At 49.8% G+C, this 48,006-nt stretch carries 43 protein-coding genes and 2 tRNA genes; 30 read left to right on the plus strand and 15 right to left on the minus strand.

Going from position 1 to position 48,006, the window contains the following annotated elements; genetic code table 11:
* Window positions 1-446 precede the first annotated feature (446 nt).
* Entirely contained in the window at window positions 447-1,403 is a 957-nt protein-coding gene (locus HMPREF1640_RS07745; protein WP_036893714.1) for an NAD-dependent epimerase/dehydratase family protein, read from the minus strand.
* A 194-nt stretch (window positions 1,404-1,597) separates the two neighbouring features.
* On the opposite strand from HMPREF1640_RS07745, the gene kbl reads away from it, so the two are divergent.
* Window positions 1,598-2,785: a glycine C-acetyltransferase gene (gene kbl, locus HMPREF1640_RS07750; RefSeq protein ID WP_036893759.1), complete on the plus strand. Its 1,188-nt coding sequence runs from the start codon at window positions 1,598-1,600 to the stop codon at window positions 2,783-2,785.
* Between the two features lie 74 nt (window positions 2,786-2,859).
* Here the strand turns inward: kbl and rpmH are convergent, their stop codons facing one another.
* Window positions 2,860-3,015: a 50S ribosomal protein L34 gene (gene rpmH, locus HMPREF1640_RS12825; RefSeq protein WP_081935315.1), complete on the minus strand. Its 156-nt coding sequence runs from the start codon at window positions 3,013-3,015 to the stop codon at window positions 2,860-2,862.
* Between the two features lie 441 nt (window positions 3,016-3,456).
* On the opposite strand from rpmH, the gene efp reads away from it, so the two are divergent.
* From efp to murF, 12 genes are all read left to right on the plus strand, one after another.
* Window positions 3,457-4,026: an elongation factor P gene (efp, locus tag HMPREF1640_RS07765; protein ID WP_036893719.1), complete on the plus strand. Its 570-nt coding sequence runs from the start codon at window positions 3,457-3,459 to the stop codon at window positions 4,024-4,026.
* 154 nt (window positions 4,027-4,180) lie between these two features.
* The gene (locus tag HMPREF1640_RS07770; protein WP_081935316.1) at window positions 4,181-5,287 is read left to right on the plus strand and encodes a glycosyltransferase family 2 protein; all 1,107 of its coding nucleotides are present in this window, start codon (window positions 4,181-4,183) and stop codon (window positions 5,285-5,287) included.
* A gap of 55 nt (window positions 5,288-5,342) precedes the next feature.
* Window positions 5,343-6,029: a DNA repair protein RadC gene (radC, locus tag HMPREF1640_RS07775; protein ID WP_036893720.1), complete on the plus strand. Its 687-nt coding sequence runs from the start codon at window positions 5,343-5,345 to the stop codon at window positions 6,027-6,029.
* A 142-nt stretch (window positions 6,030-6,171) separates the two neighbouring features.
* Entirely contained in the window at window positions 6,172-6,492 is a 321-nt protein-coding gene (locus tag HMPREF1640_RS07780) for a metal-sulfur cluster assembly factor (RefSeq protein WP_036893721.1), read from the plus strand.
* 16 nt (window positions 6,493-6,508) lie between these two features.
* The gene (locus HMPREF1640_RS07785) at window positions 6,509-7,276 is read left to right on the plus strand and encodes a UDP-2,3-diacylglucosamine diphosphatase (RefSeq protein WP_036893722.1); all 768 of its coding nucleotides are present in this window, start codon (window positions 6,509-6,511) and stop codon (window positions 7,274-7,276) included.
* Between the two features lie 135 nt (window positions 7,277-7,411).
* Complete coding sequence (locus tag HMPREF1640_RS07790; protein ID WP_036893723.1) at window positions 7,412-7,657, plus strand: helix-turn-helix domain-containing protein; 246 nt, start codon at window positions 7,412-7,414, stop codon at window positions 7,655-7,657.
* A 390-nt stretch (window positions 7,658-8,047) separates the two neighbouring features.
* Window positions 8,048-8,866, plus strand: coding sequence for a dihydropteroate synthase (gene folP / locus HMPREF1640_RS07795; RefSeq protein WP_036893724.1), 819 nt, complete (start codon window positions 8,048-8,050; stop codon window positions 8,864-8,866).
* A gap of 84 nt (window positions 8,867-8,950) precedes the next feature.
* The gene (gene cdaA, locus HMPREF1640_RS07800; RefSeq protein ID WP_036893726.1) at window positions 8,951-9,727 is read left to right on the plus strand and encodes a diadenylate cyclase CdaA; all 777 of its coding nucleotides are present in this window, start codon (window positions 8,951-8,953) and stop codon (window positions 9,725-9,727) included.
* A gap of 120 nt (window positions 9,728-9,847) precedes the next feature.
* On the plus strand, window positions 9,848-10,882 hold the full coding sequence (gene pta / locus HMPREF1640_RS07805) for a phosphate acetyltransferase (protein WP_036893762.1): 1,035 nt from the start codon (window positions 9,848-9,850) through the stop codon (window positions 10,880-10,882).
* Between the two features lie 195 nt (window positions 10,883-11,077).
* Window positions 11,078-12,280, plus strand: a complete 1,203-nt coding sequence (locus HMPREF1640_RS07810; RefSeq protein ID WP_036893728.1) for an acetate/propionate family kinase — start codon at window positions 11,078-11,080, stop codon at window positions 12,278-12,280.
* A 143-nt stretch (window positions 12,281-12,423) separates the two neighbouring features.
* Window positions 12,424-13,467: a sugar kinase gene (locus HMPREF1640_RS07815; protein WP_197051499.1), complete on the plus strand. Its 1,044-nt coding sequence runs from the start codon at window positions 12,424-12,426 to the stop codon at window positions 13,465-13,467.
* A gap of 120 nt (window positions 13,468-13,587) precedes the next feature.
* Window positions 13,588-14,910: a UDP-N-acetylmuramoyl-tripeptide--D-alanyl-D-alanine ligase gene (gene murF, locus HMPREF1640_RS07820; protein WP_036893730.1), complete on the plus strand. Its 1,323-nt coding sequence runs from the start codon at window positions 13,588-13,590 to the stop codon at window positions 14,908-14,910.
* 57 nt (window positions 14,911-14,967) lie between these two features.
* Here murF and HMPREF1640_RS07825 read toward each other — a convergent pair.
* Window positions 14,968-15,040 (minus strand) — tRNA-Phe (locus HMPREF1640_RS07825).
* 148 nt (window positions 15,041-15,188) lie between these two features.
* Here HMPREF1640_RS07825 and HMPREF1640_RS07830 point away from each other — a divergent pair.
* Window positions 15,189-15,264, plus strand: a tRNA-Pro gene (locus HMPREF1640_RS07830).
* Window positions 15,265-15,375: 111 nt separating this feature from the next.
* Here HMPREF1640_RS07830 and HMPREF1640_RS07835 read toward each other — a convergent pair.
* Complete coding sequence (locus HMPREF1640_RS07835; protein WP_197051500.1) at window positions 15,376-15,852, minus strand: DUF4252 domain-containing protein; 477 nt, start codon at window positions 15,850-15,852, stop codon at window positions 15,376-15,378.
* Window positions 15,853-15,865: 13 nt separating this feature from the next.
* Window positions 15,866-16,759 (minus strand): helix-hairpin-helix domain-containing protein, encoded by an 894-nt coding sequence (locus tag HMPREF1640_RS07840; RefSeq protein WP_036893732.1) that lies wholly within the window; start codon window positions 16,757-16,759, stop codon window positions 15,866-15,868.
* A gap of 273 nt (window positions 16,760-17,032) precedes the next feature.
* Between HMPREF1640_RS07840 and HMPREF1640_RS07845 the strand changes: the two genes are divergently transcribed.
* Entirely contained in the window at window positions 17,033-17,431 is a 399-nt protein-coding gene (locus tag HMPREF1640_RS07845) for a VanZ family protein (RefSeq protein WP_036893733.1), read from the plus strand.
* Here the strand turns inward: HMPREF1640_RS07845 and HMPREF1640_RS07850 are convergent.
* From HMPREF1640_RS07850 to dut, 8 genes are all read right to left on the minus strand, one after another.
* Window positions 17,382-17,882, minus strand: coding sequence for a CYTH domain-containing protein (locus tag HMPREF1640_RS07850; RefSeq protein WP_036893734.1), 501 nt, complete (start codon window positions 17,880-17,882; stop codon window positions 17,382-17,384). The genes HMPREF1640_RS07845 and HMPREF1640_RS07850 overlap by 50 nt on opposite strands.
* Window positions 17,879-18,067 (minus strand): hypothetical protein, encoded by a 189-nt coding sequence (locus HMPREF1640_RS13525; RefSeq protein WP_052051765.1) that lies wholly within the window; start codon window positions 18,065-18,067, stop codon window positions 17,879-17,881. The genes HMPREF1640_RS07850 and HMPREF1640_RS13525 overlap by 4 nt, the downstream gene beginning before the upstream one ends.
* A gap of 38 nt (window positions 18,068-18,105) precedes the next feature.
* A complete protein-coding gene (gene prfB / locus HMPREF1640_RS07860) occupies window positions 18,106-19,239 on the minus strand; it encodes a peptide chain release factor 2 (RefSeq protein ID WP_036893736.1) in 1,134 nt (377 codons plus the stop codon).
* A gap of 83 nt (window positions 19,240-19,322) precedes the next feature.
* Window positions 19,323-21,131, minus strand: coding sequence for a long-chain fatty acid--CoA ligase (locus HMPREF1640_RS07865; protein WP_036893738.1), 1,809 nt, complete (start codon window positions 21,129-21,131; stop codon window positions 19,323-19,325).
* An 861-nt stretch (window positions 21,132-21,992) separates the two neighbouring features.
* Window positions 21,993-23,729 (minus strand): murein hydrolase activator EnvC, encoded by a 1,737-nt coding sequence (locus HMPREF1640_RS07875; RefSeq protein WP_036893741.1) that lies wholly within the window; start codon window positions 23,727-23,729, stop codon window positions 21,993-21,995.
* Window positions 23,726-24,616, minus strand: coding sequence for a DUF4292 domain-containing protein (locus tag HMPREF1640_RS07880; protein WP_036893742.1), 891 nt, complete (start codon window positions 24,614-24,616; stop codon window positions 23,726-23,728). Before HMPREF1640_RS07880 ends, HMPREF1640_RS07875 begins: the two co-directional genes overlap by 4 nt.
* The gene (locus HMPREF1640_RS07885) at window positions 24,613-26,385 is read right to left on the minus strand and encodes a tetratricopeptide repeat protein (RefSeq protein WP_156098757.1); all 1,773 of its coding nucleotides are present in this window, start codon (window positions 26,383-26,385) and stop codon (window positions 24,613-24,615) included. The genes HMPREF1640_RS07880 and HMPREF1640_RS07885 overlap by 4 nt, the downstream gene beginning before the upstream one ends.
* A gap of 18 nt (window positions 26,386-26,403) precedes the next feature.
* Entirely contained in the window at window positions 26,404-26,841 is a 438-nt protein-coding gene (dut, locus tag HMPREF1640_RS07890) for a dUTP diphosphatase (protein ID WP_036893764.1), read from the minus strand.
* 110 nt (window positions 26,842-26,951) lie between these two features.
* On the opposite strand from dut, the gene dgt reads away from it, so the two are divergent.
* A complete protein-coding gene (dgt, locus tag HMPREF1640_RS07895; RefSeq protein ID WP_036893766.1) occupies window positions 26,952-28,289 on the plus strand; it encodes a dGTP triphosphohydrolase in 1,338 nt (445 codons plus the stop codon).
* A gap of 133 nt (window positions 28,290-28,422) precedes the next feature.
* Here dgt and HMPREF1640_RS07900 read toward each other — a convergent pair whose 3' ends face one another.
* Window positions 28,423-29,403 (minus strand): GNAT family N-acetyltransferase, encoded by a 981-nt coding sequence (locus HMPREF1640_RS07900; RefSeq protein WP_036893743.1) that lies wholly within the window; start codon window positions 29,401-29,403, stop codon window positions 28,423-28,425.
* Window positions 29,404-29,420: 17 nt separating this feature from the next.
* Window positions 29,421-30,275, minus strand: coding sequence for a glycerol acyltransferase (locus HMPREF1640_RS07905; protein ID WP_036893767.1), 855 nt, complete (start codon window positions 30,273-30,275; stop codon window positions 29,421-29,423).
* Between the two features lie 770 nt (window positions 30,276-31,045).
* Here HMPREF1640_RS07905 and HMPREF1640_RS07915 point away from each other — a divergent pair.
* From HMPREF1640_RS07915 to HMPREF1640_RS07980, 14 genes are all read left to right on the plus strand, one after another.
* Window positions 31,046-31,510, plus strand: coding sequence for a division/cell wall cluster transcriptional repressor MraZ (locus tag HMPREF1640_RS07915; RefSeq protein ID WP_036893746.1), 465 nt, complete (start codon window positions 31,046-31,048; stop codon window positions 31,508-31,510).
* Between the two features lie 34 nt (window positions 31,511-31,544).
* The gene (gene rsmH / locus HMPREF1640_RS07920) at window positions 31,545-32,465 is read left to right on the plus strand and encodes a 16S rRNA (cytosine(1402)-N(4))-methyltransferase RsmH (RefSeq protein WP_036893747.1); all 921 of its coding nucleotides are present in this window, start codon (window positions 31,545-31,547) and stop codon (window positions 32,463-32,465) included.
* Entirely contained in the window at window positions 32,462-32,998 is a 537-nt protein-coding gene (locus HMPREF1640_RS07925) for an FtsL-like putative cell division protein (RefSeq protein ID WP_231565867.1), read from the plus strand. Before rsmH ends, HMPREF1640_RS07925 begins: the two co-directional genes overlap by 4 nt.
* A gap of 7 nt (window positions 32,999-33,005) precedes the next feature.
* Window positions 33,006-35,174: a penicillin-binding protein gene (locus HMPREF1640_RS07930; protein ID WP_036893749.1), complete on the plus strand. Its 2,169-nt coding sequence runs from the start codon at window positions 33,006-33,008 to the stop codon at window positions 35,172-35,174.
* Between the two features lie 45 nt (window positions 35,175-35,219).
* On the plus strand, window positions 35,220-36,674 hold the full coding sequence (locus HMPREF1640_RS07935) for a UDP-N-acetylmuramoyl-L-alanyl-D-glutamate--2,6-diaminopimelate ligase (RefSeq protein ID WP_036893750.1): 1,455 nt from the start codon (window positions 35,220-35,222) through the stop codon (window positions 36,672-36,674).
* A 44-nt stretch (window positions 36,675-36,718) separates the two neighbouring features.
* Entirely contained in the window at window positions 36,719-37,987 is a 1,269-nt protein-coding gene (mraY, locus tag HMPREF1640_RS07940) for a phospho-N-acetylmuramoyl-pentapeptide-transferase (RefSeq protein ID WP_036893751.1), read from the plus strand.
* 88 nt (window positions 37,988-38,075) lie between these two features.
* A complete protein-coding gene (murD, locus tag HMPREF1640_RS07945; RefSeq protein ID WP_036893769.1) occupies window positions 38,076-39,407 on the plus strand; it encodes a UDP-N-acetylmuramoyl-L-alanine--D-glutamate ligase in 1,332 nt (443 codons plus the stop codon).
* A gap of 70 nt (window positions 39,408-39,477) precedes the next feature.
* Window positions 39,478-40,749 carry an FtsW/RodA/SpoVE family cell cycle protein gene (locus tag HMPREF1640_RS07950; RefSeq protein WP_036893752.1) on the plus strand — a complete coding sequence of 424 codons (1,272 nt, stop codon included), beginning with the start codon at window positions 39,478-39,480 and terminating at the stop codon, window positions 40,747-40,749.
* Between the two features lie 182 nt (window positions 40,750-40,931).
* The gene (gene murG, locus HMPREF1640_RS07955) at window positions 40,932-42,047 is read left to right on the plus strand and encodes an undecaprenyldiphospho-muramoylpentapeptide beta-N-acetylglucosaminyltransferase (RefSeq protein WP_036893753.1); all 1,116 of its coding nucleotides are present in this window, start codon (window positions 40,932-40,934) and stop codon (window positions 42,045-42,047) included.
* A gap of 13 nt (window positions 42,048-42,060) precedes the next feature.
* Window positions 42,061-43,458 carry a UDP-N-acetylmuramate--L-alanine ligase gene (murC, locus tag HMPREF1640_RS07960; protein WP_036893754.1) on the plus strand — a complete coding sequence of 466 codons (1,398 nt, stop codon included), beginning with the start codon at window positions 42,061-42,063 and terminating at the stop codon, window positions 43,456-43,458.
* A gap of 13 nt (window positions 43,459-43,471) precedes the next feature.
* Window positions 43,472-44,266, plus strand: coding sequence for a hypothetical protein (locus HMPREF1640_RS07965; protein WP_036893755.1), 795 nt, complete (start codon window positions 43,472-43,474; stop codon window positions 44,264-44,266).
* A gap of 16 nt (window positions 44,267-44,282) precedes the next feature.
* On the plus strand, window positions 44,283-45,725 hold the full coding sequence (ftsA, locus tag HMPREF1640_RS07970) for a cell division protein FtsA (RefSeq protein ID WP_036893756.1): 1,443 nt from the start codon (window positions 44,283-44,285) through the stop codon (window positions 45,723-45,725).
* Window positions 45,726-45,750: 25 nt separating this feature from the next.
* On the plus strand, window positions 45,751-47,094 hold the full coding sequence (gene ftsZ, locus HMPREF1640_RS07975) for a cell division protein FtsZ (RefSeq protein ID WP_036893757.1): 1,344 nt from the start codon (window positions 45,751-45,753) through the stop codon (window positions 47,092-47,094).
* 88 nt (window positions 47,095-47,182) lie between these two features.
* Window positions 47,183-47,635, plus strand: a complete 453-nt coding sequence (locus tag HMPREF1640_RS07980; RefSeq protein WP_036893758.1) for a GatB/YqeY domain-containing protein — start codon at window positions 47,183-47,185, stop codon at window positions 47,633-47,635.
* The last annotated feature ends 371 nt before the right edge of the window (window positions 47,636-48,006 follow it).

Here is a 48,006-nt window from a genome sequence, read left to right on the forward strand (position 1 = left end):
CTATTTTTTCAAAAAATGCGCTCGGGATAAGCAGGTTTTTAAAGAAAAAAAACCGAAAATGCGTAAACATTCTGTCGCCATATAGAAGCGTACACACGCCCCATTCGCCCCCCACCTATGTTGTACATGGTGAGCGTCTCTTCAAAAAACATACGGCTATTTATTGTACCAAGGGGTTAATCTCAATAGCGAAATGAAACGCCATACTTTTCCCATTGAGCCCAAAAAAGGTTTGCCATGTATATACCCTCTTGTTTTACAGACACCTATTAATATATATCAAAATTGGCATATTTGCGAACAATGGGCATGTCATTCGCCAATACGCCAATTCCAATAGCTGCTTTGCATGTTTGTTTCAACAGTTTTTGGCTCATGCCCATACTTCGTGTTGACAACAAACAGGTTGTCGACCAAGGGGCTATCGCCCCTTAGCCACGTGCCATTTATTTAGCCAATTTCACTGTCAGTTTCTCAAGCATGTCTTTTGTCATGCTGTCAAGGTCATAAGATGGTTTCCACTGCCACTCCTCGCGAGCGCACGTGTCATCAAGCATGTTAGGCCAACTGTCAGCGATGCCTTGTTTCAATGGGTCCACGTCATATTCCATCTCAAAGTCAGGCTTGTACTTTTTGATAGCGGCAAAAAAGTCTTCGGGCGCCAAGCTCATCGAGGCTATGTTAAAAGCGTTGCGATGCACCAATTTGTCGGGGTTTGCTTCCATGAGCTGGATAGCAGCTTTCAGGGCGTCAGGCATGTATATCATGTCCATCTTCGTTCCCTCCTTGATGGGACAAACAAACTTCTCGCCACGCACAGCGTAGTAGTATATGTCCACGCCATAGTCTGTCGTTCCGCCCCCCGGAGGTGTGACGTATGAGATAACACCCGGAAATCTCACCGCGCGCGTGTCCACACCGTACTTAAAGTAGTAATAGTCGCTCAGCAGCTCGGTCGTCACCTTGGAAACGCCATATATGGTACGCGGACGCTGTACGGTGTCTTGCGGTGTCATGTCCCTTGGCGTGGTGGGACCAAAAGATCCAATGGAGCTGGGCGTAAACACGGCACAATGATTCTCGCGAGCCACCTCGAGTATGTTCCAAAGGCCGCCAATGCCTATCTTCCATGCCAACTGAGGTTTTTTCTCGGCTACCACCGAAAGCAACGCCGCAAGGTTATAGATCGCGTCTATGTCATATTTTTTCACCACGTCAGCGATGAGCTGAGCGTCGGTTACGTCGGCAATGGCCGACGGACCACCCTCTTTCAGCTCACCCTTGGGCTCGGCTCCTACGATGTAGCCAGCCACCACATGGTCGTTTCCATACACTTTTCGCAATTCTCTTGTCAGCTCGGAGCCTATCTGCCCTGTGGAGCCGATGACCAAAATGTTCTTCATTCTAAATATGATTTAGGTTTTTGTATTTTGCGCACAAATATAACGTTTTTTCACCACCGTTTAATCTTTTGGCCATTGTTTTTTGTGAACAACGCGTGCTTTTTGCAAAATATAACACTAATTAAGTGGTTTTCTCGGAAATATTATCTTACTTTGTGTGCAAGAAAAATAAAAAATACCTAATCCTAAATCACATGTACGGAAAAATTAAAGAGCAACTAAGCAACAGGCTCGCCGACTTGAAAGAAGCTGGCCTTTACAAAGAAGAGCGCATTATCGAAGGACCGCAAGACGCCATGATCCAAGTGAAAGGCAAGAATGTGCTGAATTTCTGCGCCAACAACTATTTGGGGCTGTCCAACCATCCACGGTTGATCGAGGCATCCAAGAAAATGATGGATCGCCGAGGATACGGCATGTCGTCCGTGCGTTTCATCTGTGGCACGCAAGACATACACAAAGAGCTTGAGGCTGCCATCACCGAGTACTTCCATACCGAAGACACCATTCTCTATGCCGCCTGCTTTGATGCCAACGGTGGACTTTTCGGATCATTCTTGGACAAAGACGACGCTATCATCTCCGACGCCCTGAACCACGCCTCCATCATCGACGGCGTCCGCCTTTGCAAGGCCAAACGTTACCGCTACGCCAATGCCGACATGGCCGAATTGGAAAAATGCCTGCAAGAGGCACAAGAGCAGCGTTTTCGCATCATCTGCACGGACGGCGTGTTCTCCATGGACGGCAACGTAGCGCCGATAGACAAGATATGCGACTTGGCGGAGAAATACGACGCTTTGGTTATGGTAGACGAAAGTCACTCAGCTGGTGTGGTTGGAGCCACCGGGCACGGTGTAAGCGAGCTGACAGACACTTACGGCCGTGTGGACATCTACACAGGCACGCTTGGCAAGTCCTTTGGAGGCGCGCTTGGTGGTTTTACCACCGGTCGCAAGGAGATCATCGACATGCTCCGTCAAAGCAGTAGGCCATACCTCTTCTCCAACTCGCTCGCCCCCGGCATCATCGGCGCCAGTTTGGAGGTATTCAAGATGCTGAAAGAAAACAACGACCTGCACGACCAGTTGGTCAAGAACGTGGAGTATTTCCGTGAGCGTATGATTGCCGCTGGCTTCGACATCAAGCCCACCCAGAGCGCCATCTGCGCCGTGATGCTCTACGACGCGCCCCTGTCGCAGAAATATGCGGCCAAACTATTAGACGAGGGCATCTATGTCACCGGCTTTTATTATCCAGTGGTGCCAAGCGGAGAGGCGCGCATTCGCGTACAGCTTTCGGCCGCGCACACCAAGGAGCAGCTTGACAGATGCGTGGACGCGTTCATCAAAATAGGCAAGGAATTAGGCGTGTTGAAATAAACGCATTAAACAAAAGGTGTGCCCACAGCATTGTGAGCACACCTTTTTAAATCGTCTTGATTGGAAAGAGCTTCTTACTTTCCGTGATTTTCGTCTGACACAGTCAACTTTTTACGACCATGAGCGCGACGCGCGCTCAGCACGCGGCGGCCATTCTTGGTTGCCATTCTTTCGCGAAAACCATGCTTGTTGACACGGCGACGATTGTGGGGCTGGAATGTTCTTTTCATCTTTCTATATTGTTTTTAATTTATTATAATGTCGATACCAATGGACGTGATAGTCCCTATCGGGCTGCAAAATTACTTATAATTTTCCAAATGACAAAGAATTATATGTTTTTTCAGAGCCAAATCGGCGTTTTTTTTATAATTTTATAGTAACTTTGCAGGCGCAAAAAGCGCATGAGGCCATCTCGCCATACCCATGCGAATGAAGCCGTATGATAAAGCGTCTCGATTGTTTTTCCCGAAAAGCGAAATTTGGTCGACATTCTTCATAGGCTCAATCCGCTGATTGGCGAGCGCGGAACCTAACTCGAGACGCTCCCGTTCAAAAGCCAAACAGACGGAACAGCTACCAGCAGAACGGCACGACAGCACAGGCAGCCCAACCAAATGCGCCAAAAAAAGCACTATGAGCATTGTAACAAATTTATAAAAACATATAATATGATCAATTCACAAGAAATAAAAATCGGCACCTGCATCCGTATGGATGGAGGCATTTGGAAATGCGTAGACTTTCAACATCGCAAACCTGGAAAGGGCAACACCGTGATGAATACCAAGCTGAAAAACGTGGCCGACGGCCGCGTGCTGGAACGCACGTTCCAAGTAGGCTTCAAGCTTGACGACGTGCGGGTGGAGCACAGACCCTACCAATACCTCTACGAGGATGGCACAGGCTGCATATTCATGAACCAAGAGACCTTCGAGCAGATACCCATCGCGAGAGACATGATCACCGGAGCTGACTTTATGAAAGAGGGAGACGTCGTGGATGTGCAAACCGACACGTCAGACGGAACCATCCTTTCGGCAGAGATGCCTGTTAAAACCAATCTCGTCATCACTCACAGCGAGCCGGGCATCAAAGGCAACACCGCCACTAACGCCACCAAGCCAGCCACATTGGAAACTGGGGCCGAGGTGCGCGTGCCGCTCTTTATCAACGAGGGTGAAACCATCACCATCGACACCCGCGACGGAAGCTATGTGGGGCGCGTGACCGACAAGTAAGTCCGTAAGCACACTCTTCACCATTTACAGCTCCCCAAGCCCATCCCCCAAGGAAATGTTGACCACTATCGCAGGCTCAAAAGTGTTAGCGCATAGACAGACATGACCCGGCAAGGACGGGCTTGGGGAGTTACCGTTCTGAACATATCGCATCATGAGCCACGACCAAGACACCCAGCCGCGCCACGCATCGGCGCAAGCAGAGAGCGAGCCTTTGTTCTCCATCATCATTCCTGTGTTTAACCGTCCGGACGAAGTGGACGAGCTGTTAGACAGCCTTACGCGACAGCAAGTGCGCGACTTCGAGGTCGTCGTCGTGGAAGACGGGTCGCAAACGCCCTGCCTGTCGGTATGCGACAAATACCAAGGACGCTTGCGCCTGCGATACTTCGCGAAGCCCAACAGTGGCCCAGGACAAAGCCGCAACTACGGAGTGGAGCGCGCCAACGGCCGATACATGCTCATACTCGACTCTGACGTGGTGCTGCCCGAGGGTTACCTCGCGGCCATAGAGCGCGAATTAAGGCGCGAGGCTGCCGACGCTTTCGGAGGACCAGACCGTGCGCACCATTCGTTTAGCGACACTCAGAAGGCCATCTCCTACGCCATGACAAGTTTTTTCACCACCGGGGGCATTCGTGGTGGCAAGAAAAAGTTGGACAAGTTTTATCCGCGCTCATTCAACATGGGCGTTCGTCGCGACGTATACCAGCAGCTTGGCGGCTTCTCCAAGATGCGATTTGGCGAAGACATCGACTTCTCCATACGTATTTTTAAGGCCGGCTACCAATGCCGGCTGTTTCCCGACGCTTGGGTGTACCACAAGCGTCGCACAGACTTTCGCAAATTTTGGCGACAGGTTTACAACAGCGGCATAGCACGGATAAACCTTTTTAAACGATACCCAGACAGCCTGAAAGCGGTACACTTGCTGCCCATGGTTTTCACATTAGGCACCATCGCCCTGACGCTCTTCGCGCTTTTGGGCGCTGTCTTTTTCCTCTTTGGACACACGCGCGCGCAACATTCGTTTGGCGTCACGGCCATGACGGCAGGGCTGTTGCCTCTCGCGATCTACGCAATTCTGATTTTTGCCGACGCCGCCATTCTTTTCAGCAGCGCCAAGATAGGATTGCTTGCCATTCGCGCGGCGTTCACGCAGCTCATGGGATATGGTTGCGGATTTATTGGCGCGGCATGGAAACGCCTGTTATGGCACAAGGATGAATACTCCGCTTACAACCACAATTTTTACAAATGAGCCAGCTCCACGAAAGGTTGACATCGCCATGAGTTGGACAAAACACGCTTGAACTTTGAAAAACCTCACCATCAACCATTGGGATGAGGCCGACCGGCCACGCGAAAAATTGGAACGCCTTGGCGCCACGGCGTTGAGCGACGCGGAGCTTTTGGCCATTCTCATAGGCTCCGGATCGCAAAAAGAGAGTGCCGTGGCACTCATGCGACGGGTGTTAGACGATTGTAACAACAACCTGAACACCCTTGGCAAGATGTCCATTTTCGACCTCACGCAGTATCACGGCATGGGGCCAGCCAAAGCCATCACCATTCTTGCCGCGTGCGAATTGGGCAAGAGGCGGGGCAACACAGGTGCGCAACGACGGCAAGAACTTGGGTCGGCCACAGACATTTACAACTACATGCACACACAAATGCAAGACTTGGACGTGGAAGAGTTTCATGTCTTATTGATGAATCAGGCTTTCAGGCTCATCAAGCAAGTGCGCATCAGCCACGGGGGCATGACTGAGACCGCCGTAGACATACGCTTGATTATGAAGCATGCCATCCTCAACAATACCACCGTGATGGCCGTGTGCCATAACCATCCCAGTGGGAACACGCATCCCAGCACACACGACGACAAGCTGACACAACAAATAAAAAAGGCGTGCGAGATAATGCGCATCTACTTCTTAGACCACATCATCGTGACTGATGGAATGTATTACAGCTATCGGGAGGAGGGCAGGCTGTAACGATAGAGCGTCATCCCACGCCCGCCACCCATCACTCATGGCGATGGCAGCGCCGTGACAGATGAACTAAATTCATAGCTCTAACAGTTGGTACATTCGAATTAAATGCTTAAATTCGCAGGGTCAACAATATTTCAGAACTATGACACAGCAAGAAAAAACCATGATAGAGGGAAAAATAGTAGACGTTCTTAAAACCGTCTACGACCCTGAGATACCCGTAAACATTTGGGATCTTGGCATGATATACAAAATAGACCTGCAACCAGACGGCGTGGCGGACCTTGATATGACATTCACGGCACCCTCTTGCCCTGCCGCGGATTTCATCCTTGAGGATGTGCGCACCAAGGTGGAAAGTGTAGACGGCGTGAAAGCGGCCAACGTGAACTTGGTGTTTGAGCCCGCATGGGACCAGAGCATGATGAGCGAGGAAGCGCGTGTGGAGCTGGGGTTCGACTGATTAAACGAACACTTGGATGACTAAGAACATTTATTTTTTATCCGACGCGCATTTGGGCTCTTTGGCCATCGCGCACAAAAGGACGCAAGAAAGACGGTTGGTGCGCTTCTTGGATAGCGTGAAGCACAAGGCCGCGGCCATATACCTCTTGGGCGACATGTTCGACTTTTGGAACGAATACCGCTACGTGGTACCCAAAGGATATACTCGGTTCTTGGGCAAGCTGTCCGAGCTGACCGACATGGGGGTGGAAGTGCACTTTTTCACCGGCAACCACGACTTGTGGACTTATGGGTATTTGGAGCAGGAATGTGGGCTTATCGTGCACCGAAAGCCACTCACCACCGAGCTGTATGGCAAGGAGTTTTATCTTGCGCACGGCGACGGATTAGGCGATCCGGACAATAAATACAAGGTGCTCAGGTGCATTTTCCATAGTCCGCTGTGCCAACGCATGCTCAACTTCATACACCCATGGTGGGGCATGCGACTTGGACTGAACTGGGCCAAGCACAGCCGACTGAAGCGAGCTGGTGGAAAAGAGCCTCCCTACATGGGCGAGGACAAGGAATACTTGGCGCTTTGGACCAAGCAATACAAACAGACGCATCCCAACATCGATTATTTTATATATGGGCATCGACACATCCAATTGGATGTTACGCTTGCTGACAAGACACGCATGCTTATTCTCGGCGACTGGATTTGGCAATTCACCTATGCCGTGTTTGATGGTGAGCATCTCTTCTTAGAACAGTATGTAGAGGGCGAGAGCGAGCCGTAATCCCTAACTTATAGACCATACCGAGCAAGGACAAGCGCACAGAGAACGATCATCCTTGACAAGCTCGCGCGGCCAAAGAAAAAAAACAAAAACTCCCACAGTCATTCTTTCGTGAATAGCTGTGGGAGTTTTTTCATGGCGGAGCATCTTAACACGAGCTACTCGTCGTTCGCGCGACACTTTCGCGGGGCGCAAAAGGAGAACCCACAGGAGTGGATAGCGGAAAACAGGTTGCGCCGATTGTTGGAGCAGCTGCACAACACACCACGTGCCGAACAGGAAATCGCCGACGAGCCGGGCTTCTCGTCATTGCAAATCATGCGCGCGTTTTGTAAAACAAGAGTGGGAAAAACACCATCGCAGATACGACAGGAGAAATAACTCACAATTCATAATTTTCAATTCGAAATTTCATAAATCACGTTACGTGAACGCATCGTGACGTCAACCAATGATTTTTATTCTGAAACAGGACGGCGACAAGCCTTGTGTCACGGACAGCCACGCGTTGGCTTTGCCAGATATTACATCCCGAAAAATAGTTGGATAAACATTTGGGTGTATGTCACAAATAATCTATCTTTGCATGAAAAGTGCGCCAACACGACAACACTGCCAATACGACAGGAGACGCCAGCGAGGCTGATATACCGGCAGAAAACGCGACGTCTGTAGTGGCACGAATGGAAAATATGCCTAAAGCCGAGCGTGGCGAGCGTTTGCCGTTTGCAGAGACACGACATGTTCGGCAGTCCTAAAAAATAAAAACCGATGCACTACACTTTAAACATCAGAGGCCATCTCATGTCGCTCAAAGAGCCACAAGTGATGGGTATCATGAACGTGACCACCAACTCTTTTTACGCCGCCAGCCGCGTGCAGACAGAAAAAGAAATACGCGACCGCGTGAGACAAGTGAGAACCGAGGGCGCCACCATCATCGATGTGGGGGCATGCTCCACCAACCCCTATTTGGAACAGCTCACCACAGAGAGCGAAGAGCTGGAGCAGCTGGACCGAGCGCTACAAATATTGAAAGAAGAAAACTCGGAAATAGCTGTTTCCATAGATACTTTTCGGTCCAAGGTGGCACGCATGTGCATAGAAAAATATGGCGTGGACATTATCAATGACATATCCACTGGCGAGGACCCGGAGATGTTCCCTTTGGTGGCCGAGACAGGCACGCCCTATATACTGATGAGCCAAAAGGGCACGTTGCAAGACATCATGATGGAGATGGCTGGCAAGGTGGAGCAGCTACGTCAACTGGGACAGAAAGACATCATCTTGGATCCGGGGTACGGATTTGGGAAAACGATGGCGCAAAACTTCGCCATATACGATGAGATGGAGCGCCTTGGCGTATTGGAGCTACCATTGCTCGTAGGTATATCACGTAAGAGAATGATTTACCAAACGCTACAGATCACCGCCGACCAATCGCTCAACGGCACCACGGCGCTCAACACCATCGCCCTAATGAAAGGCACCAACATATTGCGCGTGCACGACGTAAAGGCTGCCGTTGAAGCTGTGAGACTTTACCAAGCCATGAAAAACGTCGAGCCATCCGAAGTGTCCGCCTGACAAAATATGCCTGGCCGCCGCGCCCGACCCACCCCGGATGGAACAAATGGCAAGCGAACCTTATCACCAATTAACCGCTCATACATGTTTTTTGAATTTGGAATTAAGGATGTCATAGACATCGTACTTGTCGCATTGATACTATACTACATCTACCAACTGATGAAGGCGAGCCGCTCGCTCAACGTCTTTGGTGGCATTATAGTGTTTGTGCTGACGTGGCTGTTTGTGTCGCAGGTGCTCGAGATGCGTCTCTTAGGCAGCATCATGGACAAATTGGTGAGCGTGGGAGTCATCGGCCTGATAGTGCTGTTCAAGGACGAGGTGCGCAAATTTCTATACCAATTGGGCGAGCACCAACGCGTGCGCCACTTCTTGAAGTTCTTTTCACAGAAAAAAGATAACAACCGAGAGCAGGACAAGGAGACCGTGATGCCTATCGTATGGTCGTGCATGGACATGGCTAAAGGCAAGGTGGGCGCGCTCATCGTAATAGAACGCTCCATCCCCCTTGACGACATCGTGCAAACGGGCGAGCTCATAGACGCCAAGGTCAACAAACTGCTAATAGAGAATCTTTTTTTCAAAAACTCGCCATTGCACGATGGCGCCATGATCATTTCCAAGAAACGCATCAAGGCCGCGGGCTGCATACTACCCGTGAGCCACAGCATGGACATACCCAAGGAATTGGGTTTACGCCACCGAGCCGCCATGGGCATATCGCAAGACTCTGACGCTATAGCCGTGGTGGTGTCTGAAGAGACCGGCTGTATCAGCGTGGCCATCAAGGGAAGGTTCAGGCTGAGGCTCTCGGCGGAAGAATTGGAAAGTCTCCTCGTACAAGAAATGGCCGTGTGATGGGCACGTGGCAGGTTAAAGATATTTAACCCAAGACTAACAATCAATTACTTGTTTGACTCGTTAAGAATAACTAACTTTGTAAAAATAATCAAAAGTCTAATCGAATAAAAAGAAATGATGAATTTATTAGAGAACATTGTGGCGCGGGCAAAAGCAAACAAGCAGCGCATCGTTCTCCCCGAAGCCGAGGAAGAACGAACCCTGAAAGCCGCCGACAAAGTGCTGGCCGACGACTTGGCTCACCTAATCCTTATTGGCAATCCAGAGAACATAGAGCGCGAGGCCAAGGAGTGGGGATTGAAGCATATAAGCAAGGCGACTATCATAGACCCGAAAAATTGTGACAAGACGGAAGACTATGCCACTCTCCTCGCGGAACTGCGCAAGAAGAAAGGCATGACGATGGAACAAGCTCGCGATCTTGTTACCCACAACAATCTCTACTTGGGGTGCATGATTATTAAAAGCGGCGACGCCGATGGTCAAATATCGGGAGCCCTGAGCACGACAGGCGACACCTTGCGCCCAGCTCTCCAGATTATCAAATGCGCGCCCGGCGTAACCTGCGTGAGCGGCGCGATGCTACTCTTGACGCACGAGCGACAATACGGCAAGAACGGCGTCGTGGTGATGGGCGACGTGGCCGTGACCCCCAACCCCACGGCCGACCAACTGGCGCAGATAGCCTACACCACGGCGCAAACCGCCCGAACGGTGGCCGGAATTGATAATCCAGAGGTGGCCATGCTGAGCTTCTCGACAAAAGGATCGGCCAAAGACGCCAAAGACAAAGAGACCGGAAAGAGTGTCTATATTATAGACAAGGTGGTGGAGGCCACGCGGATAGCTCAAGAGAGATACCCCGACCTAAAGGTGGATGGAGAGTTGCAGGCCGACGCCGCGCTTGCCCCCACGGTGGCACAGAAAAAAGCCAAGGGCAGCAAAGTGGCCGGAAAGGCCAACGTGTTAGTGGTGCCCAACCTTGAGGTGGGCAATATCGGCTACAAATTGGTGCAGCGATTGGGTGGCGCCACGGCTATAGGCCCTATTCTACAAGGTATCGCACGCCCAGTGAACGACCTGAGCCGTGGATGCTCCGTGGACGATATCTACTACATGGTGGCTATCACCGCATGCCAAGCGCAAAGCTAATTTTCACAATTCACAACTCACAATTTTCAAATAATAATTCACATTTTTCAATTCTCAATTATGACAAAGGCTGTTCTAAGTTAACAATCAGAAATTGAAAAGGGCGGAAAAAACACGTATTTCTTCAAATTGAAGACTGGAATAACAGCCGAATAGTATTCGGAAAGGAAAAATATAAAACATAAAAAAGAAAATATGAAAGTTTTAGTCTTGAACTGTGGCAGCAGTTCCATTAAATACAAGCTGTACGATATGGCTGTCGAGAAAGTGCTGGCACAAGGTATCGTGGAACGTATAGGTCTCGACGAGGCCTTTATAAAAGTGAAACTCGACAATGGCGAGAGCAAGAAAACCATGGCAGACCTACCCACGCACAAAGAGGGCGTGGCCTTGGTATTCAAGGCTTTGCTCGACCCTGAGACTGGTTCACTGAAGAGCGTGGACGAGATAGACGCCGTGGGGCATCGCGTCGTGCAAGGTGGCGACTTGTTTGAAAAAAGTTGTTTAGTGACGCCAGAGCTAGAGGCTGGCATTGAGAGCCTCGTAGATCTGGCGCCAGTGCACAACGCCGGCCACCTGCGCGGTATTCGCGCGGTGGGTGCGCTGATGCCAAATGTGCCGCAAGCGGTGGTGTTTGACAACGCCTTCCACAGCACCATGCCCGATTACGCCTACCTCTACGCCGTGCCTTACGAACTGTACAAAAAGTACCATGTGCGCCGATACGGCTTCCATGGCACCAGCCACCGCTATGTGTCGCACCGCGTTTGCGAGTTTCTGGGCGAGGATATCACCAAGAAACGCATTATAACGTGCCACATAGGCAATGGCGCCTCGATGGCGGCGGTGAAGTATGGCAAGGTGATAGACACTTCCATGGGACTGACACCGTTGGCCGGACTCATGATGGGTAGCCGGTCGGGCGACATCGAGCCAAGCGCCGTGACCTACCTGATGGAGAAACTTGGCAAGACTCCGCAAGAAATGGCGGACTTCCTGAACAAGGAGAGCGGCATACTCGGCATTACCGGAATATCGAGCGACATGAGAGAGATCGAGGCGGCAGAGGCGGCAGGAGACGAGCGCGCCATTTTGGGCATGAGAATGTACAGCTACCGCATCAAGAAATACATAGGCGCCTACGCGGCCGCAATGGGTGGCGTGGACATCATCGTGTGGACAGCCGGCGTGGGCGAAAATCAAACAAACCTGCGCCTGACGGCATGTGAGGGACTGGATTTCCTGGGTGTCAAGATGGATGCCGAACGCAACAATTGCCGCAGTGTGGAAAAGGTGATTTCAGCTGACGACTCAAAGGTGAAGGTGGTATTGATACCTACCGACGAGGAAATAGTCATAGCGCGAGACACCCGCGATTTGGTTGAGGCCAAGAAATAACAAACCGATCTTCGTTCCCCTCGCCAACGACAGGTGAGGGGAATGTTTTTTAACGACAGGGATAGACGACGGAAAGACATATTTCTAAACGCCCGCACCTTGATACACATCCATCTTCACGTATGGTGTGAAGGCAACGATTTTTGAACATGAAAGTAGTAACTTTTGGAGAAATTCTACTCCGGCTGTCAAAAAACAGCAGCCAGCGGTTGTTCCAAATAGGTGGGTTTGATGCCAATTATGGAGGCTCAGAGGCAAACGTGGCGGTGAGTTTGGCCCAGCTCGGCGACCGCGTGGAGTATGTGACAAGCGTTCCTGACAACAACCTTGGTGAGGCGGCGTTGATGCACCTGCGACAGTTTGGATTGGATGTATCGCACGTGGCGCGCAGGGGTAAGCGATTGGGTGCCTACTATCTTGAGCCTTCGGCAGCTTTTCGAGGCGCACGAGTGGTGTACGACAGAGACGGCTCGTCGTTTAACACGATGGAATATGGCGACATAAACTGGGCCCCCGCGCTCGCCGACGCCACGTTGTTTCATTGCTCCGGCATAACATGCGCCACGAGCAAGGCCGCTCTCGACACGACAATGGATGCCGTGGAGACGTGCCATGAGCGTGGCATAGAATTGTCATGCGACATCAATTACAGGTCGGCGCTGTGGAAATATCCCGGCGCTGACGCCCGAATGGCCACGCAAGAGCTGATGAAATACAGCGCCTTTGTCTTTGGAGACCAAAACGAATGGTATGTGGCCACCGGCCTTGAGCCTATCCCTTTCAACGCGTTGGACAAATCATATCGGTTCGATTTGGACGCTTACCGTCGATATTTTGACAAGGCACACCGTATGTTCCCCAACTGTCGGCGCATGCTGATGGCCCATCGCAACCAGCTATCGTTTCAGCATCACATCAACGCAGGAGTGCTATGGGTGGACGGCGATATACAAGTGTCACGCGTTTGGGACATCAATCCCATCGTGGACCAGATGGGCGTGGGCGACGCTTGGGTAGCGGCCTTCATCCATGCCATGCACCGATGGCCGGACGACAACCGCCAATGCTTGGAATTTTCGGTGTCGGCCTCCGCCCTGAAAAATACTATTTCGGGCGACCAAAACTTGGTAACAGAAGACGAAATAATCGCCAACATGACAGACCAAGGCGTCCAAATGGACCAGTAACGACGTCAATGCGGTTTGCGTCAAGCCATTTTTGCAAAATTGCCTGGCAATATTGCCATATTGACAAACCCTATATATCCCCAAATACATATATTGCAGTTCAAAAGAATATTATTAAATATGAATGTTAAAGCACTGTACAATTTGTACAAACAACACCCCCTGATTACCACCGACAGCAGAAATTGCCCCACGGGAAGTATTTTCATAGCCTTGAAAGGCACTTCGTTTGACGGCAACAAATTTGCCAAATCCGCGCTCGACAAGGGTTGCAGCTACGCTATCATTGACGAGGAGGAGTACGCTACCGATGGTGACGACCGTTTCATCGTGGTGGACGATTGCCTCGTGGCCTACAAGGAGATAGCACGTGAGCATCGCAGGCAATTCCACATTCCAGTCGTTGGAATAACAGGCACCAATGGCAAGACCACGACCAAGGAACTGCTTTCGGCGGTGTTGGCGGAGAAATTTAACGTGATGCGCACAGAGGGCAACTTCAACAACGATGTGGGCGTGCCCCAAACGCTGTTGAGACTGAACGCCGACCATCAAATGGCGGTAGTGGAAATGGGGGCCTCGCACGTGGGAGACATCAAGAAATTGGTGGACTACGTGGAGCCAACCTGTGGTCTGATCACCAATGTAGGGCGCGCCCATTTGCAAGGTTTTGGCTCGTTCGAGGGCGTGATGAGGGCCAAAGGTGAGCTATACGATTTTCTGAAGGCTCATCAAGCCTTGACGTTTCTCAATACCGACAACGAGTATTTGATGGCAATGGCCCACGAGCGTGGGCTTGAGCGCATTGTCAGCTACGGCCAAGACGCTATGGCGCAAGTACGCGGCGAGGTGGTGAGTTGTGAGCCTTTCTTGCGTTTCAAATGGGCAGCCGCAATGGCCCCCACACTCCATGACGAAACCACTTATGAGGTTACGACACATCTTATTGGCACTTACAACTTGGATAACATGTTAGCCGCCATTGCCGTAGGATTGCATTTTGGAGTATCGCCACAGCAGATCTGCCACGCATTGGAGAGCTACACGCCTGCCAACAATCGCTCCCAACTGATGGAAACGGCCAAAAATCATGTCATCATGGACGCTTACAACGCCAATCCCACAAGCATGTCGGCGGCTATAGACAACTTTAAGCGCATACATGTAGCGCAGCCCAAGATGGCTATCCTTGGAGACATGCGCGAGCTGGGCGACGTGAGCAAGGTGGAACATCAGAAGATAGTCGACACGCTCAAAGTTTCTGGATTTGACAAAGTGTGGTTGGTGGGAGATGAATTTGGCAAGACCGACAGCCCCTTTCGCAAATTTAACAATGTGGATGAGGTAAAAAAGGCCATCGCCACAGACACACCCAATGGATGGTATATACTTGTTAAGGGCTCCAATGGCATACATCTCGCAGACCTGACAAAGGAGTTGTAATTTAGAAAAAGCCCGGAATCACACGTGGTGAAATCCGGGCCGAATGAAAGGAGGAAGTGGTACCTCTTGGAGTTGAACCAAGGACACATGGATTTTCAGTCCATTGCTCTACCACCTGAGCTAAGGTACCTCTTTTGTATTGCGTTTGCAAAGGTAAGGCATTTTACTTAATTCTCCAAACATTTCCATGAAAAAATGCATACATTTCAGAAAAAAGATGTAACTTTGCATCGTCAAAGAAAGCATGGACAGTCATTCCACGCTCTATGTTTGACTATCGGGATGTAGCGCAGTTGGTAGCGCACTACGTTCGGGACGTAGGGGTCGGGCGTTCGAGTCGCCTCATCCCGACCAAAGGAAAAACACCAATCAAGCTGGTTGTCCAGTATGATTGGTGTTTGTTTTTACATGGTTGTGAACAGGCTTTCGATCATCTCACGGAGGGTTTAGCCTATCATCATACACTTAGTCAGCATTGGCTTTAACCATGTCGATTACTCCTTGCAAACTATTCATGTCTATTTGGCCTATCACTAACACACAAGTGCAATCATTCTTATCGTTTGAAAGCACCAACAACTCGTTTATCACCTTGTCGTTGCCCTTCATCAAGATAAGCGTATTATCGTCTCCGTCACGTACACGGGTGCATTCCTCGTATCCCTTGACGGTAAGTTTCTGAGCTTTTTCGATAAACTTTTTGCGTACATTTTTGTCACATTCGCTAAGCTCCAAGATTTTCATCGTCTTTATTTGTTTTAGCAGAGCTTTGACATTATCATTTTTTACCTTTAAAGCCGCTATTCCCATCATAGCGTGGGACACATTCATATACTCGGCACTCTTCTGTGTTTTAAACTCGTTGATCAGTGCCTGCGCCTCCTGTGCGGATACCCACTGAAAGTTAACCAAGAGCAATAACATCCATAAAATCTTTTTCATAAGCATTGGTTTATTAAAAAATGACATAATGTTGAAGCCGTGCTATATCCTCCGCGGTGAAATCCTTGAGCAATCGTAATTCGTCCAAACTGTGTAGCGGACCGCGTAAACGGCGGTAGTCCATGATAGCTTTGGCTTGATAATAATTGATGTAAGGATGTCGCTTCAGCTCATTTAGCTTCAACATATTGACGTTGATTTTATGTATATTGTTACTTGTGTGGAAGAAAAAAATGGCCTCCTTTGGAAAATCCTCTATTTCTTCCAACTGTCGTGCGCTATAAAATCCTCCCAACCTCTGGCGATAACGCACTATCCTTCCAGCAAAATAGGGACCAATACCGGGCACGCGTTGCAACGCGGTGGTATCACTAAGGTTGAGGTCCAACTGCTCCCCCACTTTTAGTTTTCTGAGATATCGGTGTGTAGTGTCACGCCGCTCATGTCTTTCCTCAGCAAAAAGGCCGGCGGCAGGGGCATAGTCACTACTGATGTGTATATAAGGTTCAAGCTCTCTATACTGTTTACGTGTAAGGCCATAAAGACGGGCGAAATCGGCCGGTCGACGGTAAACGCCACCCGCCGCGCGGTATTTGTATATGTTTCTGACTTGCCAGTAATGCAAGCCTAATCGCAATAGCTCTGTGCTATCGGCCGTATTGGGATCGAAAGCAAACCGTTCCACCTGCCTGTTCTCTGCCTCAATGTAATGACGATTTGCATGTGAACGGTACGATGAATAGGGAGATTCTCGCCGTGACAACGTGTCTTCCATCTCCAAAACGGTGTCTTCGCCGTCCCCGCCAACAATAAAGATAAACGCCATGGAAACTACCGCGAGACACAGAAAAAAAAGCAACACCGCACGGTCCGAACGGTTGAAATAGAAAAAATCTTTCAGTTTCATATATCAAATTATACTCAATGGTCGATCCCTCGCGTGCCAAGCCACGAAATTTAGCTCGACCGCCAAGACGACTTGGCTAAATGGCAGGTATCAAATGGGCGGCGAAGGGCAATGATCCTTGACACCCAAGTCATCGGGCAAAACCAAGCGTCATCGCACGCTGACAGCCCCATTTTGCGAGCGAGCTTTATCAAATATATCTCTTTTCGTTGTTTATTAGTTGGCCACGTGTAAAATTTTCTATACTTTTACACCTAAAACGTAAGCAAAATTATGAAAATAGGCAACATCATCAGGCATTATCCCATCTCGTGTATCGTCATCGTTACCATTTGGACGTTATGCCTTATACCCATCCCAGAAACTCCGTTGAGCAACGTCTCGATGATAGACAAGTGGACACACATCGTGATGTATGGCGGTTTTTGTGCCATTTTGTTGATCGAATACGGTCAAAGGCATAAACAAATTCGCTGGTCAAAAATTATTGTCGGCGCTGTAATCCTTCCCATTGCGATGGGTGGTCTCATTGAGATCGCCCAAGCCACATGCACCGGAGGCAACCGTAGTGGCGACATCTACGATTTCTTGGCCGATACCCTTGGCGCGCTCTTGGGCGTCGCTATCGGTACTCTTCCGGCACGGTATCTTTCCAAGCGACATAAGGATTAGTTAGCAGGTGGGAATTGTAAAAGCGCGCGTCACCCGTAACCTCCAACCCGATGAAATCAGGCTTTTCATACGCTTCGGCCGCATTCGACAATTCCACTTCTGCCAATACAAGCCCCTCATTGTCACCATGAAACTCGTCCACCTCAAACACGTGGTTGCCGCTATTGACCAAGAAACGATGTTTGTCGATGGTTCCACCTTGGCATAGCGTCATCAAATGCCTGGCCTCATCCACCGTGATCTCTTTCTCAAACTCGTATCGCGACAGGCCACCGTCTTCGCTTCGACCTTTGATGGTCAGGAAAGCGCGGTCGTTGCGCACGCGCACGCGCACCGTGGCGCCAATAGCGGGAATGTAACCTTGCTGGATATGGCTGGCCGCGAAGGCGACGTCCCTATATTCGCCCCCTCTTCTCACCAAGAACTTGCGCTCTATCTCAAGCCCACTCATCCTACGATAGTCTGGGTCCATATTATGTAAAGTATGGCCAAAAGAATGAGAACACTAAAGATCCATTTCACAATTGTAGCGCCATGGATTTTTTGTTGTTCCTCTCTGTTCATGCGTTTCACCTCCCTGCTCACGCTGTTAATCTCGCGTACAGGCTCATGCGGATTTGTTTTGTTTTTGCTCATGATATTTTTCCAATTAGAAAGTTTAACATTAGATATTGTTAGTACTGTGGTTGAGCTTCCTCGCCTCCGGCATATTCCATGAGGTAGGCTTTGATAAAATTATCCAAATCTCCGTCCATCACGCCATCCACATCAGATGTTTGATAGTTCGTGCGATGGTCTTTCACACGGCGGTCGTCAAACACGTAGCTGCGTATTTGGCTACCCCATTCTATTTTCTTTTTGCCAGCCTCTATCTTGGCTTGTGCCTCCATGCGCTTCTTAAGCTCACGGTCATAAAGCTGGCTTTTTAACAATTGCATGGCTTTGGCCTTGTTTTTGGGCTGGTCGCGCGTCTCGGTGTTCTCTATCAATATCTCTTCTTTCTCGCCCGTGTCTGGGTCTTCATACTGATAGCGTAGGCGCACGCCCGACTCCACCTTGTTCACGTTTTGGCCGCCCGCGCCACTTGAGCGGAACGTATCCCAGCTCACTCGCGCCGGGTCTACGTACACCTCGATAGTATCATCTACCAAAGGACTGACAAAAACGCTGGCAAAACTCGTCATGCGCTTGCCCTGAGCGTTGTAAGGAGACACTCTCACCAAACGGTGGACGCCATTCTCGCTCTTGAGGTATCCATAGGCATACTCACCGCCCTCCACTGTCATGGTGACACTTTTGATACCCGCCTCGTCGCCGTCTTGCATGTTGGTGATAGTCAACTTATATCCATGAGCCTCGCACCAGCGCATGTACATGCGCATCAACATATTGGCCCAGTCTTGACTTTCGGTTCCACCGGCACCCGAATTGATTTTCAACACGGCGTCCATGGGATCTTCCTCCTGTCTCAACATGTTTTTCAACTCCAAATTCTCAATAGTTCTCAGAGCTTTGGCATAGTCGGCATCCACCTCCTCCTCCGTAACGAGTTCTTCTTTGTAATAGTCGTAAGCCAATTGCAATTCATCGGCAAACTGCTTTGCCTCTTTATAGCCTTTGACCCACTTCTCAATAGCCTTCACCTTTTTCATTTGAGCCTCTGCCCTCTTGGGATCTTCCCAAAAATCGGGCGCTTGCGTTCGCAGCGTCTCTTCTTCCAGCTCTACTGTTTTTTGGTCTATGTTGAGGTAGTGATGGAGCTTGTTCGTGCGCTCCACAATATCCTTTACTTGATCTGATGTAATCATTGTCTTTGTTTTTGCCTTGTAAGGAGATGTGAAATGATGTCATGTGTTTTAAAAACGCCATTTGTGGGCACCGGCCATGACAACTATTCCTCGTACATTTTGTCTATCAGCTCCTTGTATTTTTTATTGATCATGGGGCGTCTCATCTTCAAAGTGTTGGTCAGTTCGCCCGTTTCCATCGTGAAATGATGTGGCAACAGCACAAACCGTTTGATCTGCTCGTAATAGGCCAAGCTCTGTTGCAGCGTTTGTATGCGCTCCATCATCATGTTGTTCACGTCAGGGTTGGCGCATAATTCCTCGTGACTTTCAAATACGACATTATGCTTTCTCGCCCACTCCTCCACGATATTAAACGCCGGAACGACAAGGGCCGAGACAAATTTGCGTTGGTCGGCGATCACCGCCACTTGGTCGACGAACTTGTCTACCAGCAACAACGACTCCACCATTTGTGGAGCCACGTATTTGCCGTTGCTCGTTTTGAAGAGGTCTTTGATGCGCTCTTTTAAGAACAGCTCTCCATTCTCCATGTACCCCGCGTCTCCCGTGTGGAAGAAACCCTCCTTGTCGAAGGCTTGTTCCGTGAGGTCGTCACGATTGTAGTAGCCCTTGGTGATAGTAGGGCCCTTGAGCAGTATCTCGTCGTTGTCAGCTATCTTGATTTCCAAGCCACTGACAGGGAAGCCAACGGAGCCTAACGTAAACTTCTTGCCAAATCGGTCGCAGGACACGGTGGCCAAGCTCTCGGTGAGACCATAGCCCACCACCATAGGTATGCCAACCGAATGAACGAACTCTTCAATATTCTTTGACACGTAAGCGCCAGCCGTCGGGAACAGATGCGGACGCTCCAAGCCAAGCTCCTTGCGCACCAAGCTAAGCACCATCTTGTCCATCAACTTGTATTCCAACATCAAGCTCAAAGGCACCCGCTTGTTGTTACCGTGGCAGTCCACATTATATTTGCGGCCCACCGCCAAGGCATGGGCAAACAGTTTGCGCTGCACCACATTGGACCGGTCTATCTTGTCTTTCACGGCTTGATACACCTTCTCCCAAAACCGTGGCACGCTCGACATGCACGTGGGATGCGTTTCGCGCATGGATTGCTGTATGTCGCGAGGATAGGTATTGATGATCAACTGCGCTCCTTGGCGTAGCGCCAAGTACGCCCACGCGCGCTCAAAGATGTGCGCGAAAGGCAAAAAATTTATCACGCGGTCTTCTTCTCCCACCGGCACGACCTCGGCGTTGACCTTCATGGCGGCTTGGTATTGTGCGTGGGTAAGTATCACGCCCTTGCTCTCGCCAGTGGTGCCGCTGGTATACAAAATGTTGCAGATGTCTTCGTCCTTGGCTTCCGCCCATCGCTGGTCCAATTCCGTTTGCCGCGGAAATTGCTCGCCAAGTTTGATAAAATCCTCGAAATAAAGGGCGTTGGGATCGTGGCTGCTTATGCGCACCCTGCCATCGAAGACTATTATACGCTCCAACGAAGGGCAAACCGGCAACACGCGATGAGCCTTGTCGTACTGCTCTTGCTCGCCAACAAAGAGAAATCTCACCTGCGCGTCATTGATCATGTACTGTATCTGCTGCTCAGAGCAAGTGGCATAAAACGGTATAGAGCAAGCCCTCACACCGTAAGCGCCAAAGTCTGTGTACAAATATTGTATGCAATTTTGCGAGAAGACGGCTATGTTTTCTTTGGGCTTCACGCCAATGTTAAGCAATGCGTTACTCACCTGTTTAACGCGAAGAGAAAAATGGTTCCATGACACGGTCTTCCATGCGGGGTTTCCAAAGTTCCTGAATGTCAACGCCGGGCGAGAGCCATATTTCTTGGCTTGCTCGTGAACGAATACCGAAAAGTGGAGTTTGTTACGCATACGATATGGTTTAATATAATGCAAAGATAAGGTTTATCATGTAAGAAAACAAGAATATCGTTATTTTTTTAATTTGGCGCGTGCGTTAATCGCTGGTCGCATTTGTCGTGACGCATAGACGGCGTTGCCAAGAGGGTGTTTTGTCAGCGTGGTGTATCCGCAAACCTTTTAACGACATGCGAGCAAGGAGTTAAATCGCGAAGCCGGAGACAGAGGGCTGGCGCGCGAGCAACGCTGGCCATGGGATGGAATGGCAGGTCGCACAAATGAAACGCACACGATGAAATGGGCATATTTCGCATATACGCACGTTGTAAACGCACAGCGTGGAATGCCCCAAAAAGTCAATCCAGAAAGATGAAAATATATTGTAAAAAACTTGACAAAAGGTCTTGCGAGACGCTCCTGTTTACAAAAAAGAAAGTATGCGGACGCAAACACGCGAAAATCGAGCCATCTTATCAAGCGACCGCAAAACAACAAGTTACACCAAAGAAAGCATTCTCGCAAAAAAAATGTCCCCCCGACGGCTCGCGATTGAGCGATATTCGGATGCTGATTAGGCATTAAAGGTGTTTCGAATAAGTATGAAACGGAATGTGTTTACGCCTTAAACACGACGCCATAAAGCATTAATCGTGAATACAAAGCGTAAGCGCGCTATACTTGAGAGGCCCCACATTGCCCTGAAATAGGTAAATGCGCCTCTAAAACGACAATTTTTACATATCGCTTTTTGTGACTATTTTATGACAGCGAAGCCCTGTTGTCTTCTTGAAATCGTAGATGAGCAATAAAATTCAGCCTTTGCGGCGTGGGCCATCGGCCAAGGGATACCTGTAAAGAAACGCGCATGGGCGTCTATCTCCTTAACCAAACTTCTGGATTTAGCTTGGCTCGCTCCTTGCGAAGTTGGAATTGAAGTATATTATCAGCGCCGACAGCTCCAATCACTTGCCCTGTTCCAACTTTCTGCCCCTTGCTAACTGATACCGACCGAAGGTTGCAATACACGGATATATAAGCGCCATGACGCACCATGACAACCATGGTCCCACCGTAGCTGATAACCGCGCTCACCTCTCCATCATACACCGAGCGAGCTTGGCAACCATTGCCACCCATGATGTTGACACCCTTGTTGTCGAGCGTCACGCCTTTCAACCCCTCCACATTGTATTGTCCGAAATGGCTAACTATCTTGTATTTGCCGGTAATCGGCATGGGCAACCTGCCTCTATTGGCCTCAAATCCACTGTTCATCATCCGATCCACGGTTGAAAATTTGCGCGCGTTCTCCGCGTTTTCCTTGGCGTCGGCTATTTCCCTCTTTGCCCTCTCGGCGTCTGCCACCTCTTTGCGCTCGGCCGCTCTACGCTGCGACTCGGCCTCGCGGGCAGCCTGCTCGGCGGCCGCGGTTTTTGCCTCAGCCGCGCGTTGGATAGCCTCGGCTCGCTGAGCTTGTTCGGCCAGTTTCCGGGCTGCGGCTTGCTGGGCCGCACGCTCATTGGCTACAGCAGACTCTTTAGCTTTTTTCTCGGCTGCCGCGGCTGCCTCCAAGCGAGCTTGACGGGCTGTTCGCTCGGCCGCGGCTGCTTTGCGAGCCTCTTCCTTCAGCTTGGCCTCCCGCTCCTTGGCTTCCGCTATTCGTCGGGCGTTCTCACGGGCGGCGGCCGCGGCCTCCGCTTTCTTGCGAGCTATTTCGGCAGCTCTGCGCTTGGCAGCTTCGGCCGCGGCTGCCTTGCGTTTAGCCTCGGCCTCAGCGCGGGCTCGGGCTTTCTGTATCTCTATCTCAACCAAGCGGTCTATCTGCGCATTAAGGGCGGCATCCCTTTTATGCTGCTCGGCAATGATCGATTGGATGGTTTTCTGCTGCTTTTGCAATCCTTGCACCATCTGTTGTTGCTCGGTTTTGTTGCCTTCCAGCTTTTGCTTCTCATGCTCACCCTTTGACAAGAGGTTTCTTTTTTGGCCTTTCACATGATGCAATTGTTGTCGCTTGCCGGTCACCTCGCCCTGCTTGGCTTTTACCATCTCGCCTTGAGCGCGCTGGTATTGCGCGTACTCGCGCACAAATCTCAACCGGCGGTACATTTGGTACAAATTTTTAGCCGAGAAAATAAACATCAACTTGTCTTGCACGGAGCGATGGCGCGCCATGTATTTCATGGATTTTATATATCTCGCCTGCCGCTCTTTCAATTGTGCCTCGAGCGTGGACAACTGCGTGTTGAGTATGCCGATATTGCCATCTATATGATGAATGTCGGTGCGAATATCCTCAATGTTTTTTTTCCGACGGTCTATTTCCCCGTTCAACACGAGCAATTGCCGCAACCGTTGCTCCACGTCTTTCTTGTTGGCTTGGAGCGCTCGCTCCTGCTCTCGTATTTTTTTTTGAATGGACGCGCGCTGTCTTTGCAATCCCCTGATAGAAGAATTGCTGTACGTTCTGTTCTTGTCACCTCTCTTTTGAGAAGTGTTCTTGGGCGAGGCCTTGGATGTCGTCGTGTGTTTTTTTCGTGTTTGTTTTCTCGTTTGGGCATCAACGCCAACCACTAAAATAGATGCCAATAAAATAATCAGTATTTTTCTCATTGCAAATCAAGTAATTTCGCGAGAAAATCTCGTGCGTCCATTTGTTTGTAAGAAGGAGAGACGGCAGTGCGAGCGTTCCATTTATCATTGGTGCCAAGCGTACCCATGTCAATCCTTATGATAGTCGTTTTTATCTTGTTGGTAGCTGTCGTGGAGAACGAGAACTCTTGAAAAGTTGGGAAAGCCTTGCTTCCAAGCGGTTTGAACCGGCTGTATTTCCAAGTCAACTCCGACTTGTCGCGCCCGTCATTGTCATAAGTTACAAAAGCGTCTTGTATTTGTCCGTTGTCGCGATCGGCTTGCCACACATAGCCCATCTTGCCATTTCGCAAACTCACATCGACGTTTTTTCCCATTCCATCGATCTTGGCGTCAAATCTATGGAGGTCCGCCTCGCCAATCCTCGAAGCGCCGGGGAGCAACAGTTGGTTCCAAAACAACGCTTGCAGGGAATAGAAATTCAGGCCGTTCTCTTTTAAAAAATCCAATTGATTGTAGTCAGCTTTGACATATTGTTTGTGTAGCCGGTCAATGACAAGTACATAATCGGGAGTGAACTCCAATCTTCCCACCTCGCTCCCAAGCAGCGGAATGAACAGTTGCAAGCGTATGACCTCGTCTTTTCGCATTCTTATGGCTCCCGGCACTGTAATGTCCTTGTCTCCTGTTTGGGCCGTAAAGGTCATGTCGGCGACAATGTTCTTTGCGTAAACTTTTTGGTCGCTCACCTTTTGAACAAAGGCTAATTTTTGCGCCTCCATCGTCGCGGGGCCGTTTGATGGTTTGTCTATCACCGAGCCGCTGTCATTGACCATGGCTTTCTTGGCGCCACAAGAGGCAAGCGCCAAGAGGATGGATAAAATTAAAAAAAATCGCGTTGTCTTCATTTTTTTACCGTATATCGTTTTATTTTCCGATTGATAGCCTTGGCGTCTCCGCCCAGCTTGATGGCTTTTTGCCAGTATTCCAAGGCATGGCCAATGTCTCCCACCTTGGCGTATATGTCTCCGGCATGGTCCATGACGTCAGCGCTGAGCACCGAGTCGGTATCGTTTTTCAAGGCTTGGTCTATGTATATCTTCGCTTCAGCGTACCTGTTTTGGCAGTAAAGCACCCATGCGTAAGTGTCAAGAAAAGTGGCGTTTTTGGGCTCAGCCTTAACCGCCAACGCGCTCATAGCCTCCGCTCGTTTGAGATCTCCGCCCTCGACGGAAAGGAAATAGGCGTAATTGTTGAGTGTGTTAACGTGGTCTGGCTTCCATTTTAAGCAACTGTCAAAAGCCTCGTACGCCTTTTCGCGACATCCTTGGTTATGGTATATCTCTCCCATGATGGCGTAAAAGTCGCTTACAATGGCCGGATCGCTTTTGTCGTTGATTTCGGCAGTGCCACGCTGAAAGGCGTCAAGAGCTCCCTTGTCGTCTTTTTGATAGTAACGCGCAAGACCCGTGAAATAATAAAACGCCATTTCATCAGGATTGTAAAGCATGCCCGGCTCGCTTAACTCGGACACTTCCCTCCAATTTTGCTTGGCCCATTCGCTTTGGATTAACTGAAAGCGCGCGGCGGCATTGTCAGGCGCAAGCTTGAGCAATTGCTCCAATATTTGATTGGTTCGCTCTTGGGGCATCTTCTTGAGCGAATAGTATGCCGCTTGCATTTCCAATATCGACGAGTCTTTTGGCAATTCTTTTTGCATGCGATCAAACAGTGAAAGGATAACGGTGGAGTCTCCTCCTTGTCGCTCGTTATCCTGAATGAATTGCCGCAAAAAATGCACACGGGTTTCTTTCGGAGTGTTTTTTCCAAGCAAGATACGTTCCATCATCGCATTGGCTTGTTCTTTTTCCCCATTCAATCGATAGTAATCATACATCGAGCTTTGCGCGTAAACGTTGTCAGGCTCCGCTTTTAGCGCGGTGTCGAACAACTTGTACGCTTTCTTGGGCTTCTTGTTTTGCAAGAGCCAATTGCCTAACATAATCGTGTAAGTAAGGTCGTTGGGATGCGTGTCGGCCAAAGTTTTCAATGTTTGGTAAGCCTTTTTGGTATCGTTTTTCAGTTCGTACACACGCATACGAGCCAAGGCGAATTGTTCGTTCTCACCCTCTATTTGCTCCAATCTGTCGATGGCATGGAGCATTTTGGCGTAATCTTTCCGCTGTTGGTACAGTTGGACGAGGATGTTTATCACGTCGCCTCGATCGCGCTGCGTCTCGCTTAATCGCTCGTAAACTTTGACCGCTTTGGCATAATCGCCCAGCCCGATATAATATTGAGCCAATTTCTCTTGATAAGCGCTGTTCCGGGGGCGCAATCGAGCGGCCATTTCCAAGCGATTTAGCGCGACGCTGTCTTGGCGAAGCTGAGAGAAATACCGCGCTTGAAAGAAGTAGGCCTCGGCCCTCAAAGAGTCTATCTCAAGGCAATGCCCCAACAAATCGAACGCCGCAGCATAGTGTCCGGCATTTTGTTGCCGCACGGCCTCAAGAAAAAAATATTTGTATCGCAAACTGTCAGCGTAGCTTGGCTCGCGCGACGCTTTTTGTGTCTTCGGGCTTTTGGCTATCCCCCCATTGGCATATAGGCGCAAGGGCACACCCCAAGTCATGGCCATAAAAATGGCGACCACGCATAGCGTGAATTGTTTCCGCATTCCGACCATCTCCAATTGTTATTTTATCCCCGTATGACCGTATCCTCCATAGCCCCGATCCGTTTCGTCAAGCTCGTCCACTTGTTCAAAAGCGGCCTGCTCATAGCGCGCTATGACCATTTGCGCTATACGCTCGCCGTCGTTGATAACAAACTCCTCGTCGGAAAAATTCACGAGCAAAACTTTAACCTCTCCACGATAATCGGCGTCGATAGTGCCAGGCGTATTGAGCACGGTGATGCCGTGTTTCAGGGCTAATCCACTTCTTGGGCGCACTTGTGCCTCGTAACCATCGGGCAAGGCGATATGCAATCCGGTTGGCACCAACTGTCTTTGCATTGGCCTCAACACGACAGGCGTGTCGAGATTAGCCCTCAAGTCCATCCCCGCGCTTTGAGCCGTGGCATAGCGAGGAAGCAGCTGGCGCCCCTTGTTGACAACTTTGATTTTTACCATATAAAGTGCAAATATAAACAATTCCATCCACATTATTACATTTTAAATATTAAAAAGACCGAAAACAGAAAATTAAACGTAACTTTGCGAACAAAGCATACAGCATTATGATGGACTGGAAACAACTCATATCCAACAGGCGTTTGGGGCAGGAATATCGCCATCCCTTGCGCCATGACGACCGATCGGAGTTCAAACGCGACGGCGATCGGCTCATCTATTCGGCTCCCTTCCGCCGCTTGCAAAACAAGACGCAGGTCTTTCCGCTACCCGGAAGCGTATTCGTGCACAACCGGCTCACCCACTCTTTGGAAGTTTCCTCACTCGGCAAGTCGTTGGGCGACGACGTGGCCAAGCGTCTTGTCAAAAAACATCCGGAGCTCCGTGGAACCCTCTTTGAGGAGATGGGAACCATTGTTCAAACCGCCGGGCTGGCACACGACATGGGAAACCCACCATTCGGGCACTCCGGAGAAAAAGCCATCCAAACCTATTTCACGGAGGACAAAGGCTCTTTTCTCAAACATAAGGTAAGTTCGGAGTTTTGGGATGATATCACACATTTCGAGGGAAACGCCAACGCTTTTCGTCTACTGACACATCAATTCAAGGGGCGTAGGCCCGGAGGATTCGTGATGACATACACCTCGCTTGCGGCTATGGTGAAATATCCATTCGCCAGCGCGGTCTCCGGAGCGCACGGCAAATTTGGTTTTTTCACGTCGGAGATAGATACTTATCAAAAAATAGCCGATGAATTGGGCATTATTCGCATATCAAAGCCAAATGATCCCTTACGGTATGTACGGCATCCCTTAGTCTATTTGATGGAGGCGGCAGATGACATCTGCTATGAGATCATGGATATAGAAGACTCACACAAACTCAAGATCCTGTCATACGAGGAAACCTCCGACCTGCTCTTGGGTTTCATGGAGCCCCCCATGCGAGAGTCCATCAAGGAGCGTTTGGAGACCGAGGGGGTAACAGACCCCAACGAGCGCGTTAATTATATGCGCGCCTGCGTCGTGGGGTTGCTTGAGGGGGAGTGCGTAAAGACATTTGTCGAGCATGAGGACGAGATCCTGTCGGGCACGTTTCAAGGGAGCCTTATTGACAATATCGCCGAACATCAGCGCTTAGCGTACAAGCGATGCGCAAAGATAGCTTACAAAAAAATATACCGAAGCAAGCCTGTTTTGGACGTGGAGCTGAGTGGTTACAAGATCATGGAGACATTGATGCAGCGATTTATAGACGCCGCCGTAAATCCTGGCAAATTTCATAGCAAGCAGCTCATAGACCGCGTGAGCAGCCAATACGACATTGAAAGCGACAATTTGGAAACGCGTGTCATGGCCGTCTTGGATTACATCAGTGGCATGACGGACATTTACGCTCTTGACATATACCAAAAAATCAATGGCATATCCTTGCCCATCGTGTAGCCGTACCTGCCAACACGCGAACGTGTTAAAATACATTCATGCCAAATGAGGACGACGTCGAAAAGCCCTTCCGTGGCCAGTAGCCATGGAAGGGCTTTTCGATTGTGTGCCAACGGTAGCTTTTCTCAAGCCGTTACAGTATCACGTTATTGGGCTTTCCGGGAATCTTGAGGGCTTCCGGGTGCTCTTTCACGAAACTATTGATATGCCTGATACGTTTCTCCTCAAATATTTCGTCTGTCGCAATGAGAATGCCGCTCTCTTCCACGTTGCCAAACGTGTCGTTGATGGCTGTGCCAAAAAATTTCATCGATGGGCTGAGGTTCATGTACGCGTTGACTAACGGCGGTATGTTAAAACCCAATTGGCGAACCTCGTGGTTAAGTATGCGGTAGTCTGCCTTAAAGTCTTTTTCGCAAAAAATAGAAGCCAATTCTGTTTGATCAGACTCCATTCTTATAGGTTTCATCGGGCAAATCAGCTTTTCTTTATCCCCAAAATGCTTTTGTAAAAAATATAATATCATGTCTCGTCCACGCCTGCTGAACGAGGGGTACATCGTCATTTTTCCCAAAAAATATTTGCACCGCGGATTGAGCACGGTAAGCGCGCCAAGACCGTCCCATAGATTGTCAAGCGCGAAGATACTCTTGACACTCTTTCTCACATTTTGATACTCCAACGACACGAACGACCGGCCCAACTCAACAGTGTAGGGCGCATAGTGTCTCATAAAGTCGTCAGAGAACCTGAACAGGTGACTCATGGCCAAATTAGGCTGTCCGTCATCCTTTATTTTCCATTTGTCGCCAAACAGATAGCGGTATCCACCAATGATTTCCTCGGCCTCCGGATTCCAAACCACCAATTGATTACAACCATCACGCATGGTGTCATAGCAATCTATATCAACGGATTTGCCCGTTCCTCCACCCGCGCCCCTGAAAGCAATCTCCCTCTGCCGGCCTATTTCCCTCATCACGTTGGGCGAATTTTGAGCCGTAACCACGTAGATGTCGTTATGACTTTTGTTGGTGGTACGCATCAGTCGATCTGGCGTGAGCTCTTTTTTCAACGCCTCCTTGCTAACGGGTTGGATAATTTTTTCTTCCATATTGTTTATAGTTGGCCTTACTCCGCACGCAGCCCCAGTGTTCCTGCCTGCTCATAAACCCTATCTTCTACATATTTTGCCCATTCCACCGCTTTTTTTCCACTGTCGAAAGTTTGCCAGGGAATAGGCTTCCCCACTACCACTCTAAAGTGTTTGTGCCGGTTTTTGTACATCTCGTCCACCAAGAACAGCATGGCGATATTTACTTTCAGCCCTATCATCTTTTGCCATTTTGCTATGCGATAAAAGCGTTTAGAATTGTGACCACTGAAATAGATGGGCACAACGTCACGCTGATATTGCACGCTTTTGGTCACAAATGTTTTTTTCCAAGGCAAGTCATGTATTCTGCCGCCAACGAGACGCGAGTTTAGGCCAGCCGGGAACATGAGTATGTGGTTGTCGCTCCGGAAGCCCGTTTCTACAATTCGCGGAAAGTCTCGCGCCTGTCGCCCGGTTTTATTGATGCCGATACACACAGGTCTCAACCCGGGCAAAAACATCAAAAGGTCGTTCACCAAGTAGCGAAACTTCCCATCGTAACGCCTGCCTACGATGGCGCCAAGGCACACGCCGTCTTGCCCTCCTAACGGATGGTTGGAAACAAAGGTGTAGAGTTTGCCGTCATGCTTGTCGGGCAGGTTCTCCTCGCCCTCGATGGAAACGTCCATGTCCAAGTATTTCACGCACGCTTCCAGCCATGGCGTACCCTCCTTGTCACGATTTTCCCACAAGAAAGCGTTTACCTCGTCTTCGTGGGCCAAGCGTTTCAACCAACTAATGACAAAACGGGGCACATACTTCACCTTGCTCCCCATCTTGCTTCTCAGCACCTTTTCAATGTCAATTGTTTTTTGTACGTTTTGCGCCATGTTTCCCATCATGCTAAGTAGTTGCAAAAATAGCACATCTTTTCGTAATTTTTACTTTTTCTTTTTAAAAAAAACGTAATTTCTTAAAAATGAAATATAAAACCGTCAAATTTTGAAATACAATCCCTTCTTTATCATCGCCGTAACGCCGAAATGGAAAATCAACCTACCTCTATCTATGGCCGGCATCAGTTCGCGAACACTCCCGGCTGTACTATCACTCCAGAAAATGTCAATATAAATCATAAAAAATAAATCGCTCGTAACCATGTGGCATATCGGCCAAATTTTTAAACCGCGCCATGACAAAATAATACTTTTACAGAAAGCCTTCTTCGGTTTGCCATTGGCATCCAATCATGGCGCCATAAAACACTGTTTGTAAGCCCTTGCAAATAATCTGGCATGTGAACAAAATCCGAAAAACAACAAGTGGCTTACAAACAGCGATTTGCGCGAAGCGTCAAAAACAAAGGCCCACCACCGCCTCCGCCGCATGGGTTTGTACCGATAATTTCTAATCATGGGACGTTCGTAAGATTTGTTACATCTTTTTTACTTTGTCTCGAATTTGGCTGACAAGTTTGCGCACACACCACAAGCTGTAAAAATACAACACACGGCAACAAAGCCGAAGACGTTTAAAAAACGTACGGAACAAGCGAACCACGTTAAAAAACAGCCCAAAACGAAAAATAGTGGGGCAAAGTGGCTAAAAGTGGGGAAATTTGCGTAACTTTGAAGCGAAATCAGATTACATAGATGTACGCATGCGATTTTTAGGCAACATAGAAGCAAAGATAGACACGAAAGGACGAGCCTTTCTCCCCGCACAGTTTCGCAAGAAGCTCGTGCATGGCGAGGAAGACAGCCTCGTGCTTCGACAGGACATCTTTGAGCGTACGCTTGTGCTCTACCCCGAGCCAGTGTGGAACGACCTGATGGACGAGCTACGCGGCCGACTATCACGCTGGGATCGTGCGCAGCAAATGGTCTATCGCACGTTTGTGAGTGGAGTGACATACGTTTCGATGGATTCCAACGGGCGCATCCTTATTCCTCGAGACTTCCTTGAGACCGTGGGCATCAAGCAGTCGCTACGCTTTGTAGGCATGGGCGACACCATTGAGATATGGGCTTGTCAAGCCAGCGACAGTTTACCCATCATGGAAAAAAACGAGTTTGCGGAAGCGTTGGAACAGCTTATGAGCAGCAAGGACAGCCAACTTGAATGATCAAGGTCCGCAAAAAAATATTTTCCCCAAAAACATGGTTACCAAAGCAGAGACATATCACATCCCGGTGTTGCTCAAAGCGAGCGTGGACGGATTGGCTATCAAGCCCGGTGGCATCTACGTGGATGTCACCTTTGGCGGTGGCGGCCACTCGCGCGAGATACTCTCGAGGCTTGGCGGCAAGGGTCGGTTGTTCAGTTTTGACCAGGATGAAGACGCGGAGGCCAACATCGGGGATGTCGCGGCCGAAGGTTTCACCTTTGTGCGCTCCAACTTTCGCTACCTGAAAAATTGGATGCGCTATTACAAGATAAGCAGCATAGATGGCCTTTTGGCCGATCTTGGCGTGTCGAGCCACCATTTTGACGATGAGACACGGGGGTTCTCGTTCCGCTTTGACGCTCCCTTGGACATGCGCATGAACAATCGCGCGGGAAAGACGGCCGCGGATGTAGTAAACGAGGAGACCGAGGAACGGCTGGCATCCATCTTCTATCTCTATGGCGAATTGAAATCCGCGCGGCGAATAGCGGCAGCCATCGCGAAGGCGCGAAAAGAGGCCACCATCTCCACCACGCAAGATTTGGCGCGAATAGTGGAACCCATACTCAACCGAGAACGGGAGAAAAAAGACATGGCCAAGCTCTTTCAGGCTCTGCGCATAGAGGTGAACCAAGAGATGGAGGCCCTCAAGGAGATGCTCCGGGCGGCAACGCAACTACTCGCCCCGGGTGGTAGAATGAGTGTCATAACTTACCACTCGATAGAAGATCGCATCGTGAAAAACCTGATAAAAACTGGCAATGTGGATGGACGGATTGAGAAAGATTTCTTCGGCAATGTGGAACTCGCGCTCAAGCCCGTGAACAACAAAGTAATCATACCCGACCAGAACGAGCAGGCGCACAACCCAAGAAGCAGAAGCGCCAAACTAAGAATAGCGGAAAAGAAATGAAAGAGGATTTAAAGAATAACTCGCATGCGTCAAGCCAGGCCCCCGATGGCTCCGCCAACCAAGCAGCGACAGAGGCCTTGCGCGCCACCACCTCCACAGAAAACCTGAAGAACGGGGAGACACCCCTAACGGAAGATGGCAACAACGAACAAGCTCCGACGCTCAAGCAGGTGATACAGGAACAAGCCATCGAAGGAGAGGCGCCACTGTCGCGTAAATTCTCCTTGCGCAAAATATTGGGTGGCGACATACTAAACACGGCCGCCATACGTCGGCAAATATGGCTGTTTGTGCTGATAGCCGCTTTCATGGTGGTCTATATTGCCAACAGATATGGTTGCCAGCGTGACATCATTGAGATAGATCATCTGCAAGAAGAGTTGAAAGACGCCAAATACAAAGCCCTCTCAAGCATGAGTCAACTTACGGAGAAAAGCCGCGAGAGCAACGTGATGGAAATACTCAAAACAAACCAGGACAGCGTGCTGAAAATAGCCAAGCAACCGCCATACATCATCAACATACCCGAATAGCACGAATATGAGCAAATTTGACTATAATAAAATCATGCCGCGATACAGCGCCATCGCCGTGGTGATGACGTTGGTGGCTATCGCCGTGGTGGGCAAAGCGGCATACACCATGACCGCCAAGCGCGATTATTGGCAGAAAGTGGCCAACCGAGTGAAGAAAGACAGCGTGGAGGTGATACCCACGCGCGGCAACATATTGAGTTGCGACGGCCAGCTGCTGGCATCCTCGCTGCCAGAGTTTAAAATCTATATGGACTTCAAGCCCCTCAAGGACACGGGCACAGACTCACTCTGGGAGGCCAAGATAGACAGTATATGCATGGGCTTGCACCATATATTCCCGGAACGAAGCGCGGCGGAATTTAAGGCCTCGTTGGAAAAGGGGCGAAGAGAAGAGAAGCGGCATTGGCCCATTTGGCCGAACCGCATAGACTACAACACATTCTCGCAGGTGAAGCAACTGCCAGTGCTAAACCTAAGCAAGAACAAGAGTGGCTTTCACTGGGAGGAGCTTAACGCGCGCGAGCGACCTTACGGCACGTTGGCCGGACGAACCGTGGGCGACATGTACGCGGCCATGAATGGTGGCCGCACGCCCCGATGTGGGTTGGAATTGTCGTACAACTCGCTCTTGCGCGGCACGACAGGCATCAAACACCGCCGCAAGGTGCTCAATCGTTATCTTGACATTGTGGACACGCCACCTATCGCCGGGGCAGACATCGTGACCACCATCGACGTAAGCATGCAAGACTTGGCAGAGCGTGCGGTGATCGACGAGCTGAAGGAAATAAACGGCAACGTGGGCGTAGCCATTGTGATGGAGGTGAAAACCGGCGACGTGAAAGCCATCGTGAACATGGAAAAATGCGTGGACGGCGAGTATCGTGAAATCAAAAACCACGCCGTAAGCGACCTCTTGGAGCCAGGCTCCGTGTTCAAACCAATCTCTATCATGACCGCGTTGGAAGATGGCATGTGCGACACCAACAAGGTGGTGGACACCGGTGGGGGCGTTTGGCCCATGTACGGCAGGGAGATGAAAGACCACAACTGGCGCCGTGGTGGCTATGGCACGATGACGCTTCCGAAAACGCTGAAAGTGAGCTCGAACATCGGCGTGAGCCGTATCATAGACGAATATTACCATGCCAACCCCGAGAAATTTGTACGCGGCGTATATCGATCGGGTATCACCGCCGATCTGCACATACCCATCGTTGGCGCCACGCATGGCAAAGTGCGCATGCCCAAGAAAAACAAGCGAGGCGAATGGGTCAATTGGAGCAACACCGCCCTGCCATGGATGAGCATCGGATACGAGTCGCAGATACCACCCATCTCTACGCTGGCATTCTACAACGCCATAGCCAACGACGGAAAAATGATGCAGCCACGCTTTGTGAAAGCGGCAGTGAAGGACGGCAAAATATTGCAAGAGTTTCCGCCACAAGTGGTGGAGGGGCACGAGCAGATAGCGTCGCCACGCGTTATCAAGCTGATGCAAGAAATGCTGCGAAAAGTGGTAAGCGAAGGTTTAGGGCGCAAAGCAGGGTCTGAGGCATTTGGCGTGGCGGGCAAGACAGGCACCGCGCAAATATCGCAAGGCGTAGCCGGATACAAGAGTGGACGCGTGAACTACTTGTTGTCGTTCGCCGGATACTTTCCCGCCGACGCGCCACGGTACAGCTGTATCGTATGTATTCAAAAATCTGGGCTACCCGCCTCGGGCGGTGGCATGAGCGGAGTGGTGTTTCATAACATAGCCGAGGGCATCATGGCGCACGACATTCGTTTTGACGTGGCCGACGCCCGCGACTCCTTGTCAATGCCAATTCCCGACGTGAAAGATGGAAACGTGCTCTCGGCCGACTATGTGTTGTCGCAACTCGGCATCAAGACAAACGCCAATTTTAGCAGCGGCTCCGCCATGAACACACCAGTGTGGGGCAAGGTGATAAAATATGCCGACCACGTGTCTTTGGTAAAACAAAAAACGGTTGGCAAGAAACGCATGCCCAATGTCATGGGCATGGGCGCCCGGGACGCTGTTTATCTCATCGAGAGTAGAGGTGCGACATGCCGCGTCAAAGGTAGGGGCAAGGTAGTGGCGCAGAGCTTGCCACTCGGCCATTACATAAAAAAAGGTGACGTGTGCGCGCTGACATTGGAGTAAACCGTTACACGTGAATTAAACCATTGGACCATAAATAAACAACATATGAAATTAAAAGAATTGCTGATTGGCGTTAAGCCGCTTGCCATCATTGGCGACACGGATGTTGATATTACCGGCGTGAACATTGATTCGCGCAAGATACAAGATGGCAATTTATTTGTAGCGATGAAAGGAACATTGGTGGACGGCCATCAATTCATCACCAAAGCCATCTCGTTGGGGGCCAAGGCCATCTTGTGCGAAGACCTGCCCACGGAACGGCCCGCGGACGTTACCTATGTGAGAGTGGCCGACACGGAGAACGAAGTGGGCAAGGTGGCAACCGCATTTTACGATTGCCCATCCAAGAAACTGAAACTCGTTGGGGTGACGGGAACTAACGGGAAAACCACCGTCGCCACCTTATTATATAACATGTTCAGAAAATTGGGATACAAATGCGGCCTGCTGTCCACGGTATGCAACTACATAGAAGAAAGCGCCATACCTGCCGACCACACCACTCCGGACCCCATAGAATTGAACTATCTGCTCCACAAAATGGTGGAGGCGGGTTGCGACTATGTATTCATGGAATGCTCCAGCCACGCCATCGCGCAGAAGCGTATTGGCGGCCTGACTTTCACGGGGGGAATTTTCACCAACCTGACACGCGACCATTTAGACTATCACAAGACATTCGAGAACTATAGAAACGCAAAAAAGGCGTTCTTTGACATGCTGCCAAAAACGGCCTTCGCCATCACAAACGCCGACGACAAAAACGGCATGTACATGGTACAGAACACGAAGGCTACGGTAAAGACGTATTCCATGAGCCGAATGGCCGACTTCAAAGCCAATATTGTGGAGATGCACTTTGCCGGCATGTATCTCAACATGGATGGACACGAGGTAGGGGTTCAATTTATCGGCAAGTTCAACGTGAGCAACTTGCTGGCCGTGTATGGAACCGCCATCATGCTTGGACAGAAGAGCGAGGACATCCTCGTGGCCTTGAGCATGCTCCACAGCGTGAGCGGCAGGTTGGAACCTATACAGTCGCCCGACGGCTACACGGCCATCGTGGATTACGCCCACACGCCCGACGCGCTTGAGAACGTGCTCAATGCCATACATGAGGTGGACGGGAAAGGACATGTCATCACCGTGTGTGGAGCAGGAGGAAATCGCGACAAAGGCAAACGGCCGCTCATGGCACGCGAGGCCGTGAAGCAAAGCGACAAGGTAATCATCACGAGCGACAACCCCCGTTTTGAGGAACCACAGGCCATCATTGACGATATGCTGGCCGGCCTGAACAGCCAGCAAATGAAAAAGGTGTTGAGTATCGTGGACAGGCGCGAGGCTATCAAGACAGCTTGCATGATGGCACAAAAAGGAGACGTTATTTTGATAGCTGGCAAAGGGCATGAAAATTATCAAGAAATAAAAGGCGTGAAACACCATTTCGATGACAAAGAGGTGGTGAAAGAGATTTTCGGACTCAACAATTAAAACGGCGAGGCAGCTCAAGCAACAAAACAAACAGAATACGAAACATGCTATATTATCTTTTCAGATTTTTAGAACAGTACGGCATATCGGGCGCGAGGATGTGGGGATACATCTCCTTCAGGGCTCTTTTGGCCTTGATTTTGTCTCTTGTCATCTCCGTGTGGTTTGGTGAGAGGTTTATCAAATATTTAAAAAAGAAACAAATTACCGAGACAGCGCGCGACGAGAAGATAGACCCATTCGGCACCAAGAAGATTGGCGTGCCATCCATGGGCGGCATCATTGTCATCATGGCGGTGCTTATCCCAGTGCTGCTGCTGGGTAGGTTGAGAAACGTTTATCTCATCCTCATGGTCATAACGACGGTATGGTTAGGCTTTCTTGGCGGCATGGACGACTACATCAAGATATTCCGAAAAAACAAGGAAGGACTGAAAGGGAAATACAAAATAGTGGGGCAATTGGGCATTGGGCTTATCGTAGGATTGGTGCTTTGGGCCTCGCCCGACGTAAAATCGAACGAGAACATAGTGCTTGAGCGGCAAGGACAAGAGATGGTTGTGAAACATAGGACCGACGCGCGCAAGACGCTCAAGACCACCATCCCGTTTCTGAAAGGACACAATCTGGATTATTCACAAATCATGTCGTTCTGTGGCAAGCACAAAGTGGCGGCCGGATGGATTCTTTTTGTCATCATGACCATTCTCGTGGTCACGGCCGTGAGCAATGGCGCCAATCTCAATGACGGCATGGATGGCATGGCGGCGGGCAACTCGGCTATCATTGGCGTAGCCCTTGGCATACTCGCTTACGTGAGCTCGCACATAGAGTTCGCCGCCTACTTGAACATCATGTACATACCCGGCTCACAAGAGTTGGTGGTGTTTATGTGCGCGTTCGTGGGCGCGCTAATCGGTTTTTTATGGTACAACGCATATCCCGCACAGGTGTTCATGGGCGACACGGGGTCGCTAACCATAGGTGGCATAATCGGGGTGACCGCCGTCATCATACACAAAGAATTGTTGTTGCCCATACTGTGCGGCATCTTTTTTGTGGAAAGCCTGAGCGTGATAGTGCAGGTGTGGTATTACAAATGGGGTAAACGCAAGGGGGTGAGACAACGCGTTTTCAAGCGCACGCCCATACACGACAACTTCCGTGTGACCCAAGACCAATTGGACCCCGACTGCAATTATCTCGTAAAGGCTCCACGGTCGGCCAAGCACGAGAGCAAAATCACCATCCGCTTTTGGATTATCACCATTATCCTCGCGGCTATGACAATTATCACTTTGAAGATGAGATAAGCTAAAGAAAAATGATTGGGACAGCGCGCGAACCGCTTGGATAACCTGACGCGCAATGTCACACATACAAACAAAGAAGAAAAAAAACATGAAAAGAATAGTAGTTTTGGGAGCTGGAGAAAGCGGAGCCGGAGCCGCGGTCTTGGCTAAAAAAGAGGGATTTGACGTATTTGTGTCTGACTCGACAAGCATCAAGGATAAATACAAGCAACGACTTGACGACCATGGCATAGCATGGGAGGAGGGAGGACACACCGAGGCGGATATATTGAACGCCGACGAGGTGATAAAAAGCCCGGGCATACCAGACGAGACACCTATAATCCAAAAACTTATCAAACAGGAAACGCACATTATAAGCGAGATAGAGTTTGCTGGAAGGTACACCCATTCCAAGATGATTTGTATCACCGGAAGCAACGGGAAGACCACCACGACATCTCTCATATACCACATTTTCAAAACCGCTGGGTATGACGTGGGTTTGGCAGGGAATATCGGACGTAGCCTCGCGTTACAGGTAGCGGAAGACCCTCACGAGTATTACATCATAGAATTGAGTTCTTTCCAACTGGACAACATGTATGACTTCAGGGCCAACATCGCCATATTGCTCAACATAACGCCCGACCACCTTGACCGCTACAACTACAAATTCCAAAACTACGTGAACGCCAAGATGCGCATCATACGCAACCAAACGGAGACGGACAGTTTCATCTACTGGAATGACGACCCCGTGATAAAGAAAGAACTGGACAAATATGACATACACGCCGTGCGATGCCCTTTCTCAGAAGTGAAAGAAAAGGGAAGTATCGGATATATTGAGCAGGGACAGTACAAATTGGAATATCCCGTGCCTTTTAACATGGAGCAAGAAGCACTGTCTCTCACGGGGAAACACAATATATACAACTCGCTGGCCGCCGGCATAGCCTCCAACATCAGTGGCATCAAGAAAGAGGTTATCCGCAAGAGCCTGAGCGACTTTCCCGGGGTGGAACATCGTTTGGAAAAAGTGTGCGACGTGGCCGGCGTGCACTACGTGAACGACTCCAAAGCAACCAACGTAGACGCTTGCTGGTACGCCTTGGAGAGCATGCGCACTCCCACCATTCTCATACTCGGCGGCAAGGATAAGGGCAACGATTACACGGCCATCAAAGAGTTGGTGAGACAAAAATGCGCCGGATTGGTATATCTCGGAGCCGACAACAAAAAATTGCATGACAATTTTGACGGCATGGGGATACCCGTGGCAGACACACACTCGATGAAAGAGTGTGTGGAAGCCTGCCACCGAATGGCCAAGACCGGCGACACCGTGCTACTCTCGCCATGCTGCGCCAGCTTTGACCTTTTCAAGAACATGGAGGATCGAGGAAACCAGTTTAAGGCATTGGTACGAAACCTTTAACGGCTTTCGCAACAAAGGTTACAATGGAGCACAAACGTATATAGCGATCATATTAGCAAACAAAATATGAATGAACCAGAAATTCAATAACATATTCAAAGGAGACAAGGTCATCTGGATGGTGTTCTTCTTTCTTTGCATAATCAGCGTCGTGGAGGTCTTCTCGGCCTCTTCCGGCTTGACGTACAAGGGGGGCAACTACCTCGCGCCCATCTTTAAACATTGCTTTATATTGGCCGTTGGCTTTTTCTGCATGGTAGTGACACTCAATATCAAGTGCAAATACTTCAAGATCGCGACACCAATCCTGATAGTCATTTCGGCGCTTACGTTGATTTGGGTGTTCTTTGCGGGCCAGGTTAATAACGCAAGTCGCTGGATAGAGATACTTGGCATACAATTTCAGCCATCCGAGATAGCAAAGGGCACGTTGGTGTTAGCCACCGCCCAGATATTGAGCGCTATGCAGACAGATAACGGAGCCGACAAGCACGCCATGAAATACATTCTTGTGGTGTGTGGCATCTTTGTGCCGCTCATCGGTCTTGAGAACCTCTCCACGGCCGCATTGCTGTGCGCTGTTATTTTTTTGATGATGGTAGTGGGTCGCGTGCCAGCCCAACAGCTGGGCAAGTTGATAGGCGTGGTAGTCATTTTGATAGTCGCAGTTATTGCATCGGTAATGATTTTGGGAAAGGAGGAGACGCCAGAGAACATGCCGAACAACCTGACAGACAAAGTTACAACCATTGACCCCCACAGCCAACAAGGCAACAATACTGGCGTATTGCATCGTTTTGACACTTGGAAATCGCGTATAAACAAGTTTCTTCACAGTAAAGAAGTGCCACCCGAAGAAGTGGATCTTGACAAAGACGCACAGGTGGCGCATGCCAATATAGCCATTGTCTCTTCTAACGCCATAGGAAAAGGGCCTGGCAACTCGGTGGAACGAGATTTTCTCTCACAAGCTTTTTCTGATTTCATCTATGCTATCATCATTGAGGAATTGGGGCTTGCCGGCGCCATTTTCGTGGCCATGCTGTATATCATCCTGCTCTTTCGAACGGGGCGCATAGCCAATCGGTGCGAGAACAATTTCCCAGCTTTCTTGGCCATGGGGCTTGCCATGCTCTTGGTGACGCAGGCATTGTTCAATATGTGCGTAGCCGTGGGTTTGGCGCCCGTCACGGGCCAGCCGCTGCCACTTATCAGCAAGGGTGGCACCTCGTCTATCATCAACTGCATTTATATTGGCGCAATTCTCAGCGTGAGCCGCTCGGCGAAAAAAAATATCGCAGCCGATGACGAGCAAACAGCATCTTCCCTTGTCACCACTTAGACAGAACAAGCCTTATATTTGAATTCGACTTGAAAGTCTTGGAAAATTCTTTCGTGAACAAAATGCCGAGAACTAATGGCTCTAGGTGCTATAGAAGAGTTGAAAACTAATAAATAAAGTGGGACGAAAAGACCCTAAAGCGGTTTTTTTTGATTACTTTTGCCAAATATAATAACGCTCATATGAACAACGACTTAAGAATTATCATAAGTGGTGGCGGTACCGGAGGACATATCTTTCCAGCCGTGTCAATAGCCAATGCCATCAAAGCCAAATGCCCTGATGCCAAGATATTGTTTGTAGGCGCTCTCGGCCGCATGGAAATGCAGCGTGTGCCGGCGGCGGGATACGATATCAAAGGTTTACCCATTTGTGGATTTGACCGCAAGCATTTGCTCAAGAACATCAGTGTGATGTACAAGATTTGGAAAAGCCAACGCATGGCCAAGGCCATCATTCGCGACTTCAAGCCAATGGTCGCCGTGGGCGTAGGCGGTTACGCCAGTGGGCCAACGCTCAATGTTTGCGCCAAACAGGGCATACCATGCCTCATCCAAGAGCAAAACAGCTACGCGGGCGTGACCAATCGGTTGCTATCCAAAAAAGTGGCCAAGATTTGCGTGGCATACGATGGAATGGAACGGTTTTTCCCGGCCGAGAAGATCGTCATGACCGGCAATCCAGTACGGCAAAACGTGCTTCGCTGCGAAAAAAGCAAGGCAGAGGCTCGCCAATCATTCGGCCTTGCTCCCGAAAAGAAAACGATATTGCTCGTAGGTGGAAGCCTTGGAGCGCGCACACTAAATGAAAGTATGCGTCAACATTTAGACCAAGTGAAAGCCTCCAACGCTCAGTTTATCTGGCAAACGGGCAAATATTACAGCGAAAAGATGAACCGTGCCGTCGCTGATTTTGGCAAGATTGCCAACTTGAAAGTGCTTGATTTCATTAGCGACATGGGAGCGGCGTACCAAGCCGCCGACTTGGTGGTGAGCCGAGCGGGAGCTGGCTCAATCAGCGAGTTCTGTCTATTGGGCAAGCCCGTCATTTTAGTGCCAAGCCCCAACGTGGCTGAAGACCACCAAACAAAAAACGCCATGGCGCTGGTAAACAAAGACGCAGCAATATACGTGAAAGACGCAGAGGCCCCCGAAGTGCTGCTGTCAATTGCCTTGCAAACGGTGAATGATGACGACAAACTGGCCTCATTGACTCAAAATATTAAAAAATTAGGACTGAAAGACTCCGCGGACATTATTGCCGATGAAGTGATAAAACTTGCCGGGGGAGGACAATAAGACTATCATGACAATGGAAATAGACAATATCAAAGCGGTATATTTCGTGGGGGCGGGCGGCATCGGCATGAGCGCCATCGCCCGATACTTCATTCACAGGGGGATGGTCGTGGCCGGATACGACAAGACACGGACAGAGCTTACCAAGCAATTGGAACGCGAGGGCATGATGATCCACTACGAAGAAAATGTGGACGAGATACCACAAGCATGTCGAGACAGGGGCTCTTGCCTTGTGGTCTACACCCCTGCCATCCCCACGGAGCACCGAGAGATGCGATATTTTCGCGCCAATGGCTTTGAGATGCAAAAACGAGCGCAAGTGTTAGGAACGCTCACTCGCGCCCACAAGGGACTGTGCGTGGCCGGCACTCACGGCAAAACGTCCACCTCTACCATGTGCGCTCACATCATGCACCAGAGCCACTTGGGATGCAACGCCTTTCTCGGAGGCATATCGAAAAACTACGACAGCAACTATATCCTATCCGACAAAAGCGACTATGTGGTGATAGAGGCAGACGAGTTTGATCGCTCGTTCCATTGGCTTTCGCCATGGATGACGGTCATAACTTCCACCGACCCAGACCATCTTGACATATATGGCACCAAAGAGGCATACCTTGAGAGTTTCCGCCATTACACCGAGCTCATCCAGCCCGGTGGCGCGCTCATCATACATACAGACCTTGAAATGCAGGCAGACGTGCGACAAGGCGTGAACACTTATACCTACAGTCGTGAGCAAGGCGATTTCCACGCCGAAAACATTGTCATTGACAAGGGTGAAATAACATTTGATTTCATCTCACCGATAAAATCCGTGACAGGCGTCAAACTTGGGCAGCCCATCCCCATCAACATCGATAACGGGGTAGCCGCCATAGCAATGGCTCAGCTATGTGGGTGCACCGCTGACGAGCTGAAATATGGCATGGAGACATACCATGGCGTGAAGCGACGCTTCGACTTCAAAATTCGCACACCCAAGCACGTTCTCCTATCCGACTACGCGCACCATCCCAAAGAAATTTTGCAATGCGCCAAAAGTCTTAGGGAACTATACCCAGATCGAAAACTCACCGTCATTTTCCAGCCGCACCTCTACTCCCGCACCCGCGACTTTTACCAAGACTTCGCCCATGCGCTCAGCCATTTTGACGAAGTGATACTCACAGAGATTTACCCAGCCCGCGAAAAACCTATTCCCGGCATCACGTCGCAACTCATTTACGACAATCTCGAACAAGGCGTTGAGAGGCTTATTATTGATAAAGACAGCGTGCTTGAGCTCGCCAAGAAACGGGATTTTGACGTCCTCACGATCTTGGGCGCAGGCGATTTGGACAATGCCGTGCCTGCCATAGCCCAAATAATAAAAGGGAAAGGCGAGCGCTCACCACAAGTTTGAGCCATGAATTGACATGCATATCAACTGGAAAAAAAACACGATCATCGCGCTCGACGCAATCCTTGCAGGATATATCATCGTTGCCATCACCGCGTTTGACAGGCCAAACGCGGAGCGACGAATATGCACAGAGGTTAACATCAATATCGAGGACGAGGCCACCAATGGTTTTATCAACGCCACGGAGATAAAAAAAAGATTGGAAAAAAGCAGACTCTACCCTCTTTCCAAACTCATGGCAGACATCAACACGCGCGTCATCGAGGAGACATTGGAACAAAGTCCGTTTGTCAAGCAAGCCGAATGTTACAAGACAGAGAATGGGCACGTTTCCATTTCGCTGACCCAACGCATGCCATCGCTGCACATCAAAGCCATCAATGGCGACGACTATTACATCGACGACAACCACAGTGTCATGCCCAACTCGCATTACACCAGCGACCTGATCGTCGCCACGGGCTATATCAACAAGTGGTACGCGCGCCATTACATATCCTATTTGGCAGAGACTCTCAACGCGAGCGAGTTTTGGAAAAACCAAATAGAACAAATCAACGTGCTGCCCGACCACGGAGTCGAGCTGGTGCCACGTGTCGGAAACCACATCATCTATATAGGGCAGCTGCCCGAAACCAAATACACCGGCATGAGACAAAAGATGATTACTGATTACGTGCAGAAAAAAATGGATCGCTTGGAAAAATTTTACCAATACGGACTCTCACAGGCTGGATGGAACAAATACTCGTACATCAACGTGGAATTTGACAACCAAATCATTTGCAAAAAGAAAGAATTGAATTGAAAAATATTATATACCTATGGCAGAATTTATAGTAGCGATCGAACTTGGGTCGTCCAAGATGACCGGCATCGCGGGCAAGAAAAATCTCGATGGGAGCATCAGTGTTCTCGCGGTCGTGAAAGAAGACTCCTCGTCGTGCGTTCGAAAAGGTGTTGTCTATAACATTGACAAGACTGTGCAGAAACTCACCAATATCGTTAAAAAGTTAGAAAACACGCTCAAAGCCAAGATAGCCCACGTATACGTGGGAGTGGGCGGACAATCCATCCGGAGCGTAAGAAACACGCACGTCAAGGAACTTCCCCATGACACCATCGTCACACAAGACATGGTAAACGAGTTGATGGACGCCAATCGAAGCATGCAATACACCGATCAAGAGATACTCGACGCGGCAACCCAAGAGTACAAGTTGGACAACCAGTACCAACTCGACCCCGTGGGTATACAGTGCTCGCACCTTGAGGGCAACTTCTTGAACATACTTTGGAGACGCACTTTCTACCGCAATATCAACAAATGCTTTGACAACGCGGGCATAGCCATTGCCGAGATGTACCTTTCGCCATTGGCCCTCGCCGACGCGGTGCTTACCGATAGCGAGCGTAGGAGTGGCGCCGTCTTGGTGGATTTAGGCTCTGACACCACAACCGTCTGCGTATATTACAAAAATATACTGCGACACCTCGCGGTCATACCATTGGGCAGCAACAACGTCACCAAAGACATAGCATCCCTTCAAATGGAGGAGGAGCAGGCAGAAAAACTCAAACTAAAATATGGCAACGCCTACACCGACACGGCCGACATAGACGCCGACGCGACCTACACTATCGACCACGAACGCAGCGTTCCCGCGCGCGTTTTTTTCGAGATCGTGGAGGCGCGCACGCAAGAGATCATTGAAAATGTATGGTGTCAAGTGCCAAACGAATATTACGACAAGCTCATTGGGGGGATCATCCTCACGGGCGGAGGCTCAAATATGCGCAACATTGAGCGCGCGTTCCGAAACCACACGCACGTGGACAAAATCAGAATAGCAAAATTTGTCACTCACACCATCAACTCTCACCTGCCCGCCATCAACGTCAAGGACGGCACGATGTGCACCGTGCTTGGACTGTTGGCCAAGGGAGACATGAACTGCGCGGGCGACGAGTTCAGCAAAGACCTATTCGGGGCCGACGGACGCCCAGCTCAAGCCGACACTCCCAAAGAGCCTCGCCCGCTGAGTGAGATAACGGGAAAGGGCATCGTTCAGACCGAGGCAGAAAAGGCCGCCGAGGAAGAGCGTAAGCAAAAAGAGGCGGAAGAGCGTGAGCGACAACGGAAAATACAAGAGGAGGAAGAAGCCAACCGCAAGGCTCAACGCGAGAACTCATTCGTCAACAAAACCATCAAGGGCATGAAAAACTTCTTCAAGAGAATGGTAGACGAAGAAGAAGACGACAAATAACGAACCCAAGCAAACAACAGATATTATGTCAGACAACAACAATAACATCGAGAACAACAAGCCGTCCATCCTCGACTTTGGCGCGCCAAACCAAGAAAATTGTATTATCAAAGTAATAGGCGTTGGAGGTGGAGGCGGCAACGCCGTGAACCACATGTATCGCGAGGGTATTCATGACGTGTCGTTCGTATTGTGCAACACCGACGCGCAGGCCCTCAACGACTCTCCCGTTCCAGTGCATTTGCAACTGGGCAGCGAGGGCTTAGGCGCCGGCAACAGGCCCGCCCGCGCCAGGGAGGCGGCCTTGGAGAGCATGGACGACATACGACGAATGCTCAACGACGGCACCAAGATGGCATTCATCACCGCAGGTATGGGCGGCGGCACCGGCACCGGCGCTGCCCCCATCATAGCCCAAGTGAGCAAGGAGATGGACATTCTGACCGTTGGCATCGTCACCATACCTTTCCGCTTTGAGGGTCCCAAAAAGATAGACCAAGCGCTTGACGGCGTAGAGGAAATGGCCAAGCACGTGGACGCGCTGCTTGTAATAAACAATGAGCGATTGCGTGAGATATACCCCGACCTCACCGTGGTAAACGCCTTTGGCAAAGCCGACGACACTCTCAGCGTGGCAGCCAAAAGCATAGCCGAGATCATCACCATACACGGTATTATCAACGTGGACTTCAACGACGTGAAAACCGTGCTTAAGGATGGAGGCGTTGCCATCATGAGCACAGGATACGGCGAGGGGGACGGACGTGTGAAAAAAGCCATAGAAGACGCGCTCAACTCCCCGCTACTTAACAACAACAATGTCTTCAACTCCAAAAAGATATTGCTCTTCATCAATTTCTGCGACGAGAAAGACGAGAATCAAGGATTACTGATGGAGGAAATGAACGACGTAAACGACTTCATGGCCAAGTTTGGAGATGACTTTGAGATAAAATGGGGTATCGCCACCGACCCTGAATTGGGCAACAAAGTGAAAATCACGATCCTTGCCACAGGCTTTGGCGTGGAAGACGTGGAACCCCTTGACCGACGCGGCAGGCACTCGCAAGAGGAGGCGAACCGAATAGCCGAGGAGGAAGAGAGAGCCGCCGAGCGGCAAGAGCGGCGCAATAGATATTATGGCAGCGACTCCGGAAACAAACAATACAAACGTCGCCCACACCTCTATCTGTTCAGCCAAGATGATCTCGATAACGAAGACGTGATACTTGCCGTGGACAATTCGCCCACCTACAAACGCACAAGGCAAATGCTTGACGAGATACGCAATCTTGCGAACGGCCAAAACGCCCCGTCAGAAACGGAGCCAAGCCAAGACACCGTACAGGGAATGATCAGCTTCGTATAGACAGGGGCGCATCACGCTTGTCGCCAACACTCGCACGTTGATAAAAGAAACATCAGCATTTTCAATCATACACTAAATACCAATAATTATGGCCACACTATTCGACAAAGTTAGCGGCGACATCCGTGCCGCCATGAAGGCCCGTGACAAAGTTCGCACCGAGGCCTTGCGCAACATCAAAAAATATTTCATCGAGGCCAAAACCGCGCCCGGCGCCAATGACACCCTGGACGACGACACCGCTCTCAAAATACTCCAAAAACTTGCCAAGCAAGGCGAAGAAAGTGCCAACACGTACACCCAAGCTGGCAGAAACGATCTCGCGGATGAGGAGTTGGCACAGGTAGCTGTTGTCAAGGAGTATCTTCCACAGCCGCTTTCAGAGGCAGAAATAGAGGCCAAGGTCAAGGAAGTTATCGCCCAAACAGGTGCCGTCGACATGAAATCCATGGGCCAAGTGATGGGCATGGCCACCAAACTAATGGCAGGGAAGGCCGACGGCAAAGCCATTTCAGCTATCGTTCGAAAGTTGCTAAGCTAATCGTTGGGCCATACTTGCCCTGCAAAACTGCCAACATTATATGTCTCGAACATTCCATTTGGAATGTTCGAGACATATATTTTATAGTTATTAATAGTACACGATAGATGTTTCTTTGGCTCAACTGATATTTAATGGGAGAGCTAAAGGCTCAGTAAGTATTCACTTTTGGTGGGCACCGTAGGTCTCTACGAGTGTGGTAACAATGTATAACCGCAAACAGGATTAAAAACAGGAGGGCACGATGTAGGCATAAAAGTTCACACGCGCAAATTTATACCGCGCTCAGACGCCTCTCGAGTCCGGTGCTGCTGTCTTCATTCATTCTTTGCTCCCCACTCTTCTCTCCTTGCTCCTTATTCTTCATCTTG

Origin of the sequence: Prevotella sp. S7-1-8 (genome assembly GCF_000758925.1) — a bacterium.
Classification (GTDB): domain Bacteria; phylum Bacteroidota; class Bacteroidia; order Bacteroidales; family Bacteroidaceae; genus Prevotella.

Coding starts and splice junctions, on each gene's coding strand:
- HMPREF1640_RS07745 (WP_036893714.1), bottom strand. CDS start 1,403: ATGAAGAACATTTTGGTCATCGGCTCCACAGGGCAGATAGGCTCCGAG.
- kbl (WP_036893759.1), top strand. CDS start 1,598: ATGTACGGAAAAATTAAAGAGCAACTAAGCAACAGGCTCGCCGACTTG.
- rpmH (WP_081935315.1), bottom strand. CDS start 3,015: ATGAAAAGAACATTCCAGCCCCACAATCGTCGCCGTGTCAACAAGCAT.
- efp (WP_036893719.1), top strand. CDS start 3,457: ATGATCAATTCACAAGAAATAAAAATCGGCACCTGCATCCGTATGGAT.
- HMPREF1640_RS07770 (WP_081935316.1), top strand. CDS start 4,181: ATGAGCCACGACCAAGACACCCAGCCGCGCCACGCATCGGCGCAAGCA.
- HMPREF1640_RS07780 (WP_036893721.1), top strand. CDS start 6,172: ATGACACAGCAAGAAAAAACCATGATAGAGGGAAAAATAGTAGACGTT.
- HMPREF1640_RS07785 (WP_036893722.1), top strand. CDS start 6,509: ATGACTAAGAACATTTATTTTTTATCCGACGCGCATTTGGGCTCTTTG.
- HMPREF1640_RS07790 (WP_036893723.1), top strand. CDS start 7,412: ATGGCGGAGCATCTTAACACGAGCTACTCGTCGTTCGCGCGACACTTT.
- folP (WP_036893724.1), top strand. CDS start 8,048: ATGCACTACACTTTAAACATCAGAGGCCATCTCATGTCGCTCAAAGAG.
- cdaA (WP_036893726.1), top strand. CDS start 8,951: ATGTTTTTTGAATTTGGAATTAAGGATGTCATAGACATCGTACTTGTC.
- pta (WP_036893762.1), top strand. CDS start 9,848: ATGAATTTATTAGAGAACATTGTGGCGCGGGCAAAAGCAAACAAGCAG.
- HMPREF1640_RS07810 (WP_036893728.1), top strand. CDS start 11,078: ATGAAAGTTTTAGTCTTGAACTGTGGCAGCAGTTCCATTAAATACAAG.
- murF (WP_036893730.1), top strand. CDS start 13,588: ATGAATGTTAAAGCACTGTACAATTTGTACAAACAACACCCCCTGATT.
- HMPREF1640_RS07835 (WP_197051500.1), bottom strand. CDS start 15,852: ATGAAAAAGATTTTATGGATGTTATTGCTCTTGGTTAACTTTCAGTGG.
- HMPREF1640_RS07840 (WP_036893732.1), bottom strand. CDS start 16,759: ATGAAACTGAAAGATTTTTTCTATTTCAACCGTTCGGACCGTGCGGTG.
- HMPREF1640_RS07845 (WP_036893733.1), top strand. CDS start 17,033: ATGAAAATAGGCAACATCATCAGGCATTATCCCATCTCGTGTATCGTC.
- HMPREF1640_RS07850 (WP_036893734.1), bottom strand. CDS start 17,882: ATGAGTGGGCTTGAGATAGAGCGCAAGTTCTTGGTGAGAAGAGGGGGC.
- HMPREF1640_RS13525 (WP_052051765.1), bottom strand. CDS start 18,067: ATGAGCAAAAACAAAACAAATCCGCATGAGCCTGTACGCGAGATTAAC.
- prfB (WP_036893736.1), bottom strand. CDS start 19,239: ATGATTACATCAGATCAAGTAAAGGATATTGTGGAGCGCACGAACAAG.
- HMPREF1640_RS07865 (WP_036893738.1), bottom strand. CDS start 21,131: ATGCGTAACAAACTCCACTTTTCGGTATTCGTTCACGAGCAAGCCAAG.
- HMPREF1640_RS07875 (WP_036893741.1), bottom strand. CDS start 23,729: ATGAGAAAAATACTGATTATTTTATTGGCATCTATTTTAGTGGTTGGC.
- HMPREF1640_RS07880 (WP_036893742.1), bottom strand. CDS start 24,616: ATGAAGACAACGCGATTTTTTTTAATTTTATCCATCCTCTTGGCGCTT.
- HMPREF1640_RS07885 (WP_156098757.1), bottom strand. CDS start 26,385: ATGCGGAAACAATTCACGCTATGCGTGGTCGCCATTTTTATGGCCATG.
- dut (WP_036893764.1), bottom strand. CDS start 26,841: ATGGTAAAAATCAAAGTTGTCAACAAGGGGCGCCAGCTGCTTCCTCGC.
- dgt (WP_036893766.1), top strand. CDS start 26,952: ATGGACTGGAAACAACTCATATCCAACAGGCGTTTGGGGCAGGAATAT.
- HMPREF1640_RS07900 (WP_036893743.1), bottom strand. CDS start 29,403: ATGGAAGAAAAAATTATCCAACCCGTTAGCAAGGAGGCGTTGAAAAAA.
- HMPREF1640_RS07905 (WP_036893767.1), bottom strand. CDS start 30,275: ATGGCGCAAAACGTACAAAAAACAATTGACATTGAAAAGGTGCTGAGA.
- HMPREF1640_RS07915 (WP_036893746.1), top strand. CDS start 31,046: ATGCGATTTTTAGGCAACATAGAAGCAAAGATAGACACGAAAGGACGA.
- rsmH (WP_036893747.1), top strand. CDS start 31,545: ATGGTTACCAAAGCAGAGACATATCACATCCCGGTGTTGCTCAAAGCG.
- HMPREF1640_RS07925 (WP_231565867.1), top strand. CDS start 32,462: ATGAAAGAGGATTTAAAGAATAACTCGCATGCGTCAAGCCAGGCCCCC.
- HMPREF1640_RS07930 (WP_036893749.1), top strand. CDS start 33,006: ATGAGCAAATTTGACTATAATAAAATCATGCCGCGATACAGCGCCATC.
- HMPREF1640_RS07935 (WP_036893750.1), top strand. CDS start 35,220: ATGAAATTAAAAGAATTGCTGATTGGCGTTAAGCCGCTTGCCATCATT.
- mraY (WP_036893751.1), top strand. CDS start 36,719: ATGCTATATTATCTTTTCAGATTTTTAGAACAGTACGGCATATCGGGC.
- murD (WP_036893769.1), top strand. CDS start 38,076: ATGAAAAGAATAGTAGTTTTGGGAGCTGGAGAAAGCGGAGCCGGAGCC.
- HMPREF1640_RS07950 (WP_036893752.1), top strand. CDS start 39,478: ATGAACCAGAAATTCAATAACATATTCAAAGGAGACAAGGTCATCTGG.
- murG (WP_036893753.1), top strand. CDS start 40,932: ATGAACAACGACTTAAGAATTATCATAAGTGGTGGCGGTACCGGAGGA.
- murC (WP_036893754.1), top strand. CDS start 42,061: ATGGAAATAGACAATATCAAAGCGGTATATTTCGTGGGGGCGGGCGGC.
- HMPREF1640_RS07965 (WP_036893755.1), top strand. CDS start 43,472: ATGCATATCAACTGGAAAAAAAACACGATCATCGCGCTCGACGCAATC.
- ftsA (WP_036893756.1), top strand. CDS start 44,283: ATGGCAGAATTTATAGTAGCGATCGAACTTGGGTCGTCCAAGATGACC.
- ftsZ (WP_036893757.1), top strand. CDS start 45,751: ATGTCAGACAACAACAATAACATCGAGAACAACAAGCCGTCCATCCTC.
- HMPREF1640_RS07980 (WP_036893758.1), top strand. CDS start 47,183: ATGGCCACACTATTCGACAAAGTTAGCGGCGACATCCGTGCCGCCATG.